The following is a 41040-nucleotide window of genomic DNA, read 5'->3' as shown; positions in this document are numbered from 1 at the left end:
GGCCCTGTCTTCATGCACCCACCCGGCCAAGATCACCCGCCCAAAGCCGCTGTTCGACCAGAACCGTCCACATGATCGATAGGCATACAGCTTCTAAGACGGGACACACCGGCCTCCTCGGCACGGCGCTGCGGCGCGGCAGTCGTCCGCTCGGCAACGCACGGCAGCGCCCGAGCCGGCTCCCGACCGTGCTCAGGAGTTCTCGGCCAGGACCTCGTTGCGCGGCACGGTGCTCCTCCGCTCCCGCACATGGGCATGGGCCACGAGGCCGAAGAGGAGCGCGAGGAGCGCGACCGACGAGCCCGCCGTCCCGAGGTCGAGACCCCCCTTGGCGACAGGCTTGGTGAGGAAGTCGCCGACGGTGGCCCCGAGAGGGCGCGTGAGCACGAACGCGATCCAGAACAGCAGGACGTTCGGCACGACAGGCACCCGCATGAGTGCGAGAAGCACCGCGAGCAGCCCGGTGACGAGAAGCGCGCCACCCGCATAGCCGAGTCCGGAGCTGTCGGACAGGAAATCACCCATGGAAGTGCCGAGCGTGTTCGAGACAAGAATCGCCGACCAGAAGAGAGCCTCCCCGCGGAAGGTGACGATGTCGCGGATGGAGAACGTCAGCCCGGTGAACTTCCAGATGACGAAGATGGCAATCAGGAGCGAGATCAGGATCGCGGCTCCTGTGGGGTACCCCAGTCCCAGGCCTTGCGGCCCCCAGCCCAGCGACGTGGTCCCGCCGGAAAGGTATGTGGAGCTGGCGTCACGGTTCATGAAGTCGGACATCGTGGTGCCGGCCATGCTGGTGGACAGGATGACGGTCCAGTAGAAATAGGGGTTGTAGTGGGTGGACCTCAGCTGCACGACCAGCGTGACGACGAAGATCAGGAACAGCGCGATCGTGGTGAGGAAGTAGCCGAGTCCGAGGGTCTGGGCGAACAGGTCGCCGGAGGTCTCGCCGAGCGTCGTCGCGGCGATCTTCATGATCCAGAAGGCCAGGGTGACCTCCGGCAGCTTCTTCATCACAGAGTGACCGGTGCCGGTGTTCAGATCGGTAAGGAATTCAGACTTTTCCAATGTCAATCACTCCTGGTCGGCCGATCGGCGCCTCGCCCTCCCGGAGTGAGCACCTTCCACGTCGCGGATGAGTGGACATCACAGTGTTGCGGGCGCGAGGCATCCCGTTACTCGATGGCGCTGCGTGTCCGCAGGTATTTATTACTTCTTTGAATACGGAGATGAATACGGAGACGAGCGTGCCGCTTTCGGCTAATCCGAGGACGCGGTGGCGGTCGTTGTTTTCGGCGTCATGGACGCCGACCGATCCTGCCCGGCACATCACCCAGGTGCGCGGCGGCTGCGCCGACGCCCGCGGGGGCGGCAACGGGGCGCCGGACGCACCACCCCTGGCTGCTGTCGTGCCAGGGCGCTACGACGCAGTCGCACGCCACAGCATCGGCGATCCCGCTGCCGTGGTCGCGGCGGACGAGATGCAGACACAGGCGGTGCACCCCGCAAGGGAACGCCGCCGGGGCGCACCGGCTCGGGGAGACCCGCCGCACCCCGGCAGGATCGCGCTGTCCGCGGTGTGACACCCGGACGGATGTGCGCGGCGCGCTCCGTGCCACCCGCGGACGCGCCCCGCGTGCCGGACCGCCGCACCGGGCGGACGATGGGAACGGCCGGCACGTACCCGGAATCGGAGACGGGGCCGCCGCGGCAACGGTCATCGCCCACCTCCCCCACCATCCCCCACACTTCCCGTCTTCACCTGCTCTCATCGCACCCATCACCCGAATGCCACACCCCCGCACGATCTTCATCTCATATCTGAGATAACCTGGCGCCATGCCAGACGACTACCTCGTACGCATCGGCAAGCTCATACGTGACGCCCGTCAGCACCGGGGCTGGACACAGAGCCAGCTCGCGGAGGCGCTCGCCACCAGCCAGAGCGCCGTGAACCGCATCGAGCGCGGCAATCAGAACATCAGCCTTGAGATGATTGCTCGCATCGGTGAAGCACTCGACAGTGAGATCGTGTCGCTCGGCTACGCCGGGCCGATGCATCTGCGGGTCGTCGGCGGGCGCCGGCTCTCCGGCTCGATCGATGTCAAGACCAGCAAGAACGCCTGCGTGGCCCTGCTCTGCGGCTCGCTGCTCAACAAGGGCCGTACGGTGCTGCGCCGGGTCGCCCGGATCGAAGAGGTCTACCGCCTCCTCGAAGTGCTGAACTCCATCGGTGTGCGCACCCGATGGATCAACGACGGGACCGATCTGGAGATCGTCCCGCCGGCCCGGCTCGACATCGCGGCCATCGACGCGGACGCCGCCCGGCGGACCCGGTCCATCATCATGTTCCTCGGCCCGCTGCTGCACCGCATGGACCAGTTCAAGCTGCCGTACGCGGGCGGCTGCGACCTCGGCACCCGGACCATCGAGCCGCACATGATCGCGCTGCGCCGGTTCGGCCTGGAGATAGCCGCGACCGAGGGTCTCTACCACGCCCAGATAGACCACTCGGTGACCCCGGACAGGCCCATCGTGCTGACCGAGCGCGGCGACACGGTGACGGAGAACGCGCTGCTGGCCGCCGCCCGCCACGACGGCACGACCGTCATCCGCAACGCCTCGTCCAACTACATGGTCCAGGACCTGTGCTTCTTCCTGGAGGCGCTGGGCGTACGGGTCGACGGCGTCGGTACGACGACGCTGACCGTGCACGGTGTCCCGCACATAGATGTGGATGTCGACTACTCCCCCTCCGAGGACCCGGTCGAGGCGATGAGCCTGCTCGCCGCCGCCGTGGTGACGGAGTCCGAGCTGACGATCCGCCGGGTACCGATCGAGTTCCTGGAGATCGAGCTCGCGGTGCTGGAGGAGATGGGCGTCGACTGTGACCGCACGACGGAGTACCCGGCGGACAACGGCCGTACCCGGCTGGTCGATCTGACGGTCCGGCCCTCCAAACTGGAGGCCCCGATCGACAAGATTCACCCGATGCCGTTCCCCGGTCTCAATATCGACAACGTGCCGTTCTTCGCGGCCATCGCCGCCGCGGCGCAGGGCAAGACGCTCATCCACGACTGGGTCTACGACAACCGCGCGATCTACCTGACGGACCTCAACCGCCTGGGCGGCCGCCTCCAGCTCCTGGACCCGCACCGGGTCCTGGTGGAGGGCCCCACCCGGTGGCGTGCGGCCGAGATGATGTGCCCGCCGGCGCTGCGGCCCGCTGTGGTCGTACTGCTCGCGATGATGGCGGCCGAGGGGACCTCCGTACTGCGCAATGTGTATGTGATCAACCGCGGTTACGAGGAGCTGGCGGAACGGCTCAACTCGGTGGGCGCGCAGATCGAGATCTTCCGGGACATCTGAGCAGGGCGCCGCCCCCAGTGCGGTCGGCCGCGCCTGGGGGCGGGTCCGGTCTCGCCCTCCGGCACACGGTGTGCGGTGTGCCGCGGCCGGCGCACCGATGGGGATCGGCGGTTCGCCGGTGAGGTCAGGCGAGCGCGAGGAACAGCTTCTCGAGTTCCTCTTCGGTCATGGGCGGCGCGTCGGCTTCGCTCTGGGCGAGGCACTGACGCATCCCGCTGGCCACGATCTTGAAGCCGGCCCTGTCCAAGGCCCGGGAGACGGCGGCAAGCTGGGTGACGACGTCCTTGCAGTCGCGCCCGGCCTCGATCATGGCGATGACGCCGGCGAGCTGACCCTGCGCCCGGCGCAGCCGGTTCAGGACCGCGCCCATGGCTTCTTCTTCTACCTTCACCGGGCTCCTCCTTGTTCCGGCTCCACCGGCACACGATACCCCGTAGGGTATCCGGGTCATGGGCGAGTGGCTGTCTCGTGGTCGCGCACCGGCGGGGCCGGCGGAGCGGCGGCCCGGCGTCGTGCCCGCACAGCACGCGAGGTCAGCACGATCGCGGCGATACCCGCGACGGTCCAGGTCAGGGGGTGGACCCAGACGGCGGTGCCGACCTGCTGGCTGAGGACGAAGACACCCATGACGACGACGAACCAGCCGAACGCCTTGCGGAGCGTGTCCTGGGGGATGCGCCCGGCGAAGCGGCCGCCGATGATGCTGCCGACGACTGCCATGGCGGTGACGGCCAGGGCCAGGCCCCAGTCGATCTGCACACCCGAGAGGTGACCGGCCAGGCCGGCGAACGACTTCATGGCGATGACCAGGAGCGAGGTGCCGACGGCCACACTCATGGGAAGGCCGCCGAGGAGGGCGAGGGCGGGCACGACGAGGAAGCCGCCGCCGGAACCGACCAGGCCGGTCACCGCGCCCACGACCAGCCCCTCGGCGACGATGTGCTTCATGGGCATCTCGTGGAGGGCGTCCTTGGGCGCGGCGGCCTTGCGCGGTTTGCGGAGCATGGCCGCCGCCGTGGCGAGCATCATCAGGGCGAACGCGATCAGGAGCGCCGTGCCGGGGATGTACTCGGCGAGGCGGCCGCCGCCGTAGGCGCCGACCATGCTCACCAGCCCGAAGGCAAGTCCGGTGCGCCACTTGACTCGGCGGGCCCGGGCGTGGGGTATCAGGGCGGCCGCACTCGTGACACCGACGACGAACAGGGAGGTGGCGATGGCCTCCTTGGTGCCCTGGCCGGCCAGGTAGACCAGGATGGGCACGGTGAGGATCGAGCCTCCGCCGCCGAGGATGCCGAGGCTGATCCCGACGAACAGGGACGCCGCGATGACGACCGCGATCACGGCTTGTCCCGCAGGGCTGCGATGACGGTGCGGATGTCGGTGCGCGGGCCGCGGTTGTAGGGCAGCTTGGACAGCATCACGCCCATGGCGCAGCTGTTGCTGAGGGCCGCGTAGGTCAGGCCTGCGCCGACTGCGGTGCCGATCAGGTGGATGCCGGGCACCAGCAAGCCGGCGAGCCCGGTGGTCAGCACGATGGATCCGGCGACGAGCCGGACCTGGCGTTCCATGTCCCAGCGGTCGGAGCCGCGGTTGACGGAGGCGCCTGCTGCCTCCCAGGCGATCATGCCTCCGTCCAGGACGCGCAGGTTCGGCAGTCCGGCCTCGGCGAGGGAGGCTTCCGCCTGTGCGGCGCGGGTGCCGGAGCGGCAGACGAGGACGACGTCTTCGTCGAGGTGGCTGAGGAGTTCGGCGCGGTGCTCGCGCAGGGTGGCCATGGGCACGTTGTAGGAGCCGGGTATGTGGACGGTGCGGAACTCGCCGGGGGTACGGACGTCCAGAAGGCGGGGCCCACGGCCTTCCCCGATCAGCCGCTGAAGGGCGGCGGAGTCGATTGCGGCGGCGCGGGAGGTGTTGCTGGTCATGGGGGCTCCTCGGATAAACGGACATATACCTGGGGGGGTATGCAAATGAGTAGGGGTGGACACCGGCAGCCCGCCAGGGCGTGGGCCGCCCCTCGCGGGCATGCCGGTGGTCTTCGTGACGACTGGGGTCAGGCGTCGGCAGGTTCGGTCAGCAGCGCCCAGGCGGCGTAGCCGCCGAGGATGTCGGAGACGTCGGAGAAGCCGTGATGGCGCAGCAGGCTTGCGGCGATGGAGGAGCGGTGACCGCCCGCGCAGTGCAGGACCAACGCACGGTCGCGCGGGATCTCCTCCAGGCGGCGGGGCAGCTCGCCGAGGGAGATGTGCAGCGAGCCGTCGACGAATCCCGCCGCGCGCTCTCCGCAGTTGCGAACGTCGACCACGAGCGGAGGCTCTCCGCTCTCCAGGGCGGTACGGAGCTGGGCGGCGGTCAGCCGGCTGGCGGGGCCTGCCTCGTCCCCCAGGGCCGCGAGGGCGTCGTCGGGGTTGCGCAGGTAGCCGGCCACTCGGTCGAAGCCGATCCGGGCGAGACGGGTGACCACCTCCTCCTCGCGGTTCTCCGGCGCGATGACCAGCAGTTCCGCGTCGGGCGTGAGCACGGTTCCGGCCTGCTCGGCGAACCGGCCGTCGGCCGGCACATTGATCGACCCACGCAGGTGCCCGGCACCGAACTCCTGCGGGCCGCGGGCGTCGACCACCACGGCCCCGGCCCCGCGCAGCGCCGAGAACTCCTCAACGGTCAGCGGCCGGGGCGCCGCGGCCGGGTTGTACAGCTCACGATCCTTGCGGTTGAGTTCGGCGTCGTAGGAGAAGTAGCTCGGCGCCGCGGACTGGCCCGCGGTGACGAGGGCCACGAAGTCCGCTTGACTCATGGGCGCGCAGGCGTAGTTGGTGGCACGCTGCTCGCCGATGGTGGACTGCTTCTCGGTGGAGAGATTCTTGCCGCAGGCGGAGCCCGCGCCATGGGCGGGGAAGACCCGGACCTCGTCCGGCAGGCCCATCAGCTTGTTCTGGACGCTGTCGTGGAGCATCGCGCCGAGCTCCTCGGCGGTCACGCCCACCGAGGCGAGCAGGTCGGGCCGGCCCACGTCACCGATGAACAGCGCGTCGCCGGTCAGCACCCCGTACGGGACGGTGTCGGTGGCGTGCTCGTAGACCAGGACGCTGATCGACTCCGGGGTGTGCCCGGGGGTCTCCATGATCTCAAGAGTGACGTCGCCGAGGCTGACGCGCTCACCCTCGGTGAGCTTGCGGATGGAGTACTCGGTCTCGGCGCGATGGCCGTAGCCGATCCAGGCGCCGGTACGGGCCGCCATCTCCAGGTGTCCTGCGACGAAGTCGGCGTGGAAGTGGGTGTTGATGACGCCGACGACAGTGAAGCCGCGGGTCTCGGCATCGGCCATGTACTCCGAGATGTCCCGGCGCGGGTCGACGACCACGGCCTGCCCGCTGGTCTCGTCCGCGATCATGTACGACGCCTGGGAGAGGCAGTCGAGGTAGTACTGGGTGAAGAACACAGGAACCCTCCGTGAGGATGAACATATACCCCTAGGGGTATATGTGCTCAAAAGAAAACCGCCGGAACGCCCGCCGGGACGGCGGACACTTCCTTCACGCGGCGCCGGGCGCCGGCCCGGTGACGAGCGGACGGCCCGTGCGGGCCCAGCCGCTGGTGCCGCCGGCGACCGAGACGGCATCCGCGCCGACGGCGGCCAGGCGCTCGGCGGCCCGCTGGCTGCGGTTGCCACTGGCGCAGATCACGTAGACCGGCCGATCCTTGGACACCTCGCCCGCCGCGGCGGCGAGGATGGACAGCGGGGCGAGCCGCGCTCCGGGCACATGGCCGGCCCGGTACTCCTCCGGCTCCCGCACGTCCAGGACGAGCGCTCCCTCGGCCCACGCTGCCGCAAAGGCATCCAGATCCACTTCACGCACCGCGATTCCCTCGCTTCCGTATACCCCCCTGGGTACTTCTTGATGACGACAGTAGGCATGCCCTGCCACAGATGTCAAATACCCCTGGGGGTATAAATTCGAGGGGTGCGGCGGTCCGCGAACGAGGGAGCCGGCCGACCGCCGGAGGCGGATGTCACAGAGCGGGCCGCGCCGGCACAACATACCCAGGGGGGTATTCTGCGCTCAAGGAGGAGCCGGGAACGGAGGCTCCCTTAACCGCTTTCATACCCATGGGGGTATGCCGATCGACTGAGGGTGATCATGGAAAACGGACAGACAGCCGTCCACGGCGCACAACCCGCTGACGGCGCGGAAGGCGGCAGCCGGTGAGCGCCGGCCCCACCGCGACCGCACCCGCCGACACCCCGGTTCGCCTGGGACTGCGTGAGAACTGGGCGCAGTTCACCCTGCTCGTCATCGTCAACGTCTCCGTCGGCGCCCTGGTCGGACTGGAACGCACTACCGTTCCCCTCATCGGCACGGACGTCTTCGGGCTGACCAGCGATCTGGCCGTCTTCTCCTTCATCATCGCCTTCGGCGTCACCAAGGCGCTGACCAACCTGGCCGCCGGCGAGCTGACCGCCCGCTTCCGCCGCAAGCAACTCCTCATGGCGGGCTGGCTCATCGGGATACCCGTCCCGTTCGCCCTCGCGTGGGCGCCGTCCTGGGGCTGGATCGTCGCCGCGAACGTCCTGCTCGGCATGAACCAGGGCCTGACCTGGTCGATGACCGTGAACATGAAGATCGACCTCGTCGGCCCTGCCCGCCGCGGTCTCGCCACCGGCCTGAACGAGGCCGCCGGATACGTCGCCGTCGGCGCCTCCGCCCTGCTGACCGGTTACCTGGCCACCGCATACGGCCTGCGCCCCGCACCCGAACTGATCGGCATCGTCTTCGTTGCCGCAGGCATCGCTCTGTCCCTGTCCGTCCGGGACACCGCGGCCCACGTGGCCCTCGAACTCGCCCGGCATCCCCGACCGGTTCACGCGGAGCAGTCCACCGGTCTGGCAAAGACCTTCGCCCATACCTCCTGGCACAACCGCTCCTTGCGCGGCGCCAGCCAGGCCGGACTCGTCAACAACCTCAACGACGGCCTCACCTGGGGCGTCTTCCCTCTGCTGTTCACCGACCATGGCCTGGGACTTGCCGCTGTCGGCCTGGTCAAGGGCCTTTACCCGCTGTTGTGGGGCATCGGCCAGATCCCCACCGGCCACCTCGCCGACCGCATCGGCCGCAAACCCCTGATCGTCACCGGCATGTTCGTCCAGGCCGCCGGATTCGTCCTCGCCCTGGCCCTGCTCGACCGGCCCCTGCTCGCCGGCATCCTTTCTGCCGTCGTGCTCGGCCTGGGCACCGCCATGGTCTACCCGGCCCTCATCGCCTCCGTCTCCGACCACGCGCACCCCACCTGGCGGGCCAACGCGCTCGGCACCTACCGCTTCTGGCGCGACATCGGCTACGCCGCAGGCGCCCTCGTCGCCGGCGTCCTCGCCGACACCCTCGGCCTCAACGCCACTGTCATCGCCGCCGCCGTCCTCACCGCGGCCTCCGGCCTGCTCGCCGCCCGCTGGATCACCGACCGCCCCGCCCGCCGAGAGCCTGTCGGGTGACCTTCGATCGGAAAGCGGACGCGGTCTGGTGCGTGCGATTCCAAGGCGCCGGAAGGCCCTCGGATGGGGTCTCCCCTGCTCGAACGAAGCTGAGAGCTTGGGGAAGGAGCTACTAGGGCATTTCGGCAACGCGGGAAGCGTGCGTGCCCGGGCGTGACCGCCCGGTCAGAGGTCACCCGACAGGCTCTGCGCCCCCCACGGACTCCAGGTCCGAGCGCGCCGCTTGGTTCACCCCGTTCGCGCCGCAGCGGGCCGGCGGCCGGCAGAGCCCCGGCACCGCAACGGATTTCAGCGTCCGCCATTCGGATGAAGCTGCGGTCGCCTCTGCGTGTGCGGAGACCGGGCTGCCCGCCTCCCCGTATCAGATAGCGGCGATGACCACGGTTCGAGAAGCACGATGACGGCCCCCGGCCCGGCACGGGAGTCGGCCCCCGGTGCCTCACGGACAGGCCTTCCGGAGCAGCCGCGCGAACGGGAACGGACGGTGCCCGGCAAGGCGGCGAACGCCCGTCCCTCACCGGCGTGGAGGACGCTCTGGCCGGCTGCGCTCTGTCTCCTGCCACTCGGTCTTCTCGGGGCGGCGGCGTGGTACGGACGGTGGGTCCGGCCCGGTGCGGACGACTGGTGCTTTCTGCCCGTCGTGCGGGACGAGGGGCTCCCCGGGATGGTCGGGAAGTTCTATCTCAAGGACAACGGGCGGATCGCGAACGCCGTTCTGGTCTGGGCGTACGGGACGTTCGGCGTCGCGGGGCACCAGTGGTTCGGGCTGGTCAGCTGTGTGGTCACGCTGGGGATCCTGTGGGCGGTGACCGTATCGGCGCTGCGCCGGGGCGGTCTGACGGCGCCACGCGGAGTCCCCTTGCTCGTGGCGTCGATGGTGACGGCCGTCTTTCTGTTCGCGACACCCAACACGTACAAGACGTTCTACTGGCCCGCGTCGTCCGTCTCGCACACCATGGCGCCGATGCTCGCCTGCGCCGCGGCCGTTCCGCTGCTCCGGGCCCGGTCGCGCGGGGGGAGGCGCTGCGCGCTGGTCGCCGTTCTCGTGGCGGGTCTCTGCCTGGGGACGCTTTCGGAGGAGGCGTCCGTCGTCGTGCTCGTTGTCCTGTCGGCCGTTCTGCTGCTCCTCGTCGGGCGGCGCCGTGCCTATGTGCGGAGCTGGTGCCTGGCGGGCATGGCGGGGACCGTGACCGGGACGCTCGTGCTCTACACGTCGCCGGGCGCGAGGATCCGGCGGGAGCGATTCCACACGGACGGGGTGTCCTTCCTCGCGCCCGACTCGCTCCTCGGGTCCCTGCGCGGCTTCGGGCACATCCTGGGAACGCTCCTCACGACGTGGGCCCATCTGGGGGCGGTCGCGGCGGGGGTCCTGCTGGGGCTGCTCATCAGGGGGCCCGGTGGGCGGCGCGCGGTCCTGCCGGAGCGCTGGCCGCTGCTGTCCTGCGCCGGTGTCCTCGCGTTCCTGGTCTCCGGATATCTCTGCACGGTCGTCGCGTATCCCGTCTTCGGCGAGAGCGTGAGGACCTCCTCACGGATCTGGAACGACTACCTCCTGCTGTACGTCGCGGTGCTCGTCGGGGCCGGCGCGCTGGTGGGACTCGCCCTGGGGCTGCGCCTGCACCGCACCGGTGCGGTGCAGGCGGCCGGTGCGGGGGTGTGTGCCGTCGTGTGCCTCACGCTCGCCGTCCCGCTGGGGCGGCTCGAACATGACATGCGCGTACGGGCGGTGAAGTGGGACCGCCAGGACCGGTGGATGCGCGCGCGTGCGGCGGACGGCGACCGGGTTCTCCCGTACATGCCGTTGTCGGTCGTCGGCATGGTGGAACCGTTCCGTCAGCACGGGCGGAAGGTCTGGCCGGCCACATGCGTCGCCGACTACTACCACCTGGAGCGGATCACCTACTCGCTGCGGCTCCCCTGACCGCGCCGGACGCCTTCGTGATCGCGATCATGACGGCGTCGTCGCCCAGGTGCCCACCGGCGTGCCTCAGCAGGTCGGTGTGGAGATGCTCGACGAGGGCGTCGGGGCCGGTGCCGTTCCAGGTGGCGAGCCGGTCGGCGAGCGGGTAGAAGGTGCCTCTGCGGTCGCGTGCCTCGATGACGCCGTCGGTGTAGAGGAGCAGCAGATCGCCGGGTTGGAAGCCGAAGGTCTCGACCTCGTACTGGTTCTCCGACACCATGCCGAACCCCAGCGGGAGCGCGGGTTCCCTGACCTCCAGTGCCTCGACACGGCCGTCGCTGCGCAGCAGCAGCGGAGGGGGATGTCCGCAGTTCACCAGGCGGACGCTGTGGTCCTCCTCGCAGACGTCCAGGACCAGCGCGGTCACGAACGATTCGTCGTACTCCGGATCCGTCTCGGCGAGCTGGGCCATGTTCCAGTACGAGGCGTTGGCGATGTGTGCCACGGCGCCGGGCAGCGAGAGGTTCTCGTACGCCGCCCCGCGGAACGCCCCCACCACCACCGCGGCGTCGTCGACGGCGGGCAGGCCGCTGCCGCGGACGTCGCCGACCACGAGGCGGGTCCCGCCCGGGGCGGGCACCGCGGCGTACAGGTCACCGCCGATCTGGGCCTCCTCCTCGGCCGCGATGTACACGGACGCAATACTCAATGGGCCGATCTGGTGGGGCAGTGGGTGCAGCAGGACCTGTTGCGCCATGACAGCCACCGAGCGCACCCGGTCCAGTTGCCGCTCGTGCCGGTCGAGGGCATAGCGGAACACCACCAGGAACGCGGAGATCACCGTGACGGCGGCGATCTGGGCCTCGTGGTTCGGTGTCCCGACGCCGCCGTGCAGGGCGGCGATGACGGCCTGGGCCACGACTGCCAGCGCTCCGACGACGGCCGTGAGGCCGGGGCCGGCGAAGGAGGCGGCGAGCGCGGGCGCGGCGACGAGGAACGGGCCGAGGTGGATGGTCTCCGGGCTGCTTATGTCGATCAGCGCGACGGTCGCGATGAGGGCGAACGGCACCGCGAGCAGCCCCTGGCTCAGCCGCCGGGACGGGGTGAGGCGGTTGTCTCTGTGCCGGACGCGCATGTCTTCTGCTTACACCCCTGTCGACCGGTCCGCGCCCCGTGGTCGTCAGGGGGCTCAGGTGCGTCACCCACACGGACCGCGTGCGTTCGCCGGCTCCGGTCGCCCGGTCCACGATCGGAATCCGTGTACCGAGGGGAGAAGACCGATCGTGGACGCATGGGACTCGCAGGACAGCTATGGGCAGCCGCAGCAGCGGACCGGATACCTCCGCCCGAAACCGCCCCGGCTCCGTGTCGACGCGGCGCGGCTGTGGGCGGGCGGCGCCATGACCGCCGTCATCGCCGCGCTCACCGCCGTCGTCGGGGTGGTCCTCGTCCGTGGGGTCCTGGACGTGCCCCTCTTCGCGCCGGAGGGCGACGGAGCGATGGGGGACGCCTCGACGGGACTGCTGGCCACCGGGGCCGGGCTGGCAGCGCTGGCGGCCACGGCGTTGGTGCATCTGCTGATCCTCGCGACGCCGCAGCCGGGCACGTTCTTCGTCTGCATCGTCGTCCTCGCCACTGCCGTCATGGTTCTGCTGCCCTTCACCACATCGCTCCCGCTGGACGCCAAGATCGGCTCGTCGGCTGTCTGTCTCGCCATCGGGATCGTGATCGGTTCCCTGCTGTCCGCCGCCGGCCGCAGGTCGGTGCGACGCTCGCTCTACTGACGGCCGGATCCGGGGCGTGCGGGGCGCACGGTCCAGGTCCTGTCCTGTCGATCTTCGTGGATCAGCCCGGGCGTCTGGTGCGGTGCATCGCAAGGCGGAGGATCGTCCTCGTACTGGACGTACTTGGGAGACTCCGACAACGCAGCGAGGTGCCGTGCCAGGCGTTCCGGGCCCACGAAGATCGGCAGGACAGGACCTAGGCGCGGGCCGTGTCCGTACGAGGTGTCACTCCCGCTGACCGGGACCCGCCGGAGCCGTCATTTCTCCTCGGTCAGCTGGGCGTCGAGTTCGTCGAAGAGCAGCTCGCCGTGGTCGATCTGGCCGGTCCGGTACGCGGAGCGCGCCACCAGGTGCGCGGCGACCGGTCCGGTCATCATCTGGAAGAACCCGATCAGTGCGAGCGTGGCGAGGTCCATGCCGCTGCGCAGTCGCAGCGCGACCCCGGCGAGGACCAGCAGCATGCCGAGGCTCTGCGGCTTCGTCGCGGCGTGGCTGCGCGACAGGACGTCCGGCAGCCGCAGCATGCCGATCACTCCGAGCAGGCAGACGGCGGCGCCGATGAGGACCAGGACCGCGCCGGTCGTATCGACGATCTGGAGCCAGACGTTCACTTCGCTCCTTCCTTCGGCTGTCGCTTGCCCTTCGGCCGGTCGCGTACGGCAATGAAGCGGGCGATGCCCACCGATCCGGTGAACCCGAGGAAGGCGAGCACCAGCATGATCGGGAAGTAGAAGGGGTCGCGGGCGAAGGCGGACTTGGCGCCGAGCCCCGCGATGATGAGGGCGGCGCAGACATCCAGCGAGATCGCGCGGTCCAGCATCGAAGGGCCGCGCCAGATACGGGTGAGGAGCCCCACCCCGGCGATGACGATCAGCACGACGGCTGCGGTGAGGAGCGCCCGGTCGACGGTCTCGGGGACGCTCATGAGGCCGTTCCTCCTTCGGCGGACTGTGGTGTCGGCGGGGGTGGCTCGGCAACGCGGGCGATCTCGTCGCGGGTGCCGAATGCCCGTACGGTCAGCTCCTCCAGCCGCCAGACCGAGCGCCGGGCCGCATCGAGCGCGGCAGGCCGGTCGGCGTCGAGGACGTGCAGGAAGACAGTGGCCGTGGCGCGGCGCACCTCGACGACCGATCCGCCGGGCACGTTCGACACGGCGACGGCGGTCGCCGCGAGCATCAGGTCGGAGCGGCAGCGCAGCGGTACGGCGATGACGGCGGCCCGGTGCGGATGGCCGACGAAGATCTGCCGGGTGACCTTCACTCCCGAGGTGTACATGTCGTAGAGCAGATAGCCGACGAGCAGCACGATGCCCCAGGGGTGCAGCCGGAGTCCCAGGTCGACGCGGGGCAGCGGGAAGGCCAGGCAGACGGCCACCGCGACGACCACGCCCGTCAGCACATTGGCCCAGTTCAGGCTGGACCAGAGCAGTACCCAGATGGCGGTGAGCCAGGCGATCAGCGGGAGGTCGAGCACCCGGCGACGGCTGCCGAATTCGCGGCTGAACGGTGGGAGTTCCGCGTTCCGGTGGAACAGGGTGATCCAGCGTCTCACCGGCCGAGCACCGCCTCGGTGTAGGGGGTGCGTGCGAGGAGTTCGGCGGCCGCGCGGTCGGTGTAGGAGGTCAGCGGTCCGGCGAGCACGGTGAAGGAGAGGCCGACGGCGACGGCTGCCGCGGTGGCACCGGTCATGAGCCGCGGCAGTTTCGTTGTGGTGGTGACGGCATGCCCGTGGAGGGTGGCGGCCACCGCGCGGCCGGCGGGCTGGTGCCGGGGGAAGACCGGTTCGTCGCCGGTGCCGGGGATGCGGTCCGGGCCCTCGCCGGCGTCCTCGTCGTTGTCGTTCTCGTCGTCGGACTCCAGGACCGTGCCGTCCGCCGCCTGGCCGGGTGGCGCGGCCCGCCAGAACGCCAGGTTCCAGACCTTGGCCATCACGTACAGGGTCAGAAGGCTGGTCACCGCCGAGCCGATGACGAGGATCCAGGCCCAGACGCTCCCGTCGGCGACACCGGCCCGCATCAGTCCGAGCTTGCCGATGAAGCCGGAGAGCGGCGGGATCCCGGCGAGGTTCATGGCGGGCACGAAGAAGAGGGCGGCGAGCAGCGGGGCGGCTTTGGCGAGTCCGCCGATCCGGGTGAGTTCGGTGGTGCCGCAGCGGCGCTCGATCAGTCCGGCGACGAGGAACAGCGTCGTCTGGACGGTGATGTGGTGGGCGACGTAGACGATCGCGCCGCCGTACGCGTCGCGGGAGGCGAGCCCAATCCCGAAGACCATGTAACCGATGTGGCTGATGAGGGTGAAGGAGAGCAGGCGCTTGAGGTCGGTCTGGGCGACGGCTCCCAGGATGCCGATCACCATCGAGGCGAGTGCGGCGGCCATCAGCAGGTCGCCGAGCCGGTTTCCGGGGAAGAGCAGGGTCTCCGTTCGCAGCATGCAGTAGATGCCGACCTTGGTGAGCAGGCCGGCGAAGACGGCGGTGACGGGGGCGGGTGCGGTCGGGTACGAGTCGGGCAGCCACGCCGCGAGCGGGAACACGGCGGCCTTGATGGCGAAGACGGTCAGCAGCATGGCCTGGATCAGCGTCTGTACGCCGAGCGGGAGTCCGCCCAGCCGCCCGGCCAGCTGGGCGAAGTTGGCGGTGCCGGTGGCCGCGTACGTCATGGCGATGGCCGTGAGGAACAGCATCGACGAGAAGAGGGAGATGATCACGTACGTGGAACCGGCCCGGACGCGGGGGCCGGTGCCGCCGAGGGTGAGCAGGACGAAGCTGGCCACCAGCATGATCTCGAAGCCGACGTACAGGTTGACGAGGTCTCCGGCGAGGAACGTGCAGGAGACCCCGGCGACGAGGATCAGATAGGCGGGGTGAAAGACCGCCACGGGTGTCTCTTCGTCGCGGTCCGCCATGCCCTGGCCGATGGAGTAGACCAGGACGCAGAGGGTGATGGCCGAGGAGACGGTCAGCATCAGCCCGGACAGCCGGTCGGCGACCAGCGTGATGCCGAGCGGCGGGGCGAAGTCGCCGAGATGGACGCTGAGCGGGCCCCGGGTGTCGGCGGAGATCATCAGCGTGACGGAGAGCGCGAGTACGGCGGTGAGCACGGCGACGCTGACGAAGCGCTGGAACTGTTTGAGCCGGGTGCCGAAGGCGAGACTCAGGCCGGTGGCGCAGAGCGGCAGCAGCACCGGCAGTGGGACGAGTGCGTTCACCCGGTGTCTCCTCGGTCGGCGTTCGTTCCGGTGTTCCGTTTCGTGGCGTAGTCCTCGGGGTCCGCGCCCAACACGTCGTGCCAGAGGTCTCCGGTGGCGTCGCGGCCGCGGGCCTGGAGGGCGCGGTCGGCGCGCAGCCGGGCCCGGAGACGCCCCCGCTCCTCCCGGTAGCGGGCGCGTTCCTCCGGTGTGCGCTCGGACACGGACCGGTACTGCTCGCGCAGTTCGTCCCGCTCCCCCAGCACCTCGGCGCGCAGCGCGATGCGCCGGTCCTCCAGGTCGTCGTGGACCTCGTCGGTACCGGTCAGCTGGTGGCTGCGGTAGGCCATCGCGAGAAGGAATGCCGTGGTGGCGAGGGTGATGACGATCGCGGTGAGGGCGATGGCCTGCGGCAGCGGGTCGGTGACCTGCCGGAGCGGGACGCCGTACAGGAGGGGTTCCCGGCCCGCCCTTCCGGTGGCGGAGAGGACGAGCAGGTTGATCCCGTTGCCCGCGATCACCGCGCCGAGCAGGATCCGGGTGAGGGGTCGGGTGAGCATGAGGATGCCGCCGACCGCGCAGAGCACGGCGGCCGTGGCGAGGAGCGAGGCGCTGACCGTCACCGGACGGCGCCTCCCGCCTCGGGCGCCGGTCCCGTTCCTGCCGCGGCGGCCGCCTTCTCGGCGGCCCCCCGCTCGATCTGCCGGTCGATCTTGGCGCCGAGTGCGCGCACGATGTCCAGCACCACGCCCAGTACCAGCAGGTAGACGCCGAAGTCGAAGAGGACGGGCGTGCCCAGGTGGTACGCGCCGATCACGGGCAGTCTGCCGTGGTAGGTCCACGCGTGCAGGACCGTGCCTTCGGCGAGGCCGAGCAGCGCCACGCCGGTGGAAAGGAACAGCCCGAGGCCGGTGAAGAGTCCGGGCTGCAGCGGTGCGGCTTCGGCGAGTTCGAAGCGGCCGCCCGCCAAGTAGCGGGTGATCAGGGCGACTCCGGCGACGAGTCCGGCGACGAACCCGCCGCCCGGCATGTTCTCGGCGCTGAACAGCAGATAGACGGAGAGCACCAGGATCGGGTGGAACAGCAGTCGGGCCACGACCTCGAAGACGACGGACCGGTGTTCGGGGGCGAGCGTGGCCCCGGCCGCGAGCCAGGACCGCTCCGGTGCCCCTTCGTCGCCCTGCGGCACCCCGGTCAGTCCGGGCGCCGTCAGCGACCAGGCAGTACGCCGGGGTACGTCCTCGCGCAGCCCGGATCCGTCCGCGCGGCGGTGCAGATAGAGCAGGCTCGTCACGCCGATCGCCGCGGCGGCGAGCACGGCGGACTCCCCCATCGTGTCCCAGGCCCGCAGGTCGACCAGGATGGTGGCGACGACGTCCTTGAGCCCGTGGTGCGCGGTCTCCTCGACCATGGCCGCCCCGGCGGGGTCTGCGGTGCGTGCGGCTGCCGCGACCCACACCACCACGCCGAGGGTCGCTGCCGCGGCCAGCGCCACCGGGATGCGTACGGCGCGCCGCCACGTACTGACCGACTCCTGGAAGTGCACCGGCATCCGCCGCAGCACCAGCACGAACACGACCATCGACACGGTCTCGACGCAGAACTGGGTGAGCGCCAGGTCCGGGCCGCCCTGGACGACGAAGAGCAGCGCGGTCCCGTACCCCGTCAGTCCCGCCAGCACCACGGCCTTCATGCGACGGCTGACGGTAAGACAGAGCAGCGCGGTCGCACAGGTCAGTACCGCCACCGCCCCTTGCAGCGGTACGTCCCAGATGCGTGGCGCCGAAGCACCGCGCCAGGGCCGGTCCGCCCCGAGCACGGCGAGCTGCCCGGCGAGCATCACGAGCAGCGTGGTGGCGAGGTAGACGGAGAGCGAGCCGCGCTGGACGAAGCCGGTGACATCGAGCGAGATCCGTTCCAGGCCGAGCAGCAGACGTCCGAAAACCCGGTCGGCTGTCGGCCACGCGATCCGCCGGGAGAGCCGGATCACGGTGGCCTGCCCCGCGAAGAGCACCACACCGCCCGCCGCGGCGAGGGCCGAGAGCAGCAGGGCCGTACCGAATCCGTGCCAGAGCGCGAGGTGGTACGGATGCGCGGGTACGGGGAACGTGTCCGCGTACGCGCTGAGCAGCCCGTACGTCCAGCCGACGCCCGGTCCGAGCACCAGACCGCAGAGGGCCAGCAGGCCGGGCGGCGCGAGGAACGCCCAGCCGACCCGGTGCACCGGTGTGGAGTCGACCCCGGGCTTGCGGGCGAACGCGCCCCAGACGAACCGCACGGTGTACGCGACCGTCAGCGCGGAGCCCGCCACGGTGACGCCGAGCGCCCAGCGGTCCGCGCTGTCGCCGTGCAGCAGCGCGTCGAACGCGGCCTCCTTCGCGGCGAACCCGAGCATCGGGGGGAGCGCGGCCATGGACGCGGCGGCGAGCACGGCGACCGCGCAGACGTGCGGCAGCGTCCTGCCCACGCCGGAGAGTCTGCGCAGGTCACGGGTGCCCGCCGCATGGTCGACGATGCCGGTGACGAGGAACAGCGGGGCCTTGAACAGGGCGTGCCCCAGGATCATGACGGCTGCGGCGAGCGCCGCGTCCCGGTTGCCGACCCCGGCGAGCAGGGTCAGGAAACCGAGCTGACTGACGGTGCCGTAGGCGAGGACGAGCTTGAGATCGTTCAGTCGCAGCGCCCGCCAGCCGCCGAGCAGCATGGTCGCGCAGCCGAGCACCATGACGACAGGCCGCCAGACGGGGACGTCGGCGAAGCCGGGGGCGAGCCGGGCCACCAGGTAGACACCGGCCTTGACCATGGCCGCGGCGTGCAGATAGGCGCTGACGGGGGTGGGCGCGGCCATGGCGTTCGGCAGCCAGAGGCTGAACGGCCAGATCGCCGACTTCGACAGCGCCCCGCACAGGATCAGCGCCACGGCCACCTGGACGGCGAGGCTCGTGCCCGGCGGGTAGGCGACGATCGTGGAGATCCGGTAGGCGCCCGCCGCCTGACCGATGATCAGGAAGCCCACGAGCATGGCGAGACCGCCGAGCGTGGTCACGGTGAGTGCCTGGAGCGCGGACCGGCGGCTGTGCTTGTGCTCGCTGCTGTGCCCAATCAGCAGGAAGGAGAAGACCGTGGTCAGTTCCCAGAACACATAGAGGGAGATCAGGTCGTCGGCGAGGACCAGGGCGAGCATGGCGCCGGCGAAGGCGAGCAGGTTCCCGGCGAACGCGGGGAGCTGCGGGGTGTCGTCGGAGAAGTACGAGACGCAGTACAGCAGGACGAGCGCGCCGACCCCGGCCGCGAGAAGCACCATCAGTTCGCCGAGCGCGTCCAGGCGCAGGTCGACGGAGACGTCGTACGCCGGCATCCACGGCCACGACGAGGTGACGGACCCGCCGGACGCGGCGGTGTTCCACTGCGTGGCCGCCCACACCGTGGCGGCGGCGGGCGGCAGCGCGAGGACGACGAAGGCGCGGCTGCCCAGTCGCCGCACCAGCGGGCGCGCGCACGCGGCGAGAACGAAGTGGCAGACGATGAGCGTGGTCACAGGGTCTCGGAGGGCGTCCGGGGCCGCTGCGCGACATGACGGGCGAAGGGCACCAATTACAGATATATCCCCGGCCGCACTTCACCCGTACGGCGCGCCGCGCCGACCGCCCCCGCCCGCACGGCCGCTGAGGACCCGGCGGCGGTACTTCGGGCACCACACCACGTGCAGCCCCACGTCGTACACGCCACCGGAATACCGGCGAACATTCCGCGCCACAGTCACAACGCACCATATGCAGACCGTGTCTGTCTAACCGTCACCGACAGCGGCGAACGAACTGCTGAAGGTCGGTATCCCGGGTGCGGCGCACGTGCTGGTACAGCCGTACTGATGCGCTTGCCGTGCGGGCGTGGCGCCACGTCACGCCCGCACGGTGTTTTCACGGCAGTACGGCGATGCCGTCGAGTTCGACGAGTGCCTGTTCGTCCCAGAGCCTGGCCGCCCCGATGACCGCCATCGCCGGGTAGTCGCGGCCGGCCAGCCGTTGCCAGATCCGCCCGAGTTCGGGGGCGTGTGCGCGGTAGTCGGCGACATCCGTGGCGTAGACGGTCACCCGCGCCAGATCGGCCGGGGAGCCACCGGCCGCACGCAGCGCGGTGAGCAGATTGGTCAGGGCCGTCGCGAACTGCTCGGGCAGCTTGGCGCCGATGACCTTACCGTCTTGGTCGAGGGCGGTCTGCCCGGCCAGGAGGACCAGGCGGCTGCCGGTGGCCGTGACGGCGTGCGAGAAGCCCGTGGGCGGGGACAGTTCGGCGGGGTTGATCCGGTGGATCGGGCTCATACGGGCGGCTCCTGATTCATGGTCGGCGTCCGGTGCGAGGCCGGCGTCCGATGCGCGGTCCCCGTCGCTGTCTCCGTCGCCGGCGCGTACAGCTCCTTGGCGATGATCGTGCGCTGGACCTCGCTGGCGCCCTCGTAGATCCGTGGGGCACGCACCTCCCGGTAGAGGTGTTCGAGCAGATGGCCGCGGCGCAGCGCGCGGGCGCCGTGCAGCTGGACGGCTGCGTCGACGACGTACTGCGCCGCCTCGGTGGCGTACAGCTTCGCCATCGCCGCCCGGCCCGGTACGCCGGGCTCCCCCGCGTCGTACGCCGCCGCGGCCGCGTACACGAGGAGCCGGGCGGCCTCCGTGCGGGTGGCCATCTCGGCGACCTGGTGGGAGACGGCCTGCAGCTCCTTCAGCGGACCGCCGAACGCGCTGCGTTGCGCGGTGTGGGCGAGGGTCGCGTCGAGGGCGGCGCGGGCCATGCCGACGGCGAAGGCGCCGACGCTGGGGCGGAACAGATTGAGGGTGTTCATGGCGACCCCGAAGCCGCGGTCCGGTTCGCCGAGCACATCGTCGGGCGTGACCGGAACCCGGTCGAAGGCGAGGGCGCCGATCGGGTGCGGGGAGAGCATGTCGAGGGCGGTGCCGGTCAGTCCGGGGCGGTCGGCAGGGACCAGGAACGCGGTGACGCCGCGGGCTCCGGCGCCTGGTGTCGTACGGGCGAAGACGGTGTAGAAGTCCGCCTCGGGGGCGTTGGAGATCCAGCACTTCTCACCGGTCAGCCGCCAGCCGTCCGGGGCGTGCTCGGCCGCCAGGGCGAGCGCCGCGGCGTCGGAGCCGGCGCCGGGCTCGCTCAGTGCGAAGGCGGCGACGGCACGCCCGGCCCGCACCTCGGGAAGCCAGCGCGCCCGGTGGGCCGGGGTACCCGCCTGGACCAACGGGTATGTGCCGAGTCCCTGGAGGGCCAGCGCGGTCTCGGCCTCCGTGCAGCCGCGGGCGAGGGACTCCCGCAGCAGGCAGAGGTCGAGGGCGCCGGAGGAGAAAAGGCGGTCGAGCAGGCCGAGTTCACCGAGGGCGGCGATCAGCGGGCGGTTGACGTGCCCCGGTTCGCCCTTCTCGGCGAGGGGGCGCAGCTCCTGTTCGGCCAGGGCGCGCAGCTCTTCGCACCAGGCGGTCTGTGCCGGATCGAGTGAGAATGCCGTCATACCGGCGCCTCTCCTGTCCCCTATCGCGAACTGTTGACTACCGTCATTCAAACGATACGCTCCAAGGGCGACAAGGGGGCGATCCGTTATGGACCCGAAGACCTCAGCGCACCTCGACACCTTTGCCCGGGAGCATCTGCCACCCACGGACCAGTGGCCGGAACTGGTCTTCGACCTTCCCGAGCTGAACTATCCGGACCGGCTGAACTGCGCCGCCGAGCTCCTCGACGGCACGGTCGCCCGCCTCGGTCCCGACCGCCCCGCCTTCCATACGCCCCAGGGCGAAATCTGGAGCTACGGGGAGCTCCAGGACCGGGTCGACCGGATCGCCCATGTCCTGACCTCCGATCTGGGGATCGTCCCCGGCAACCGGGTTCTGCTCCGCGGCCCCACCACGCCCCACCTCGCCGCCTGCTGGCTGGCCGTGCTGAAGGCGGGCGCGATCGCGGTGACCGTACTGGCCCAGCAGCGGGCCCAGGAGCTCGCCACCATCTGTTCGATGGCCCAGGTCGGTCATGCGCTGTGCGACATCCGGTCGGTCGACGACCTGGTGAAGGCGGGGGTACCGGGGCTGCGGATCACGGAGTACGGAGGTGACGGCCCCGACGATCTGCTGCACCTGGCCGAGGGGCGGCCGGGACCGTACCGTGCCGTGGACACGGCCGCGGACGATGTCGCGCTGATCGCGTTCACCTCGGGCACCACCGGACGTCCCAAGGGCTGCATGCACTTCCACCGCGATGTGCTGGCCATCGCCGACACCTTCTCCCGCCACGTCCTGCAGCCCTGTCCCGACGACGTGTTCGCGGGCAGTCCGCCGCTCGGTTTCACCTTCGGGCTCGGCGGTCTGGTGGTCTTCCCGCTGCGGGCCGGGGGGTCGGCCCTGCTGCTGGAACAGGCCGGTCCGCGGCAGCTGCTGCCCGCGCTGGCCGCCCACCGCGTCTCGGTCCTGTTCACCGCACCGACCGCCTACCGCGTGATGCTCGACCACCTCGACAAGCACGATCTCGCCGCGCTGCGGCGCTGCGTGTCGGCGGGCGAGAACCTGCCCGTGGCGACCTGGCAGTCCTGGTACGAGCGGACCGGCCTGCGCATCATCAACGGCATAGGCGCCACCGAACTGCTGCACATCTTCATCTCCGCCGCCGACGACGTGATCCGCCCCGGCACCACCGGGGTTCCCGTGCCCGGCTGGGAGGCGCGCGTGCTGGACCGGGACGGCCGCGCGGTGCCCGACGGGGAGCCGGGGCTGCTCGCCGTTCGCGGCCCGGTCGGCTGCCGCTATCTCGCCGACATCCGCCAGTCGGAGTACGTACAGCACGGCTGGAACCTCACCGGCGACACGTACACACGTGACAGCGACGGCTACTTCCACTATGTCGCGCGCGCCGACGACATGATCATCTCCTCCGGGTACAACATCGCGGGTCCCGAGGTCGAGGACGCCCTGCTGCGCCATCCCGAGGTCGCCGAGGTGGCGGTGGTCGGGCATCCGGACGAGCTGCGCGGGCAGATCGCGGTGGCGTACGTGGTGCTGCGCGAGGGCGGCGGAGCGTCGGCCGACGAGCTGCGTACACACATGAAGAACGAACTCGCCCCCCACAAATGCCCGCGCGTCATCGAATTCGTGCCCGCGCTCCCCCGGACCGCCACGGGCAAGCTGCAACGGTTCCGGCTGCGGAGCGACGGGGACCGGACCGGCGCACGGGACCTAGAGTGATCACGTGGCCGAGCAGCACACCCCCAGATCCCTGATCGTCACCCTCTACGGCGCGTACGGTCGCGCCCCCGGCAATGCACCGCTGCCGGTGGCCGAACTGATCCGGCTGCTGTCCGTCCTCGGTGTCGACGCCCCGTCCGTACGCTCCTCCGTCTCCCGGCTGAAGCGGCGCGGGCTGCTCGTACCCGCGCGTACCGTGAGCGGCGCGGCCGGGTACGCGCTGTCGTCCGACGCCCGCCAGCTGCTGGACGACGGCGACCGGCGGATCTATGCGCACCCGTCGCCGCCGCTCCAGGACGGCTGGGTGCTCGCCGTCTTCTCCGTACCGGAAGCGGAACGGCACAAGCGGCACCTGCTGCGCTCGCGGCTGGCCCGGCTCGGCTTCGGCACGGCGGCGCCCGGGGTGTGGATCGCGCCCGCCGCGCTGTACGACGAGACCCGGCACACGCTGGAGCGGCTGGAACTCGCCCCGTATGTAGACCTGTTCCGCGGGGAACACCTCGGCTTCGCCGCGACGCGGGAGTCCGTGGCGCGCTGGTGGGACCTCGACGCGATCGCCCGGCTCCACGTGGACTTCCTGGAGCAGCACGAACCGGTGCTGCGGGCCTGGGAGTCACGCACCGGCGCCCCTGATCCCGAGACCGCCTACCGGGACTATCTGGCGGCCCTGGACTCGTGGCGGCAGCTGCCGTACGCCGATCCCGGCCTGCCGGAGGAGCTGTTGCCCAAGGAGTGGCCGGGGGGCCGGTCGGCGGAGGTGTTCGGGCTGCTGCACGCCCGGCTGCGGGACGCGGGGGCGGAGTTCGTACGGTCATGACCTGCCGCGGGCGCCGAAATGCAGGTGCTCCCGATGCCCCGCGCCCGGCAGGATGAGCTATGACCTGGACCTTTACGGATGATGTCGAAGCATTCCTGGGCGTGGCGGGCGCCTCGCTGGCGGCCCGCCCCGCCGAGAACACCCTGGTACTGACCGTCACCGCAACCCTGCGGGGCAGCGGCCCGCACGCGTACGGCGACGCCGTGCCGTTGCTGGGCTGGTGGCGCGGGCCGGACGGCGAGGTCGCGGGAACACTGGTGCAGACTCCGCCCTATCCCCCGCTGCTGGGCACGGTCGCCCCCGAGGCCCTCGTCCCACTGACCGCGGCACTCCCCCTGACCAGCGTCAACGCGGACCGCCCCACCGCCGAGGCACCCGCCGCCGGCTGGCCCGGCCACCGCGTCGAGGAGGAACAACGGCTCTACCGGCTCGGCGAGTTGATCCCACCGTCCCCCGCCCCCGAGGGCGCCCCGAGGACCGCCACGACCGCCGACCACGCACTGCTCCTGGCCTGGCATCTCGCCTTCGCCGAGGAGATCGGCGAGCCCGGCACCCACGCCGAGCGGCTGGTGGACGAGCGGACGGCGTCCGGCGGGCTGACACTGTGGGAGGCCGGTGATGTCCCGGTCTCGATGGCGGGCGTCTCACCCCGGGTCGCGGGCACGGTACGGGTCTCGACCGTGTACACACCACCGGAGTACCGGGGTCACGGCTATGCGGCAGCGGTGACGGCGGACGTCAGCCGGGCGGCACGGGAGGCGGGCGCAGCCGAGATCCTGCTGTTCACGGACCTCGCCAATCCGACCAGCAACGGCGTGTATCAACGGATCGGCTTCCGGCCCGTCTCGGACAGGCTGCTGATCAGTGCGCAGGCCCACGGATGACCGGCGACGGGGCACCGCTCGAACCGTTGTGGCTGATCGCCGCGAACGTGGTGCGGTGGCGCCGGTACGGAGTGGGAGGGCAGGAGCTGCGTCCGGGCACCAAGTCCTACCGGGGAGGCACCAAGGTCTACGTGATCGGATCCCGCCCCGGCGGCCACGAGTATCTGACGACCGTCGGGCGCGGGCGGCACACCGGCATGTACATCACCCTCGACATGGCGACGCGCAATCTGCACACGTTCCGGGCCACGCCGGCCCACAACCCTGCCGTGCTGCGGCGCGACGCGGAGTCGGACGTGGGCAGGGTCTGGTGCTGCCGGGAGAGCGCCGAGGAGCTTGCCGCCAGACTCGAAGGGCTGGGGGCGGAGGGCCGCCGCAACCAGTGGGGCGGCGCACCGCATCCGGATCCCTGCCGGTGCCACGAGTGTCTCGCGCTCACCCCAGAGTGAGCCGCGGCTTCGGTGCGTCCGTGCGGCCGGTCGGGGGTGTGCGGCTGCCCGCGCGGTACGGGAGCGGCCAGGGTGCGCCCGGTCCCGCATAGCCCTGGTCCGCCGCCGCGTGCAGGGTCCAGTGCGGGTCGTAGAGGTGCGGGCGGGCCAGGGCGCAGAGGTCGGCGCGGCCCGCCAGCAGCAGGGAGTTGACGTCGTCCCAGGAGGAGATCGCGCCGACCGCGATGACGGGCACGACCAGGGTGTTGCGGATCCGGTCGGCGTACGGGGTCTGGTACGAGCGGCCGTACTCGGGGCGTTCGTCCGGGACGACCTGACCGGTGGAGACGTCGATGGCGTCGGCACCGTGCGCGACGAACGCGCGGGCGATCTCGACGGCATCCTCGGCCGTCGTGCCGCCGTCGGCCCAGTCGGTGGCGGAGATCCGGACGGTCATGGGCCGGTCGTCGGGCCACTCGGCGCGGACCGCGTCGAAGACTTCGAGGGGGAAGCGGAGTCGGTTCGACAGCGGTCCGCCGTAGGTGTCGGTGCGTCGGTTGGTGAGCGGCGAGAGGAAGCCGGAGAGCAGGTAGCCGTGCGCGCAGTGGAGTTCGAGCAGGTCGAAGTCACAGATGACGGCGCGCCGGGCGGCCGCGGCGAACTGGGCGCGGATGACCTCGAGTCCGGCCCGGTCCAGGGCGTGCGGGACCTCGTTGACTCCTTCCGCGTACGGGATCGGGGAGGCCGCGGACAGGGGCCAGTTGCCCGCGTCGAGCGGCTGGTCGATGCCGTCCCACATCACCTTGGTGGAGCCCTTGCGCCCGGAGTGGCCGAGCTGGATGCCGATCGCCGTGCCGGGCGCCGAGGTGTGGACGAAGTCGGTGATCCGGGTCCAGGCGGCCGCCTGTTCGGGTGTGTAGAGGCCGGCGCAGCCGGGGGTGATGCGGCCCTCGGCGCTGACGCACACCATCTCGGTCATGACGAGCCCGGCGCCGCCGAGTGCGCGGGCGCCCAGGTGGACGAGGTGGAAGTCGCCGGGGACGCCGTCGACCGCCGAGTACATGTCCATCGGCGAGACGACGACACGGTTGCGGAGTTCGAGACCGCGCAGCCGCAGCGGGGTGAACATCGGCGGGGTGTCCGGGGCGCAGCCGAACTCCTCCTCGACGGCCGCGGTGAAGCCGGCGTCGCGCAGCCGCAGGTTGTCGTGGGTGACGCGGCGGCTGCGGGTGAGGAGGTTGAAGGCGAACTGGCGGGGCGCCTGGTCGACGTACGTACCGAGCTCCTCGAACCAGCGCAGGCTGGCCGCGGCGGCGCGCTGGGTCGATTCGACGACGGGGCGGCGCTCGGTCTCGTACGCGGAGAGGGCGGCGGGCAGGTCGGGCTGTTCCTCGATGCAGGCGGCGAGCGCGAGGGCGTCCTCGACGGCGAGTTTCGTGCCGGAGCCGATGGAGAAGTGGGCGGTGTGGGCGGCGTCGCCGATGAGGACGGTGTTGGCGTGCGACCAGCGGGCGTTGACGACGGTACGGAAGGTGAGCCAGGAGGAGTTGTTGGAACGCAGCGGGCGGCCGCCGAGGACATCGGCGAAGATCTTGGCGCAGCGTTCCGTCGAGGCTGCGGCGTCCATGGTGTCGAGCCCGGCCGCGCGCCAGACCTCCTCGCGCATCTCGACGATGACGGTGGAGGCACCGGATTGATTCGGCGGCCCGGAGGGCCTCGTCGAGGGGTGGTGGTCGGGCGACGGGCGGGCGTTCGGGCGGGCGTACGGGTAGGCATGCAGCTGCATCACGCCGTGTTCGGTCTCGGCGATCTCGAAGCGGAAGGAGTCGAGGGCGAAGTCGGCGGCGAGCCAGATGTAGCGGTTGCGGTGGGCGGTGAGGGTGGGCCGGAAGGTGTCGGCGTACGCCTCGCGGGTGGCGCTGTGCACCCCGTCGGCGGCGATCACCAGATCGTGCGTCGCGGCGAGTTCGGCGGCGGGCGGGGCCTCTTCGCGGAAGCGGAGCCGTACCCCCAGCGACCGGCAGCGCTCGTGCAGGATCTCCAGGAGCCGTCGGCGGCCCAGCGCCGCGAAGCCGTGGCCGCCGGATGTCTGGGTCCGGCCGCGATGGATGACGTCGATGTCGTCCCACCGCACGAACTCGGCCTGGAGCGCCCGGTACACCACGGGGTCGGCGTGCTCGATGCCGCCGAGCGTCTCGTCGGAGAGGACGACACCGAAGCCGAACGTGTCGTCCGGGGCGTTGCGCTCCCAGACGGTGATGGAGCGCTCCGGGTCCAGGCGCCCCAGGAGCGCCGCGGCGTAGAGTCCGCCGGGGCCGCCGCCGATGACCGCGATCCGCCTCGTGCCGTACCGCATCGCGTTACCTGCCCTGCCATTTCGGCGGCCGCTTCTCCGTGAACGCGGCGTGGAACTCGGCGTAGTCGTCGCCGTGCATCAGCAGCGCCTGGGTGGCGGCGTCCATCTCGACGGCGGCGGCGAGCGGCATGTCGAGTTCGGCGGTGAGCAGCGCCTTGGTCTGGGCGAGGGCGAGGGCGGGTCCTTCGGCGAGGCGGTGTGCGAGCGCCGCGGCGCGCGCGTCGGCCTGCCCCTCCTCGGTCAGCTCGCTGATCAGCCCGATCCGTTCCGCCTCGGGGGCGCGGACCTGCTCGCCGAGCATCAGCAGCCGGGTGGCATGGCCGAGACCGACGACGCGCGGCAGCAGATACGCCGCTCCCATGTCGCCGCCGGAGAGTCCGACCCGGGTGAAGAGGAAGGCGAACCGGGCGGACGGGTCGGCGACACGGAAGTCGGCGGCCAGCGCGAGGACGGCACCGGCGCCCGCGGCGACCCCGTGGACGGCTGCGATGACGGGGAAGGGGCACTCGCGCAGCGCCCGTACGACCTGTCCGGTCATACGGTTGAAGTCGAGCAGCTGCGCGGTGTCCATCGCCAGGGTGGCGCCGATGATCTCGTCGACGTCGCCGCCGGAGCAGAAGCCCCGCCCCTCGCCGGCCAGCACGAGGGCGCGCACGGAGCGTTCGCGGGACAGCTCGGCAAGGAGATCGCGCAGATCGGCATAGGCGCCGAAGGTGAGCGCATTGAGTTTCTCGGGGCGGGCCAGGGTGACGGTGGCGACGCCGTCGTCCGTCGTCAGCCGCAGATGGCGCCAGTGCTCCGTGCGCGGCGCGGAGCTGGGAAACGGGCTCATGGAGGGTGGTCCCCTTCAGCCGTCGGGCTGCTACCTGCTCTCGAATTTATCACTCATCCGTGACTCCCGTCACGAGTACGCAATAAGACCGACCGGCAATTGGGGGCGGTGAGGGCGAAGTGGCGAAAGTCCCATTCGTACCGGTCGCTGGCCCCTTGTCTGCGTCGTTGCACTTCGTATGGTTGAAACCGAGAAGTCTTGAGCTCCAGAAAGTCGTGACCTCCGGAACGGAAACCTCCTGTGCCCCCCGATGGACCGATCCCCGCCTCCTGGCGTATCGCACTGCCGCACTCGACGGCGGCAGTGCCGATCGCCCGCGCCCTGATCCGTACGGCGCTGACGGACATCGGCGCCTCGGCCGACTCCCTCGACACCGCGGAGCTCCTCACCGCCGAACTGGTCGCCAACGCCGTGGAACACACCGCCGGCGACGATCCGATCGAGCTGGTGGTGGAGATTCTGGAGACCGGCTGGCAGGTGGAGGTCCACGACCGCGACCCGGCTCCGCCGGGCGATCTCTCCCGGCCCGGTCCGGGCGGCGAACCGGACCCCTGGCAGGAGCACGGCCGGGGCCTGCTGCTGATCCGCACTCTCAGTTCGTCCTGCGGCCATCGCACGACGGAACACGGCAAGGCGGTCTGGTTCACCCTGCCGTCGCATCAGCCCCAGCACTAAGGGCTGTCCCGTAATCCCTGGTGGATCAGCGCACGGCGTCAGATGCGGTGCATCGCAAGGCGGAGGAGCGTCCTCATACTGGGTGCATTCGGACGTTTCGACAACGCAGCGAGGTGCCGTAGCTGTCGTCGTGCGCCCACCAGGGATTACGGGACAGCCCTTAGGGTGTCCGGCGGGCGCTCTCAGGCCCGGTCCGCACCGGCCAGCCGGGACCGACGTCGCCCGTAGCAGGCGTACACCGCCGCGCCGACCAGCAGGAAGACCGCGAACTGCACCCAGGTCGCCCAGCCCGTCCCGTACATCAGATAGAGGCAGAAGCCGACGCCCAGGATCGGGCTGGCCGGATAGAGCGGCACCCGGAAGGAACGCTTCAGCCCGGGGTGGCTGCGGCGCAGCGCGATCACCGCGACATTGACCGCCACCATGGTGGCGAGCGTGCCGATGGTGGTCAGGTTCACCACCGCGCCGAGGGACGCGAAGGCCGCCGGCACGGCAAAGACGGCGGCGACGATCCAGGTGTTGGCGACGGGCGTCGCGGTCCGCGGCGAGACGCGTTCGAAGACCCGCGGGACCAGGCCGTCGCGGGACATCGACATCAGGATGCGGGTCTGCCCGTACATCACCGCGAGCACGACGGACGCGATGGCGACGACCGCACCGAAGGCGACGATGCCGCCGCCGACGGTCGAGCCGGTGACCTGGTCGACGATCAGCGAGAGCGCGGCCGGCTTGTTGGAGACGGCGTCCGCGCCGAGTGCCCCGATGGCGGTCAGGGCGACCGCGCAGTAGAGCAGGGTGGCGACGCCGATGCAGATCATGATCGCGATCGGGATGTTCCGGCGGGGGTTCTTGACCTCTTCGCCGGCGGTGGTGATGGCGTCGAAGCCGATGTACGAGAAGAACGCCAGCGAGGCGCCGGAGGTGATCCCGGCCACGCCGTGGGTGGCGAACGGCGAGAGGTGGCCTGCCTCGAACGCGGTGAATGCGATGGCGCAGAAGGCGATCAAGATGCCGATCTTGAGGACGGCCATCGCGGCCGTGGCGCCCGCGCTCTCCCGGACGCCGCGCACCAGCAGGGTGGCGGCCATCATGATCACCACGACGGCGGGGAGGTTGATCACGCCGCCGTCGCCGGGCCCGGCGGACAGGGCGGCGGGCAGGTGCCAGCCGACGAGGCTGTTCAGCAGCTCGTTGACGTACTGGCTCCAGCCGACCGCGACCGCGGAGACCGAGACGCCGTACTCCAGCAGCAGGCACCAGCCGACGAGGAACGCGGTGCGTTCGCCGAGGGTGGCGTAGGCGAAGGAGTAGGAACTGCCGGAGACCGGGATCGCGCCGCCCAGCTCGGCGAAGGAGAACGCGGTGAAGATGCAGGTGATCGCGGCGAGGACGAAGGAGACGACGACGGCGGGACCGGCCTCGGCGACGCTGTCGGAGAGGCCGACGAAGATGCCGGTTCCCACGATGGCGCCGATGCCGAAGCACACGAGCTGGAACAGCCCCATGGTGCGCTTGAGGCCGTGCCCCTCCAGGTCGGCGCCGGATTCGGCGACCAGCTGGGTGGGGCTCTTGATGCGCAGTCCCGGCCGGGGCGACAGGCTCTGCGGGCGGAGCGGACTCACGGGGATGATCTCTTCTCTGGTGGAGCATGTGGGGGGCGTGCGTGCGGAGCTGGTGGGGGGCTCCGGCCGGCTCCGTGGGGGGAACGCGTCAGACACGACAATGGGGTCCGAGCCCGCGAGCTCGAACCCCACCAAGTGGAACCATCGTAACCAATTGCCCGCATGTTCACCCAATCGGGCGCATGTTCATACAGAACCTGGCCGGCGACCGGTCAGGCGGTGGCCAGGGTCGCCACCAGGACGGCCTTGATCGTGTGCATCCGGTTCTCGGCCTCGTCGAAGACGATCGAGTGCGCGGACTCGAAGACCTCGTCGGTGACTTCCAGCTCGGTCAGCCCGTGGGCGGCATGGATCTCGCGGGCGACCTCGGTGCCGAGGTCGTGGTAGGCCGGGAGGCAGTGCAGGAACTTCACATCGGCGTTCCCGGTGGCATTCAGGACGTCCATGGTGACGGCGTACGGCGCGAGCGCCGTGATGCGCTCGGCCCAGACCTCCTTGGGCTCGCCCATGGAGACCCAGACGTCGGTGGCGACGAAGTCGGCGCCGCGGACGCCCTCGGCAACGTCCTCGGTGAGGGTGACGGTCGCACCGCCGGCCTCGGCGAGCTTGCGGGCCTGCGCGACGATCTCCTCGGCCGGCCAGTAGGCCTTCGGGGCGACGATCCGGACGTCCATGCCCAGCAGCGCACCGGTGACCAGGTATGAGTTGCCCATGTTGAAGCGGGCGTCGCCGAGGTAGGCGAAGACGATCCGCTCCAGCGGCTTGTCGCTGTGCTCGGTCATCGTGAGGACATCGGCGAGCATCTGGGTCGGGTGCCAGTCGTCGGTGAGCCCGTTGAAAACGGGGACCCCGCCGTATGCCGCGAGCTCCTCGACGGCCGCCTGACTGTCACCGCGGTACTCGATTCCGTTGAACATCCGGCCGAGTACGCGGGCGGTGTCCTTCACCGACTCCTTGTGGCCCATCTGCGAGCCCGAGGGGTCGAGGTACGTGGTCGAGGCACCCTGGTCGGCGGCGGCGACCTCGAAGGCGCAGCGCGTGCGGGTCGAGGTCTTCTCGAAGATCAGCGCGATGTTCTTGCCGCGCAGCCGCTGCACCTCCGTACCCGACTTCTTGGCCGCCTTGAGCTCGGCGGCCAGGTCGATCAGGCCGCGGAACTCCTCGGCCGTGAAGTCCAGCTCCTTGAGGAAGTGGCGGCCTGCGAGGTCTATGGCCATGGTGGCTGCTCCTGGGTCGGGCGAGGGTCGCGCGTACAGTTCCCTGGAAGTCTATACGAGAGAGTGCATTGCTATACGGGCCCCCGCGCGGCCGTGCCGCGCTCCGTACTCCCGCACGGTCCCGTGTTCCCCGTTCGGTCGCGCGCTCCCCCGCGCCTACACCGCATCACGGACCACCGGGCAACTCATGCAGCGGGGACCGCCCCTGCCCCGGCCGAGTTCGCTGCCGCGGATCTCTATCACCTCGATGCCTTGCTTGCGCAGATACGTGTTGGTGGTGGCGTTGCGCTCGTACGCGACGACGACGCCCGGCTCGACGGCCAGCACATTGCAGCCGTCGTCCCACTGCTCGCGCTCGGCCGCGTGCACGTCCTGGGTGGCCGTGAGGACCCGGATCGAGTCCAGGCCCAGCGCCGCCGCGATGGCCCGGTGCATGTGCTCGGGCGGATGGTCGGTGACCTTGAGCTCCCGCGGTCCGCTGCCGGGCTCGATGGTGTACGAGCGGAGCATGCCCAGCCCCGCGTACTGGGTGAACGTATCGCCGTCGACCATCGTCATCACCGTGTCGAGGTGCATGAACGCCCGCCTCTTGGGCATGTCGAGCGCCACGATCGTCCGGGCGGAACCGGCGTCGAACAGTCCGCGGGCCAGCATCTCCACCGCCTGCGGGGTGGTGCGCTCGCTCATCCCGATCAGGACGGCGCCCTGCCCGATGACCAGGACGTCGCCGCCCTCGATGGTGGACGGATAGTCGTCCTGCCCCTCGGACCAGTGGTGGAAGGCTCCCGCCTCGGAGCCGGTGAAGAGGGGGTGATGGCGGTAGATCGCCTCGAAGTGGACGGTCTCGCGCTGCCGGGCCGGCCAGCGCATCGCGTTGATGGACACCCCGTCGTATATCCACGCGGAGGTGTCCCGGGTGAAGAGGTGGTTGGGCAGCGGACCGAGCAGGAAGTCGTCCAGGTCCATGACATGGAAGCGGACCGATGTCGGCTCGCTGTGCCGTTCCAGGAACTCCCGCTTCGTCATCCCGCCGACCAGTGCCTCGGCCAGCTCGGCGGTGGACAGCTCCTCGAAGGCGGCCCGCAGGTGTTCGGTGGCGAGCGGGCCGTACTCCTTCTCGTCGAAGACCCGGTCGAGGACGAGCCGCTTGGCCACCGGGATGTCCAGGGACTCACGCAGCAGATCGCCGAAGAGGTGCACCTCCACCCCGCGGTCGCGCAGGACGTCCGCGAAGCCGTCGTGCTCCTGCCGGGCGCGGCGCACCCACAGCACGTCGTCGAAGAGGAGCGCGTCCTTGTTGCTGGGGGTGAGCCGCTTCAGTTCCAGATCGGGGCGGTGCAGGATGACGCGGCGCAGCCGCCCGGCCTCGGAGTCGACATGGAATCCCATGCCTCCATCCTCACCGCGCGGAGCGCCGTTCACCCGGCGAATCGCCACCGAATTCGCCACTGAGAGGAGCTCACACAATGGGAGTCCGATCAGCTCGCGGCGTCTGGTGCGTGCGATCGCAAGGCGCCGGAAGGTCCTCGGATGGGGTCTCCCCTGCTCGAACGAAGCTGAGAGCTTGGGGAAGGAGCTACTAGGGCGTTTCGGCAACGCAGCGAGCGTGCGTGCCAGGCGTCGCGAGCCGGGCGCCCATTGTGTGAGCTCCTCTGAATCCGCTGCCGGGTCCGGCATCGCGTTCCGGCGCGTTCCGGCTGCGGTCAGAGCCTCGGGTCGACGGGCTCCGACTCCAGGGCGAGCACCGCGAACACCGCCTCGTGGACCCGCCACAGCGGCTCGCCCTCGGCCAGCCGGTCCAGGGCCTCGAGACCGAGTGCGTACTCACGGAGCGCCAGCGACCGCTTGTGGCCCAGGAACCTGGAGCGCAGCCGTTCCAGATTTTCAGGACGCGTGTACTCGGGGCCGTAGATGATCCGGAGGTACTCCCGGCCGCGCACCTTGATGCCCGGCTGGACCAGCCTGCCCTTCTCGTCCCGCACGAGCGCGGCAAGGGGTTTGACGACCATGCCTTCGCCGCCGCGGCCGGTCATCTCCAGCCACCAGTCGGTACCGGCGCGGACCGACGCCTCGTCGCCGGTGTCGACGACGAGCCGGCGGGTGACCTGGAGCAGGCCGGTGGGGTCGTGCTCCACCAGCCGGTCCACCCAGGCCAGCTGCTCGTCATGCGGTACGGAGGCCAGTGAGCGCCCCTGCACGGCGAGGATCTGGAACGGGGCGATCCGCACCCCGTCCAGGCCCTCGGTGGACCAGCAGTAGCGCCGGCAGGCCTCGGTGAACGCCGCGGCGTCGGCCGTCCGGTCCTGCTGACGGGCGGCCAGGTCGGCGACGTCCACTCCGCGGACCGCCGCTGCCGCGAGTGCCGCGTTGACCTCGGGGAGTACAGCACCGGACGCGGCGCCGACCGCTGCGTACTGGGAGCGCAGCAGCCCGCCCGCCTTGAGGGACCAGGGCATCAGCTCGGCGTCGAGCAGCACCCAGTCGGTGCCCCATTCCTCCCAGAGTCCGGCGGCGGCGACGGCCGTGCGCAGTCTGCCGAGGATCGCCTCGGTCACGGCGGCGTCGTCGAGGAACGGCCGTCCGGTGCGGGTGTGCAGCGCCCCGGTCGGGCCCTCGACCCCGAACCGCTCGCGGGCCGCGTCCGTGTCACGGCAGACCAGGGCCACCGCCCGCGAGCCCATGTGCTTCTCCTCGCACACGACCTGGGCGACCCCGTCGGCCCGGTACTGCGCGAAGGCCTCGGCGGGGTGCTCCAGGAAGCCCTCCTCGTGGGAGGTCGCGGTGGGCGCCATCGTCGGCGGGAGATAGCCGAGCAGCCGCGGGTCGACGGCGAACCGGCTCATCACTTCGAGCGCCGCCGCGGCGTTCTCCTCGCGCACCGAGACGCGGCCCATGTGCCGGGTCTCCACGATCCGTCGGCCCTGCACATCGGCCAGGTCGAGCGGACGCCCCTCGCGGCCCCCGGGTGCCTCGGTGACGAGCGGTTTCGTGGGCTCGTACCAGACCTTCTCGGCCGGTACGTCGACGAGTTCGCGCTCCGGCCAGCGCAGCGCGGTCATCTTCCCGCCGAAGACCGCACCCGTGTCCAGGCAGAGGGTGTTGTTGACCCAGGAGGTGCTGGGCACGGGGGTGTGGCCGTAGACCACGGCGGCACGGCCGCGGTACTCCTCCGCCCACGGGTAGCGCACCGGCATACCGAACTCATCGGTCTCGCCGGTGGTGTCCCCGTACAGCGCGTGCGAGCGGACCCGCCCGGAGGTGCGCCCGTGGTACTTCTCGGGCAGCCCGGCGTGGCAGACGACCAGCTTCCCTTCGTCCAGCACGTAGTGGCTGACGAGCCCGTCGATGAACTCCCGTACCTGCTCGCGGAAGGCCGGGTCCCTGGCGTCCTCGCGGTCCAGCTGCTCGATGGTCTCGGCGAGCCCATGGGTGTGCTGGACCTTGCGGCCCGCGAGGTAGCGGCCGAGCTTGTTCTCGTGGTTCCCCGGCACGCACAAGGCTTTGCCCGCCGCCACCATGGACATGACGCGGCGCAGCACGCCGGGGCTGTCGGGGCCGCGGTCGACGAGGTCGCCGACGAAGACCGCCGTGCGCCCTTCCGGGTGCGCGCCGTCGACGTAACCGAGCTTGCCGAGCAGGGTCTCCAGCTCGGAGCTGCAGCCGTGGATGTCACCGATGATGTCGAACGGCCCGGTGAGATGACGCAGGTCGTTGTAGCGGCGCTCCAGCACCACGTCGGCGTGGTCGACCTCCTCCTCGGTACGCAGGATGTGCACCTTGCGGAACCCCTCGCGCTCCAGGCCGCGCAGCGAACGGCGCAGCTCGCGGCGGTGGCGCTGGACGACATGGCGGGCCATGCCGGCGCGGTCGGGGCGGGTGGCGTTGCGCGCCTGGCAGACCTCTTCGGGCAGGTCGAGGACGATCGCGATGGGCAGCACGTCGTGGGTCCGCGCCAGCTGCACCAGCTGCCTGCGGCTCTCGGCCTGGACGTTGGTGGCGTCGACGACGGTCAGCCGTCCCGCGGCGAGCCGCTTGCCCGCGATGTAGTGCAGGACGTCGAAGGCGTCACCGCTCACGCTCTGGTCGTTCTCGTCGTCTGCGACGAGGCCGCGGCAGAAGTCCGAGGAGATGATCTCGGTGGGCTTGAAGTGCTTGCGCGCGAACGTGGACTTGCCGGAACCGCTGGCCCCGATGAGCACGACGAGGGAGAGGTCGGTCACCGGCAGCGTGCGGTGCACGTCGGTGCTCTTTTCGGTGTCGTTGTCGGTCATGCTGCCTTCGCCTCCTTCTTCTTCGTGTCGTCCTCGGCGGTCTTCGTGAACACGGCCATCTGTGTGGGCGGCCCCACCTCGGGGTCGTCGGGTCCCACCGGCACGAAGCCGACTCCGTATCCGTGCCGCTGCGCCACTTCCTGCGCCCAGCCCCGGAACTCGGCCCTGGTCCATTCGAAGCGGTGGTCGCCGTGGCGCACGTGCCCGGCGGGGAGGCTCTCCCAGCGGACGTTGTACTCCACGTTCGGCGTCGTCACGAGCACCGTCTGCGGCCGGGCCGAGCCGAACACCGCGTACTCCAGCGCGGGCAGCCTCGGCAGGTCGAGGTGCTCGATGACCTCGCTGAGCACGGCCGCGTCATACCCGCCCAGCCGCTTGTCGGTGTACGTGAGCGAGCCCTGCCGCAGCGAGACCCGGCCGGCCTGCCGCTCGCCCATCCGGTCCAGCTTCAGCCGGCGCGAGGCGATGGTCAGGGCACGCATCGAGACGTCGACGCCGACGATCTCCGTGAAGCGCACGTCCTTCAGCAGTGCCTGCACCAACTGTCCCTGTCCGCAGCCCAGGTCCAGCACCCGGCTCGCCCCGGCGGCCCGCAGCGCCTCCAGGATCGCTTCGCGCCGCTGCTCGGCGAGCGGCACCGGCTTCTCCTCGGTGTCCGTCGTCTCGTCCACGGCGTTGTCGACGGACTCCACCGCCAGGTCGTCCAGCTCGGCGAGCCGTACCAGTTCGAGCCGTTCCATCGCCTGCCGGGTCAGTCCCCAGCGCCGGGAGAGGTAGCGGCTGGTGATCAGCTTGTGCTCCGGGTGGTCGGCCAGCCAGCCGTCACCGGCCCGCAGCAGCTTGTCCACCTCGTCGGGCGCGACCCAGTAGTGCTTGGCGTCATCGAGGACCGGCAGCAGGATGTACAACTGCCGCAGCGCGTCCGCGAGCCGCAACTCGCCCTCCAGCACCAGCCGTACGTACCGCGAGTCGCCCCACTCCGGGAACTGCTCGTCCAGCGGTACGGCCACCGCGTCCACGCTCGTCCAGCCGAGCGGACCGAAGAGCTTCGTCACGAGCTCCGCGCCACCGCGCGCCGGGAGCGCGGGCACCTCGATCCTGAGCGGCAGGGGCGCCGCCGCGCGCTCGGGCAGGGCCCGGCACACGCCGTTCAGAGCGGACTTGAAGACGGTGCTCATCGCGACGGAGAGCAGCGAGGACGCCGCGTACGGCCGGTCGTTGACGTACTGCGCGAGCGCCGCGTCGGGGGCGCCGCCGCGGCCCTTGCCCTTGCCTCGGCGCACGAGCGCCACGGGATCCACCTGCAGCAGCAGGGCGGCCGTGCAGCGCTCGGCGGATGCCTCGGGATAGAAGACATGCGCGGTGCCGTGGGAGGTGGAGAACGTCTGCGCCTTCTCGGGATGCTTGTGCAGCAGGAAGCCGAGGTCGGTCGCGGGGCGCTCAGGGGTGCCGGTCGTACTGATGGTCAGGAACACACGTCCGAGTATGGTCTGGATCACCGCCCCCAACCAGGCATTTTCGTGGCGCCTGAGGGCTGTCCCGTCATCCCTGGTGGGACAGCGCGCGGCGTCGGATGCGGTGCATCGCAAGGCGGAGGGGCGTCCGCATACGGGATGTATTCGAACGTTCCGACAACGCGGCGAGGTGCCGTAACTGTCGTCGTGCGCCCGTCAGGGATGACGGGACAGCCCTCAGGGTGTCCGGGGTTCTTCTCTCCCCGCCTCCGGCCCTGCCTCCAGCTGCCCGGCCAGTTCCGCGATCAGCCCGGGCCCGACCCGGCAGCAGCCGCCGACCAGCCGCGCACCGGCCTCCTGCCAGCCCCGCACCCGGCGAGGGTCGAACGTGGCACCACCGGTCCATCCCCGGCCCTCGGCGTCCCACTGCTCCCCGCTGTTCGGGTAGACGACGACCGGTTTCCCGGTCACCTCGGCCGCCGTCACCACCGCCCGGTCCGCGTCCGCCGGATCGCAGCAGTTCACCCCCACGGCCACCACCCGGTCGTGCCCGGCGGCGAGCCCGAACGCCGTCTCCAGCGGCTGCCCCGCCCGGGTCCGGTCGCCCGCCACGCTGTACGAGAGCCAGACCGACAGCCCGTAGTCGTCGACCACCCGCAGCAGCGCCTCGGCCTCGTCGGTGTCCGGCACCGTCTCCAGCGCCAGCACATCGGGGCCGGCGGCGGCCAGCGCCTCGATCCGGGGCCGGTGGAAGCGCTCCAGCTCCCACACCGAGAGCCCGTACCGCCCGCGGTACTCGCTGCCGTCCGCGAGCATCGCCCCGTACGGGCCGACGGAGCCGGCGACCCAGACCTCCCGGTCCGCCGCCGCACCGGCCCGCCGGGCCAGCTCCACGCTGGAGGCGAAGAGCTCCGTCGCCCGGGCCCGGCCGATCCCCCGCCGCGCGAACCCCTCGTACGTCGCCTGGTAGCCGGAGGTGATGAGCACCTGCGCACCCGCCCGCACATACGCCCGGTGCGCGGCCTCGATCTGCCGTGGTTCGTCGACCAGCAACCGGGCCGACCACAGTTCGTCGGACAGGTCGCAGCCCTGCGCCTCCAGTTGGTTGGAGAGACCGCCGTCGAGGAGGACGATTCCTTCGGCGAGCGCGGCGGCCAGCGGGCGGGCGGGTTGCACAGCTGCTCACTTCCATCCGGTCGACCACCTGCACAGGTGCGTGCGTCGGTCGCGGCGATACGGTCCTCGTCGGCCGGGGACCGCAGGAGGCCGGATCCTACGACAGCCGGACGCGATCGCCACCAGGGCGTTCTGCCTGTCGGTGACGAGGAGCGCCGAGGCGTGTGTATGACCCACGGTAGTGGTCCTCCTCCGGGCAGCGAGGTGATCGCAGAGAAACAGCCTGAGTACCGTGCCCTCCGCACGCCGCGATGCGTGTGCGACAGCGGTTCAAGGCGAGTCCGTGACTACACCACGGGCATGATGGATGCATGGATCTTCGTGTCTTCACAGAACCGCAGCAAGGGGCGACCTACGAGACGCTGCTCCGCGTCGCCAAGGCAGCCGAGGAACTCAACTACGGGGCTTTCTTCCGCTCGGATCACTATCTGCACATGGGAGCCGTGGACGGCCTCCCGGGACCTACTGACGCCTGGATCACGCTTGCCGGTCTCGCGCGCGAGACGTCGCGGATCCGCCTCGGGACCCTCATGACCGCCGGAACCTTCCGCCTCCCCGGTGTCCTCGCGATCCAGGTTGCGCAGGTCGACCAGATGTCCGGCGGGCGGGTGGAGCTGGGTCTCGGCTCCGGCTGGTACGCGGAAGAGCATGCGGCCTACGGCATCCCGTTCCCCAAGGAGAAGTTCGGACGCCTGGAGGAGCAGCTCGCGGTCGTCACCGGGCTGTGGAACACGCCCGTCGGTGAGCGATTCGACTTCGACGGGACGTACTACCAGCTTTCGAACTCCCCCGCGCTGCCCAAGCCGGCCCAGGCCAGGGTGCCGGTCCTGATCGGCGGTCACGGAGCCAGGAGGACACCCGCTCTTGCCGCTCAGTACGCCGACGAGTTCAACATTCCGTTTGCGTCCCTTGCCGACACGGAGCAGCAGTTCAACCGCGTGCGTGCGGCGGCTGAAGACCGCGGGCGCAGGGCGGACGACCTCGTCTACTCCAACGCCCTCGTCGCCTGTGTCGGCAAGACCGACGCGGAGGTGAAGCGCCGGGCGGAAGCCATCGGCCGCGACGTCGACGAGCTGAAGGCCAACGGTCTTGCCGGGTCTCCCGCGGAGGTCGTCGAGCGCATCTCGGCGTTCCGGGCCGTCGGCTCACAGCGGATGTACCTGCAGATGCTGGACCTTGACGACCTGGACCACTTGGAATTGATCGCGTCCGACGTGATGCCGCAACTCTCGTAGCGAGCCACGGCGGGAAGTCGTGGGGTGCCTGCTGATCGACGCGGCCGGCGCGGTCGTTGCCTCAACCTGCAGATGAGTGCGCCGGTCGACCTGTGACGGGTGGTATTCGGCCGCGGGGGCAATCCGCTGCTCGCGCTGCCCCCGGCCCGGAATCCGGCGGCCCGTCCGCGGCCGCCCCGACCCGTCAACTCACTCCCGGGGGAAGGGCGATGCTGCCGCCGAACACTCCACGGTTCTCCTCGCTCACGTCCTGGGTGTACGTGATGTTCTGCCCGCCGTTAGGAATCCGGAAGGCGAACCGGAACGCGTGGGCTTCCACCTTCCCCGTCCTGGCATCCAGCGTCAGCGTCTCGGTCAGCCGGGACAGGGTGACCTGAGACTTGTCCACCACCACGCCGGCCCGTCGGAGCTGAGCGAGGACGGGCTCCACCTCCCGTACGGCGGACTTCACATAGGCACGGTCCTGCACCTCGGGCACCTTGCGCGGCAAGGCCACCCGCACCTGGAGCCGCACCTTGCCGTGGCTGTCCGCCTTGGTGAGGGTGACGCCACCCTGCTTCAGGTAGGTCCGGAACGTCTGGACGGCGGCAACGGGATCCTCGACCTTGTTCGCGATCACCGGATCAGTGAGGGCCCCGTGCTTCCAGGCGCCTGCGTCGCCCTCCTTCACGTACCCCGTACCGCCGACGACGAAGACCTCTTCGGGCTTGCGCTGCCCTTTACTGCTGATGATGACCCCATGCGACTGGAGCGCCTCGGGATCACTGGTGCGCCGCACGGTGGCCGTATAGGACGCATTGCTGGGCTGCTGCCCTTGCAGGGTGAGCCCTTCCTTCCCGCGCACGGCGAAGGTCCATCCGTGCTGCGCCGCCATGGTCTTCTGGGCGAGGTCGAGAAAGTCGCCGGGGGTCTCGGGCGAGGCGGGCGCCTTCTCCGATGCAGCCGCGGATGCGGATGCGGATGCCGCTGCCGACTTCGCCGCGGCCGGCTGCACATCATCTCCGCCCACGGCGGAGCAGCCAATGATCCTGGTGGTTAATTCGATCAGCCAGTGAGGGTGAAATCGAGGCGTGCAAGGTGACTTGTCCGTGTTCGGTCGAGTGGGTGACCGTTCCACC

At 70.6% G+C, this 41040-nt stretch carries 35 protein-coding genes and 1 pseudogene; 11 read left to right on the top strand and 25 right to left on the bottom strand.

What is annotated here, in order from left to right; all coding sequences use genetic code 11:
* Nucleotides 1-192 precede the first annotated feature (192 nt).
* On the bottom strand, nt 193-1068 hold the full coding sequence (locus ACWD6R_RS29540) for a COG4705 family protein (RefSeq protein ID WP_451821483.1): 876 nt from the start codon (nt 1066-1068) through the stop codon (nt 193-195).
* A 218-nt stretch (nt 1069-1286) separates the two neighbouring features.
* On the opposite strand from ACWD6R_RS29540, the gene ACWD6R_RS29535 reads away from it, so the two are divergent.
* Complete coding sequence (locus tag ACWD6R_RS29535) at nt 1287-1583, top strand: hypothetical protein (protein WP_451821482.1); 297 nt, start codon at nt 1287-1289, stop codon at nt 1581-1583.
* A 256-nt stretch (nt 1584-1839) separates the two neighbouring features.
* On the top strand, nt 1840-3369 hold the full coding sequence (locus ACWD6R_RS29530; protein ID WP_451821481.1) for a helix-turn-helix domain-containing protein: 1530 nt from the start codon (nt 1840-1842) through the stop codon (nt 3367-3369).
* A 124-nt stretch (nt 3370-3493) separates the two neighbouring features.
* On the opposite strand, the gene ACWD6R_RS29525 is transcribed toward ACWD6R_RS29530, so the two are convergent.
* From ACWD6R_RS29525 to ACWD6R_RS29505, 5 genes are all read right to left on the bottom strand, one after another.
* Nucleotides 3494-3739 carry a metal-sensitive transcriptional regulator gene (locus tag ACWD6R_RS29525; protein ID WP_393307057.1) on the bottom strand — a complete coding sequence of 82 codons (246 nt, stop codon included), beginning with the start codon at nt 3737-3739 and terminating at the stop codon, nt 3494-3496.
* A gap of 77 nt (nt 3740-3816) precedes the next feature.
* Nucleotides 3817-4710 carry a sulfite exporter TauE/SafE family protein gene (locus ACWD6R_RS29520; protein ID WP_451821480.1) on the bottom strand — a complete coding sequence of 298 codons (894 nt, stop codon included), beginning with the start codon at nt 4708-4710 and terminating at the stop codon, nt 3817-3819.
* The gene (locus ACWD6R_RS29515; RefSeq protein ID WP_451821479.1) at nt 4707-5291 is read right to left on the bottom strand and encodes a rhodanese-like domain-containing protein; all 585 of its coding nucleotides are present in this window, start codon (nt 5289-5291) and stop codon (nt 4707-4709) included. The genes ACWD6R_RS29520 and ACWD6R_RS29515 overlap by 4 nt, the downstream gene beginning before the upstream one ends.
* 128 nt (nt 5292-5419) lie before the next feature.
* Nucleotides 5420-6805 carry an MBL fold metallo-hydrolase gene (locus ACWD6R_RS29510; protein ID WP_451821478.1) on the bottom strand — a complete coding sequence of 462 codons (1386 nt, stop codon included), beginning with the start codon at nt 6803-6805 and terminating at the stop codon, nt 5420-5422.
* A 94-nt stretch (nt 6806-6899) separates the two neighbouring features.
* Complete coding sequence (locus tag ACWD6R_RS29505) at nt 6900-7223, bottom strand: rhodanese-like domain-containing protein (protein ID WP_451821477.1); 324 nt, start codon at nt 7221-7223, stop codon at nt 6900-6902.
* Between the two features lie 347 nt (nt 7224-7570).
* On the opposite strand from ACWD6R_RS29505, the gene ACWD6R_RS29500 reads away from it, so the two are divergent.
* Nucleotides 7571-8854 carry an MFS transporter gene (locus tag ACWD6R_RS29500; protein WP_451821476.1) on the top strand — a complete coding sequence of 428 codons (1284 nt, stop codon included), beginning with the start codon at nt 7571-7573 and terminating at the stop codon, nt 8852-8854.
* 484 nt (nt 8855-9338) lie between these two features.
* Nucleotides 9339-10775, top strand: a complete 1437-nt coding sequence (locus ACWD6R_RS29495; protein WP_451821475.1) for a DUF6056 family protein — start codon at nt 9339-9341, stop codon at nt 10773-10775.
* Here ACWD6R_RS29495 and ACWD6R_RS29490 read toward each other — a convergent pair.
* A complete protein-coding gene (locus tag ACWD6R_RS29490; protein WP_451821474.1) occupies nt 10750-11889 on the bottom strand; it encodes a PP2C family protein-serine/threonine phosphatase in 1140 nt (379 codons plus the stop codon). The genes ACWD6R_RS29495 and ACWD6R_RS29490 overlap by 26 nt on opposite strands.
* A 148-nt stretch (nt 11890-12037) precedes the next feature.
* On the opposite strand from ACWD6R_RS29490, the gene ACWD6R_RS29485 reads away from it, so the two are divergent.
* Nucleotides 12038-12538 (top strand): DUF6069 family protein, encoded by a 501-nt coding sequence (locus ACWD6R_RS29485; protein WP_451821473.1) that lies wholly within the window; start codon nt 12038-12040, stop codon nt 12536-12538.
* Between the two features lie 257 nt (nt 12539-12795).
* On the opposite strand, the gene mnhG is transcribed toward ACWD6R_RS29485, so the two are convergent.
* From mnhG to ACWD6R_RS29440, 9 genes and pseudogenes are all read right to left on the bottom strand, one after another.
* On the bottom strand, nt 12796-13149 hold the full coding sequence (gene mnhG, locus ACWD6R_RS29480; RefSeq protein WP_393306923.1) for a monovalent cation/H(+) antiporter subunit G: 354 nt from the start codon (nt 13147-13149) through the stop codon (nt 12796-12798).
* Nucleotides 13146-13463, bottom strand: coding sequence for a monovalent cation/H+ antiporter complex subunit F (locus tag ACWD6R_RS29475; protein ID WP_451821472.1), 318 nt, complete (start codon nt 13461-13463; stop codon nt 13146-13148). Before ACWD6R_RS29475 ends, mnhG begins: the two co-directional genes overlap by 4 nt.
* Entirely contained in the window at nt 13460-14089 is a 630-nt protein-coding gene (locus ACWD6R_RS29470; protein ID WP_451821471.1) for a Na+/H+ antiporter subunit E, read from the bottom strand. Before ACWD6R_RS29470 ends, ACWD6R_RS29475 begins: the two co-directional genes overlap by 4 nt.
* Nucleotides 14086-15744 carry a Na+/H+ antiporter subunit D gene (locus tag ACWD6R_RS29465; RefSeq protein ID WP_451821470.1) on the bottom strand — a complete coding sequence of 553 codons (1659 nt, stop codon included), beginning with the start codon at nt 15742-15744 and terminating at the stop codon, nt 14086-14088. The genes ACWD6R_RS29470 and ACWD6R_RS29465 overlap by 4 nt, the downstream gene beginning before the upstream one ends.
* The gene (locus ACWD6R_RS29460) at nt 15741-16346 is read right to left on the bottom strand and encodes a Na(+)/H(+) antiporter subunit C (protein WP_451821469.1); all 606 of its coding nucleotides are present in this window, start codon (nt 16344-16346) and stop codon (nt 15741-15743) included. The genes ACWD6R_RS29465 and ACWD6R_RS29460 overlap by 4 nt, the downstream gene beginning before the upstream one ends.
* The gene (locus tag ACWD6R_RS29455) at nt 16343-19261 is read right to left on the bottom strand and encodes a Na+/H+ antiporter subunit A (protein WP_451821468.1); all 2919 of its coding nucleotides are present in this window, start codon (nt 19259-19261) and stop codon (nt 16343-16345) included. The genes ACWD6R_RS29460 and ACWD6R_RS29455 overlap by 4 nt, the downstream gene beginning before the upstream one ends.
* 120 nt (nt 19262-19381) lie before the next feature.
* Nucleotides 19382-19486: pseudogene (locus tag ACWD6R_RS29450) on the bottom strand (IS200/IS605 family transposase); the annotation flags it as partial.
* A 157-nt stretch (nt 19487-19643) separates the two neighbouring features.
* The gene (locus ACWD6R_RS29445; RefSeq protein WP_451821467.1) at nt 19644-20045 is read right to left on the bottom strand and encodes a RidA family protein; all 402 of its coding nucleotides are present in this window, start codon (nt 20043-20045) and stop codon (nt 19644-19646) included.
* Complete coding sequence (locus tag ACWD6R_RS29440; RefSeq protein WP_451821466.1) at nt 20042-21235, bottom strand: acyl-CoA dehydrogenase family protein; 1194 nt, start codon at nt 21233-21235, stop codon at nt 20042-20044. Before ACWD6R_RS29440 ends, ACWD6R_RS29445 begins: the two co-directional genes overlap by 4 nt.
* Before the next feature lie 88 nt (nt 21236-21323).
* On the opposite strand from ACWD6R_RS29440, the gene ACWD6R_RS29435 reads away from it, so the two are divergent.
* Genes ACWD6R_RS29435 through ACWD6R_RS29420 form a run of 4 tightly spaced genes read left to right on the top strand, consistent with a single transcriptional unit; the run spans nt 21324 to nt 25105 of the window.
* Entirely contained in the window at nt 21324-22955 is a 1632-nt protein-coding gene (locus ACWD6R_RS29435) for an AMP-binding protein (RefSeq protein ID WP_451821465.1), read from the top strand.
* 4 nt (nt 22956-22959) lie between these two features.
* Nucleotides 22960-23772 (top strand): PaaX family transcriptional regulator, encoded by an 813-nt coding sequence (locus tag ACWD6R_RS29430; protein ID WP_451821464.1) that lies wholly within the window; start codon nt 22960-22962, stop codon nt 23770-23772.
* A 59-nt stretch (nt 23773-23831) separates the two neighbouring features.
* The gene (locus tag ACWD6R_RS29425) at nt 23832-24656 is read left to right on the top strand and encodes a GNAT family N-acetyltransferase (RefSeq protein WP_451821463.1); all 825 of its coding nucleotides are present in this window, start codon (nt 23832-23834) and stop codon (nt 24654-24656) included.
* A complete protein-coding gene (locus ACWD6R_RS29420; RefSeq protein ID WP_451821462.1) occupies nt 24653-25105 on the top strand; it encodes a hypothetical protein in 453 nt (150 codons plus the stop codon). Before ACWD6R_RS29425 ends, ACWD6R_RS29420 begins: the two co-directional genes overlap by 4 nt.
* Here the strand turns inward: ACWD6R_RS29420 and ACWD6R_RS29415 are convergent.
* On the bottom strand, nt 25092-27440 hold the full coding sequence (locus ACWD6R_RS29415) for an oxidoreductase (RefSeq protein ID WP_451821461.1): 2349 nt from the start codon (nt 27438-27440) through the stop codon (nt 25092-25094). The genes ACWD6R_RS29420 and ACWD6R_RS29415 overlap by 14 nt on opposite strands.
* A gap of 4 nt (nt 27441-27444) precedes the next feature.
* The gene (locus ACWD6R_RS29410) at nt 27445-28272 is read right to left on the bottom strand and encodes an enoyl-CoA hydratase family protein (protein ID WP_266980389.1); all 828 of its coding nucleotides are present in this window, start codon (nt 28270-28272) and stop codon (nt 27445-27447) included.
* A 240-nt stretch (nt 28273-28512) separates the two neighbouring features.
* Between ACWD6R_RS29410 and ACWD6R_RS29405 the strand changes: the two genes are divergently transcribed.
* A complete protein-coding gene (locus ACWD6R_RS29405; protein ID WP_451821460.1) occupies nt 28513-28947 on the top strand; it encodes an ATP-binding protein in 435 nt (144 codons plus the stop codon).
* A 182-nt stretch (nt 28948-29129) separates the two neighbouring features.
* On the opposite strand, the gene ACWD6R_RS29400 is transcribed toward ACWD6R_RS29405, so the two are convergent.
* The 6 genes from ACWD6R_RS29400 to mmuM all read right to left on the bottom strand — a co-directional run bounded on the left by ACWD6R_RS29400 (nt 29130) and on the right by mmuM (nt 38687).
* A complete protein-coding gene (locus ACWD6R_RS29400; protein WP_451821459.1) occupies nt 29130-30569 on the bottom strand; it encodes an amino acid permease in 1440 nt (479 codons plus the stop codon).
* Nucleotides 30570-30781: 212 nt separating this feature from the next.
* The gene (argF, locus tag ACWD6R_RS29395; protein ID WP_451821458.1) at nt 30782-31786 is read right to left on the bottom strand and encodes an ornithine carbamoyltransferase; all 1005 of its coding nucleotides are present in this window, start codon (nt 31784-31786) and stop codon (nt 30782-30784) included.
* A gap of 156 nt (nt 31787-31942) precedes the next feature.
* Nucleotides 31943-33175: an arginine deiminase gene (locus tag ACWD6R_RS29390; RefSeq protein ID WP_376663051.1), complete on the bottom strand. Its 1233-nt coding sequence runs from the start codon at nt 33173-33175 to the stop codon at nt 31943-31945.
* Nucleotides 33176-33489: 314 nt separating this feature from the next.
* A complete protein-coding gene (locus ACWD6R_RS29385) occupies nt 33490-36057 on the bottom strand; it encodes a polynucleotide kinase-phosphatase (RefSeq protein WP_451821457.1) in 2568 nt (855 codons plus the stop codon).
* On the bottom strand, nt 36054-37532 hold the full coding sequence (locus tag ACWD6R_RS29380; RefSeq protein WP_451821456.1) for a 3' terminal RNA ribose 2'-O-methyltransferase Hen1: 1479 nt from the start codon (nt 37530-37532) through the stop codon (nt 36054-36056). The genes ACWD6R_RS29385 and ACWD6R_RS29380 overlap by 4 nt, the downstream gene beginning before the upstream one ends.
* Before the next feature lie 216 nt (nt 37533-37748).
* Nucleotides 37749-38687 (bottom strand): homocysteine S-methyltransferase, encoded by a 939-nt coding sequence (gene mmuM / locus ACWD6R_RS29375; RefSeq protein WP_451821455.1) that lies wholly within the window; start codon nt 38685-38687, stop codon nt 37749-37751.
* A gap of 311 nt (nt 38688-38998) precedes the next feature.
* On the opposite strand from mmuM, the gene ACWD6R_RS29370 reads away from it, so the two are divergent.
* Nucleotides 38999-39922 (top strand): LLM class F420-dependent oxidoreductase, encoded by a 924-nt coding sequence (locus ACWD6R_RS29370; RefSeq protein ID WP_451821454.1) that lies wholly within the window; start codon nt 38999-39001, stop codon nt 39920-39922.
* Nucleotides 39923-40106: 184 nt separating this feature from the next.
* On the opposite strand, the gene ACWD6R_RS29365 is transcribed toward ACWD6R_RS29370, so the two are convergent.
* The gene (locus ACWD6R_RS29365; RefSeq protein WP_451821453.1) at nt 40107-40931 is read right to left on the bottom strand and encodes a hypothetical protein; all 825 of its coding nucleotides are present in this window, start codon (nt 40929-40931) and stop codon (nt 40107-40109) included.
* Nucleotides 40932-41040 lie beyond the last annotated feature (109 nt).

The organism is Streptomyces sp. NPDC005151 (genome assembly GCF_053599875.1).
Note: the sequence above shows the minus strand (reverse complement) of the source record. Positions and strands in the feature narration are given on the sequence as shown.

What these genes read in the sequence shown, in the direction of transcription:
- ACWD6R_RS29530 (WP_451821481.1), top strand. Translation starts at nt 1,840, where the DNA reads ATGCCAGACGACTACCTCGTACGCATCGGCAAGCTCATACGTGACGCC.
- ACWD6R_RS29525 (WP_393307057.1), bottom strand. Translation starts at nt 3,739, where the DNA reads ATGGGCGCGGTCCTGAACCGGCTGCGCCGGGCGCAGGGTCAGCTCGCC.
- ACWD6R_RS29515 (WP_451821479.1), bottom strand. Translation starts at nt 5,291, where the DNA reads ATGACCAGCAACACCTCCCGCGCCGCCGCAATCGACTCCGCCGCCCTT.
- ACWD6R_RS29490 (WP_451821474.1), bottom strand. Translation starts at nt 11,889, where the DNA reads ATGCGCGTCCGGCACAGAGACAACCGCCTCACCCCGTCCCGGCGGCTG.
- ACWD6R_RS29475 (WP_451821472.1), bottom strand. Translation starts at nt 13,463, where the DNA reads ATGAGCGTCCCCGAGACCGTCGACCGGGCGCTCCTCACCGCAGCCGTC.
- ACWD6R_RS29445 (WP_451821467.1), bottom strand. Translation starts at nt 20,045, where the DNA reads ATGAGCCCGATCCACCGGATCAACCCCGCCGAACTGTCCCCGCCCACG.
- ACWD6R_RS29440 (WP_451821466.1), bottom strand. Translation starts at nt 21,235, where the DNA reads ATGACGGCATTCTCACTCGATCCGGCACAGACCGCCTGGTGCGAAGAG.
- ACWD6R_RS29435 (WP_451821465.1), top strand. Translation starts at nt 21,324, where the DNA reads ATGGACCCGAAGACCTCAGCGCACCTCGACACCTTTGCCCGGGAGCAT.
- ACWD6R_RS29425 (WP_451821463.1), top strand. Translation starts at nt 23,832, where the DNA reads ATGACCTGGACCTTTACGGATGATGTCGAAGCATTCCTGGGCGTGGCG.
- ACWD6R_RS29420 (WP_451821462.1), top strand. Translation starts at nt 24,653, where the DNA reads ATGACCGGCGACGGGGCACCGCTCGAACCGTTGTGGCTGATCGCCGCG.
- ACWD6R_RS29415 (WP_451821461.1), bottom strand. Translation starts at nt 27,440, where the DNA reads ATGCGGTACGGCACGAGGCGGATCGCGGTCATCGGCGGCGGCCCCGGC.
- ACWD6R_RS29410 (WP_266980389.1), bottom strand. Translation starts at nt 28,272, where the DNA reads ATGAGCCCGTTTCCCAGCTCCGCGCCGCGCACGGAGCACTGGCGCCAT.
- argF (WP_451821458.1), bottom strand. Translation starts at nt 31,786, where the DNA reads ATGGCCATAGACCTCGCAGGCCGCCACTTCCTCAAGGAGCTGGACTTC.
- ACWD6R_RS29390 (WP_376663051.1), bottom strand. Translation starts at nt 33,175, where the DNA reads ATGGGATTCCATGTCGACTCCGAGGCCGGGCGGCTGCGCCGCGTCATC.
- ACWD6R_RS29385 (WP_451821457.1), bottom strand. Translation starts at nt 36,057, where the DNA reads ATGACCGACAACGACACCGAAAAGAGCACCGACGTGCACCGCACGCTG.
- ACWD6R_RS29370 (WP_451821454.1), top strand. Translation starts at nt 38,999, where the DNA reads ATGGATCTTCGTGTCTTCACAGAACCGCAGCAAGGGGCGACCTACGAG.